At 44.5% G+C, this 57,671-nt stretch carries 46 protein-coding genes and 2 pseudogenes (1 of these 48 running past the window's edge); 21 read left to right on the top strand and 27 right to left on the bottom strand.

What is annotated here, in order from left to right:
* Positions 1-62: 62 nt before the first annotated feature.
* Positions 63-1,391 carry a response regulator gene (locus QUB35_RS07430; protein WP_333140789.1) on the bottom strand — a complete coding sequence of 443 codons (1,329 nt, stop codon included), beginning with the start codon at positions 1,389-1,391 and terminating at the stop codon, positions 63-65.
* A 5-nt stretch (positions 1,392-1,396) separates the two neighbouring features.
* Positions 1,397-5,878: a PAS domain S-box protein gene (locus QUB35_RS07435; RefSeq protein ID WP_333140791.1), complete on the bottom strand. Its 4,482-nt coding sequence runs from the start codon at positions 5,876-5,878 to the stop codon at positions 1,397-1,399.
* 1,090 nt (positions 5,879-6,968) lie between these two features.
* Between QUB35_RS07435 and QUB35_RS07440 the strand changes: the two genes are divergently transcribed.
* The 3 genes from QUB35_RS07440 to QUB35_RS07450 are packed head-to-tail and all read left to right on the top strand — an operon-like array spanning position 6,969 to position 9,490.
* Positions 6,969-8,480 (top strand): mechanosensitive ion channel domain-containing protein, encoded by a 1,512-nt coding sequence (locus QUB35_RS07440; RefSeq protein ID WP_333140793.1) that lies wholly within the window; start codon positions 6,969-6,971, stop codon positions 8,478-8,480.
* A 10-nt stretch (positions 8,481-8,490) separates the two neighbouring features.
* Complete coding sequence (locus QUB35_RS07445) at positions 8,491-8,643, top strand: hypothetical protein (protein WP_333109680.1); 153 nt, start codon at positions 8,491-8,493, stop codon at positions 8,641-8,643.
* Positions 8,644-8,656: 13 nt separating this feature from the next.
* Entirely contained in the window at positions 8,657-9,490 is an 834-nt protein-coding gene (locus tag QUB35_RS07450; protein WP_333140796.1) for a flagellar assembly protein H, read from the top strand.
* Positions 9,491-9,578: 88 nt separating this feature from the next.
* Here the strand turns inward: QUB35_RS07450 and QUB35_RS07455 are convergent, their stop codons facing one another.
* Entirely contained in the window at positions 9,579-10,187 is a 609-nt protein-coding gene (locus QUB35_RS07455; RefSeq protein WP_333140798.1) for a TetR/AcrR family transcriptional regulator, read from the bottom strand.
* Positions 10,188-10,302: 115 nt separating this feature from the next.
* Between QUB35_RS07455 and QUB35_RS07460 the strand changes: the two genes are divergently transcribed.
* The 3 genes from QUB35_RS07460 (at position 10,303) to QUB35_RS07470 (ending at position 14,014) form a co-directional block, all read left to right on the top strand.
* Positions 10,303-11,730 (top strand): HlyD family efflux transporter periplasmic adaptor subunit, encoded by a 1,428-nt coding sequence (locus QUB35_RS07460; RefSeq protein WP_333140800.1) that lies wholly within the window; start codon positions 10,303-10,305, stop codon positions 11,728-11,730.
* Between the two features lie 166 nt (positions 11,731-11,896).
* A complete protein-coding gene (devC, locus tag QUB35_RS07465; RefSeq protein ID WP_333140802.1) occupies positions 11,897-13,081 on the top strand; it encodes an ABC transporter permease DevC in 1,185 nt (394 codons plus the stop codon).
* 216 nt (positions 13,082-13,297) lie between these two features.
* On the top strand, positions 13,298-14,014 hold the full coding sequence (locus tag QUB35_RS07470) for a DevA family ABC transporter ATP-binding protein (RefSeq protein WP_333140804.1): 717 nt from the start codon (positions 13,298-13,300) through the stop codon (positions 14,012-14,014).
* Positions 14,015-14,094: 80 nt separating this feature from the next.
* Here the strand turns inward: QUB35_RS07470 and QUB35_RS07475 are convergent, their stop codons facing one another.
* From QUB35_RS07475 to QUB35_RS07485, 3 genes are all read right to left on the bottom strand, one after another.
* Entirely contained in the window at positions 14,095-15,108 is a 1,014-nt protein-coding gene (locus tag QUB35_RS07475) for a glycoside hydrolase family 104 protein (RefSeq protein ID WP_333140807.1), read from the bottom strand.
* A complete protein-coding gene (locus tag QUB35_RS07480; protein WP_333140809.1) occupies positions 15,068-15,283 on the bottom strand; it encodes a hypothetical protein in 216 nt (71 codons plus the stop codon). Before QUB35_RS07480 ends, QUB35_RS07475 begins: the two co-directional genes overlap by 41 nt.
* 229 nt (positions 15,284-15,512) lie before the next feature.
* Positions 15,513-16,421 carry a YihY/virulence factor BrkB family protein gene (locus tag QUB35_RS07485; protein ID WP_333140811.1) on the bottom strand — a complete coding sequence of 303 codons (909 nt, stop codon included), beginning with the start codon at positions 16,419-16,421 and terminating at the stop codon, positions 15,513-15,515.
* A 113-nt stretch (positions 16,422-16,534) separates the two neighbouring features.
* Between QUB35_RS07485 and QUB35_RS07490 the strand changes: the two genes are divergently transcribed.
* Both QUB35_RS07490 and QUB35_RS07495 read left to right on the top strand, forming a co-directional pair.
* Positions 16,535-17,620, top strand: coding sequence for a hypothetical protein (locus tag QUB35_RS07490; RefSeq protein WP_333140813.1), 1,086 nt, complete (start codon positions 16,535-16,537; stop codon positions 17,618-17,620).
* A 519-nt stretch (positions 17,621-18,139) separates the two neighbouring features.
* Positions 18,140-19,033 (top strand): CNNM domain-containing protein, encoded by an 894-nt coding sequence (locus tag QUB35_RS07495; protein WP_333140815.1) that lies wholly within the window; start codon positions 18,140-18,142, stop codon positions 19,031-19,033.
* A 2-nt stretch (positions 19,034-19,035) separates the two neighbouring features.
* Here the strand turns inward: QUB35_RS07495 and QUB35_RS07500 are convergent, their stop codons facing one another.
* A complete protein-coding gene (locus tag QUB35_RS07500; protein WP_333140817.1) occupies positions 19,036-19,227 on the bottom strand; it encodes a hypothetical protein in 192 nt (63 codons plus the stop codon).
* Positions 19,228-19,323: 96 nt separating this feature from the next.
* Here QUB35_RS07500 and QUB35_RS07505 point away from each other — a divergent pair, with 96 nt between their 5' ends.
* A complete protein-coding gene (locus QUB35_RS07505) occupies positions 19,324-19,515 on the top strand; it encodes a hypothetical protein (protein ID WP_333140819.1) in 192 nt (63 codons plus the stop codon).
* A gap of 112 nt (positions 19,516-19,627) precedes the next feature.
* On the opposite strand, the gene QUB35_RS07510 is transcribed toward QUB35_RS07505, so the two are convergent.
* From QUB35_RS07510 to QUB35_RS07540, 7 genes are all read right to left on the bottom strand, one after another.
* Entirely contained in the window at positions 19,628-20,191 is a 564-nt protein-coding gene (locus QUB35_RS07510; RefSeq protein ID WP_333140821.1) for a DUF7638 domain-containing protein, read from the bottom strand.
* A gap of 340 nt (positions 20,192-20,531) precedes the next feature.
* Positions 20,532-26,021, bottom strand: coding sequence for a glycosyltransferase (locus QUB35_RS07515; RefSeq protein WP_333140823.1), 5,490 nt, complete (start codon positions 26,019-26,021; stop codon positions 20,532-20,534).
* 27 nt (positions 26,022-26,048) lie between these two features.
* A complete protein-coding gene (locus QUB35_RS07520; RefSeq protein ID WP_333140825.1) occupies positions 26,049-26,921 on the bottom strand; it encodes a GDP-mannose 4,6-dehydratase in 873 nt (290 codons plus the stop codon).
* Positions 26,918-29,452 carry a methyltransferase domain-containing protein gene (locus QUB35_RS07525; RefSeq protein WP_333140827.1) on the bottom strand — a complete coding sequence of 845 codons (2,535 nt, stop codon included), beginning with the start codon at positions 29,450-29,452 and terminating at the stop codon, positions 26,918-26,920. The genes QUB35_RS07520 and QUB35_RS07525 overlap by 4 nt, the downstream gene beginning before the upstream one ends.
* Positions 29,453-29,488: 36 nt before the next feature.
* Positions 29,489-30,748: a class I SAM-dependent methyltransferase gene (locus QUB35_RS07530; protein ID WP_333140829.1), complete on the bottom strand. Its 1,260-nt coding sequence runs from the start codon at positions 30,746-30,748 to the stop codon at positions 29,489-29,491.
* A gap of 16 nt (positions 30,749-30,764) precedes the next feature.
* Positions 30,765-31,220: a hypothetical protein gene (locus QUB35_RS07535; protein WP_190741236.1), complete on the bottom strand. Its 456-nt coding sequence runs from the start codon at positions 31,218-31,220 to the stop codon at positions 30,765-30,767.
* Positions 31,221-31,572: 352 nt separating this feature from the next.
* Positions 31,573-31,956: a hypothetical protein gene (locus QUB35_RS07540; RefSeq protein WP_333140832.1), complete on the bottom strand. Its 384-nt coding sequence runs from the start codon at positions 31,954-31,956 to the stop codon at positions 31,573-31,575.
* 284 nt (positions 31,957-32,240) lie between these two features.
* Between QUB35_RS07540 and ftsH3 the strand changes: the two genes are divergently transcribed.
* A complete protein-coding gene (gene ftsH3 / locus QUB35_RS07545) occupies positions 32,241-34,079 on the top strand; it encodes an ATP-dependent zinc metalloprotease FtsH3 (RefSeq protein WP_006633639.1) in 1,839 nt (612 codons plus the stop codon).
* A 319-nt stretch (positions 34,080-34,398) separates the two neighbouring features.
* Here ftsH3 and QUB35_RS07550 read toward each other — a convergent pair whose 3' ends face one another.
* Positions 34,399-34,560, bottom strand: coding sequence for a hypothetical protein (locus QUB35_RS07550; protein ID WP_333140834.1), 162 nt, complete (start codon positions 34,558-34,560; stop codon positions 34,399-34,401).
* A 371-nt stretch (positions 34,561-34,931) separates the two neighbouring features.
* Here QUB35_RS07550 and QUB35_RS07555 point away from each other — a divergent pair, with 371 nt between their 5' ends.
* Together QUB35_RS07555 and QUB35_RS07560 are read left to right on the top strand one after the other, a co-directional pair.
* Positions 34,932-35,570, top strand: coding sequence for a bifunctional 4-hydroxy-2-oxoglutarate aldolase/2-dehydro-3-deoxy-phosphogluconate aldolase (locus tag QUB35_RS07555; RefSeq protein ID WP_333140836.1), 639 nt, complete (start codon positions 34,932-34,934; stop codon positions 35,568-35,570).
* Positions 35,571-35,670: 100 nt separating this feature from the next.
* Complete coding sequence (locus tag QUB35_RS07560; RefSeq protein ID WP_333140838.1) at positions 35,671-36,192, top strand: L,D-transpeptidase; 522 nt, start codon at positions 35,671-35,673, stop codon at positions 36,190-36,192.
* A 345-nt stretch (positions 36,193-36,537) separates the two neighbouring features.
* Here QUB35_RS07560 and QUB35_RS07565 read toward each other — a convergent pair whose 3' ends face one another.
* Positions 36,538-37,365 carry a YwqG family protein gene (locus QUB35_RS07565; protein ID WP_333140840.1) on the bottom strand — a complete coding sequence of 276 codons (828 nt, stop codon included), beginning with the start codon at positions 37,363-37,365 and terminating at the stop codon, positions 36,538-36,540.
* A gap of 73 nt (positions 37,366-37,438) precedes the next feature.
* Positions 37,439-39,028, bottom strand: coding sequence for an Hsp70 family protein (locus tag QUB35_RS07570; RefSeq protein WP_333140842.1), 1,590 nt, complete (start codon positions 39,026-39,028; stop codon positions 37,439-37,441).
* 365 nt (positions 39,029-39,393) lie between these two features.
* On the opposite strand from QUB35_RS07570, the gene QUB35_RS07575 reads away from it, so the two are divergent.
* Positions 39,394-40,083: a type II CAAX endopeptidase family protein gene (locus QUB35_RS07575; protein ID WP_333140844.1), complete on the top strand. Its 690-nt coding sequence runs from the start codon at positions 39,394-39,396 to the stop codon at positions 40,081-40,083.
* 134 nt (positions 40,084-40,217) lie between these two features.
* Here QUB35_RS07575 and QUB35_RS07580 read toward each other — a convergent pair.
* A pseudogene (locus QUB35_RS07580) lies at positions 40,218-40,481 on the bottom strand (ATP-binding protein); the annotation flags it as partial.
* Positions 40,482-41,838: 1,357 nt separating this feature from the next.
* Here QUB35_RS07580 and QUB35_RS07585 point away from each other — a divergent pair.
* From QUB35_RS07585 to QUB35_RS07605, 5 genes are all read left to right on the top strand, one after another.
* Entirely contained in the window at positions 41,839-42,999 is a 1,161-nt protein-coding gene (locus QUB35_RS07585; RefSeq protein WP_333140846.1) for a glycosyltransferase family 4 protein, read from the top strand.
* A gap of 436 nt (positions 43,000-43,435) precedes the next feature.
* Positions 43,436-44,557, top strand: a complete 1,122-nt coding sequence (locus QUB35_RS07590) for a glycosyltransferase family 4 protein (RefSeq protein ID WP_333140848.1) — start codon at positions 43,436-43,438, stop codon at positions 44,555-44,557.
* 105 nt (positions 44,558-44,662) lie between these two features.
* Positions 44,663-46,030, top strand: coding sequence for an O-antigen ligase domain-containing protein (locus QUB35_RS07595; protein WP_333140850.1), 1,368 nt, complete (start codon positions 44,663-44,665; stop codon positions 46,028-46,030).
* A 445-nt stretch (positions 46,031-46,475) separates the two neighbouring features.
* Entirely contained in the window at positions 46,476-47,270 is a 795-nt protein-coding gene (locus QUB35_RS07600) for a WecB/TagA/CpsF family glycosyltransferase (RefSeq protein WP_333140852.1), read from the top strand.
* A 194-nt stretch (positions 47,271-47,464) separates the two neighbouring features.
* Positions 47,465-47,908 (top strand): DUF4079 domain-containing protein, encoded by a 444-nt coding sequence (locus QUB35_RS07605; RefSeq protein WP_333140855.1) that lies wholly within the window; start codon positions 47,465-47,467, stop codon positions 47,906-47,908.
* Between the two features lie 80 nt (positions 47,909-47,988).
* Here the strand turns inward: QUB35_RS07605 and QUB35_RS07610 are convergent, their stop codons facing one another.
* Positions 47,989-48,897 carry an alpha/beta hydrolase gene (locus QUB35_RS07610; RefSeq protein WP_333140857.1) on the bottom strand — a complete coding sequence of 303 codons (909 nt, stop codon included), beginning with the start codon at positions 48,895-48,897 and terminating at the stop codon, positions 47,989-47,991.
* A gap of 365 nt (positions 48,898-49,262) precedes the next feature.
* Here QUB35_RS07610 and QUB35_RS07615 point away from each other — a divergent pair, with 365 nt between their 5' ends.
* Positions 49,263-49,421 (top strand): hypothetical protein, encoded by a 159-nt coding sequence (locus tag QUB35_RS07615; RefSeq protein WP_333140859.1) that lies wholly within the window; start codon positions 49,263-49,265, stop codon positions 49,419-49,421.
* Positions 49,422-49,442: 21 nt separating this feature from the next.
* On the opposite strand, the gene QUB35_RS07620 is transcribed toward QUB35_RS07615, so the two are convergent.
* The 4 genes from QUB35_RS07620 to ubiG form a co-directional block, all read right to left on the bottom strand.
* Positions 49,443-50,180, bottom strand: a complete 738-nt coding sequence (locus tag QUB35_RS07620; protein ID WP_333140861.1) for an alpha/beta hydrolase — start codon at positions 50,178-50,180, stop codon at positions 49,443-49,445.
* Between the two features lie 170 nt (positions 50,181-50,350).
* Positions 50,351-50,869, bottom strand: a complete 519-nt coding sequence (gene fldA, locus QUB35_RS07625; protein WP_333140863.1) for a flavodoxin FldA — start codon at positions 50,867-50,869, stop codon at positions 50,351-50,353.
* Positions 50,870-51,031: 162 nt separating this feature from the next.
* Positions 51,032-51,358: a cupin domain-containing protein gene (locus QUB35_RS07630; RefSeq protein WP_333140865.1), complete on the bottom strand. Its 327-nt coding sequence runs from the start codon at positions 51,356-51,358 to the stop codon at positions 51,032-51,034.
* A 486-nt stretch (positions 51,359-51,844) separates the two neighbouring features.
* A complete protein-coding gene (gene ubiG / locus QUB35_RS07635) occupies positions 51,845-52,690 on the bottom strand; it encodes a bifunctional 2-polyprenyl-6-hydroxyphenol methylase/3-demethylubiquinol 3-O-methyltransferase UbiG (protein WP_333140867.1) in 846 nt (281 codons plus the stop codon).
* Between the two features lie 225 nt (positions 52,691-52,915).
* On the opposite strand from ubiG, the gene QUB35_RS07640 reads away from it, so the two are divergent.
* Positions 52,916-53,647 carry a TIGR04283 family arsenosugar biosynthesis glycosyltransferase gene (locus QUB35_RS07640; protein ID WP_333140869.1) on the top strand — a complete coding sequence of 244 codons (732 nt, stop codon included), beginning with the start codon at positions 52,916-52,918 and terminating at the stop codon, positions 53,645-53,647.
* Positions 53,648-53,661: 14 nt separating this feature from the next.
* Here the strand turns inward: QUB35_RS07640 and QUB35_RS07645 are convergent, their stop codons facing one another.
* The 4 genes from QUB35_RS07645 to QUB35_RS07660 all read right to left on the bottom strand — a co-directional run bounded on the left by QUB35_RS07645 (position 53,662) and on the right by QUB35_RS07660 (position 57,227).
* Positions 53,662-54,714 carry an acyltransferase gene (locus tag QUB35_RS07645; RefSeq protein WP_333140871.1) on the bottom strand — a complete coding sequence of 351 codons (1,053 nt, stop codon included), beginning with the start codon at positions 54,712-54,714 and terminating at the stop codon, positions 53,662-53,664.
* A gap of 354 nt (positions 54,715-55,068) precedes the next feature.
* Positions 55,069-55,755 (bottom strand): DivIVA domain-containing protein, encoded by a 687-nt coding sequence (locus QUB35_RS07650; protein WP_333140873.1) that lies wholly within the window; start codon positions 55,753-55,755, stop codon positions 55,069-55,071.
* Entirely contained in the window at positions 55,638-56,216 is a 579-nt protein-coding gene (gene coaD, locus QUB35_RS07655) for a pantetheine-phosphate adenylyltransferase (RefSeq protein ID WP_333140875.1), read from the bottom strand. The genes QUB35_RS07650 and coaD overlap by 118 nt, the downstream gene beginning before the upstream one ends.
* 183 nt (positions 56,217-56,399) lie before the next feature.
* Positions 56,400-57,227, bottom strand: coding sequence for a M15 family metallopeptidase (locus QUB35_RS07660; protein ID WP_333140878.1), 828 nt, complete (start codon positions 57,225-57,227; stop codon positions 56,400-56,402).
* Between the two features lie 399 nt (positions 57,228-57,626).
* Between QUB35_RS07660 and QUB35_RS07665 the strand changes: the two are divergent.
* Positions 57,627-57,671: pseudogene (locus QUB35_RS07665) on the top strand (IS607 family transposase); it runs 575 nt beyond the window's last position.

Genomic DNA, 57,671 nt, shown 5'->3' on the forward strand with positions numbered 1-57,671 from the left:
GGCGGGGGGGCACGCCCATCCCACAATAACAATTAAAATTGTAAGTTATTTAATTCGCGATCCTAAGCAGCTTTACAAGCTTGCTGCCGAATAGGAATTTCAATGACGAATTCTATTCCCTTTCCTAATCCAGGCTGGCAGTATAATCTGCCCCCATGCTTTTCAACGATAATTTGGTAACTGATAGATAACCCCAACCCAGTTCCTTTACCGATAGGTTTGGTGGTAAAAAAAGGGTCAAATATTTTCGGTTGTAAAGTTTCGCAAACTCCCCGACCGTTGTCACTAATATAAATAGCCACCCAATTCTCGTCAATTACTTTTGTAGCAATTTGAATGCGGTTCGGGTGTTGTTTGATTTCTGCAAAAGAACGCTGCTGATTAGATTCATCTAAAGCATCAATGGCATTGGAAATAATATTCATGAACACTTGATTTAATTGTCCGGCATGGCATTCTACTGGTGGAAGCTGACCGTACTTTTTTATTAGTTCAATCTCAGGATGTTCTGGTTTTGCTTTTAAACGATGATGCAGGATGGTGAGTGTACTATCAATTCCTTCATGAATATTTACAGCTTTCACCTCTGCCTCATCTAGGCGAGAAAAGATTCGCATAGACTTGACAATCTCCTGGATGCGCTGCGTTCCTAAGTTGATTGAGTTAAGAACTTTGATAAAATCTTCCTCCACAAATTCCAGTTCTATTTCATCCATTACGGCTTGAATCCGAGGGGTGGGATTTACATAATCTTCTTGATAGAGATGTATAATTTTTAGTAAGTTATGAGCGTACTCTTGGGCATAACCCAGATTGCCGGATATGAAGTTTATAGGGTTGTTTATTTCATGAGCAATCCCAGCCGCCATTTGCCCTAAGCCGGACATTTTTTCGCTTTGGATTAACTTAAGCTGCATTTGTTGTAAATCTTCATAGGCTTGGCTGACTTCTAAAACTTTTTGCTCCAATAAGATATTTTTTTCTTCTAATTTGTCAGCTAGAACATGAAGCTTTAAATGCAGCTTGACGCGAGCTAATACTTCCTCCTGTTGGAAGGGTTTGGTAATATAATCTACAGCCCCAAGCTTAAACCCCTCAACTTTATTAGCCGTATCCGAGAGAGCAGTCATAAATATAATGGGAATCTGTTTAGTTTCTGGATTAGCCTGTAATCGACGACAGGTTTCAAATCCATCAATTTCTGGCATCATGACATCTAGCAAGATTAGATCCGGTAGAGCATATTTGACTCGCTCTAGTGCCATTTTGCCAGATTTTGCAACCCGAACTTCAAATCCTTCTTGGCTTAAGGCATCAGATAAGACACCTAAGTTAGCTGAATTGTCATCAACTATAAGAATCGTACCATTTGCTTGAATTTCTGAATTCATAAACCTTACTTGTAGGACTCAATAAACGTTAAAAGCTCTTCGTCTTGAAAGTCCTTTGCCATTTGATGCAATCTTTTAGCAAAGGGAATGTATTTGGGATCTAGTTCTTCAAGTAATACCGCCTGCTTAACTATTTCTAGGAAATTTCCTTTCATAGCGAGCTCGTATAGCATTTCCATTTCTGTAGCAGGCGGGGCAATTAGCTCATCGGTGTCTGAGGATCTCGCCAGTGGCTCTTCATTAGCTTCATAAACCCATTGCAAATCAAGATACTGTTGTAAGTTTTGCAGGAGTTCAGTTGCCTGAATTGGTTTGGGAATAAAGGCGTTGCCTCCAGCTTCTAAACTTCTGTATTGATCGGTTTCAAATACGCTGGCAGAAGAGACAATAATCACGGTGTCTTTGAAATTTTCCGATTCTCGAACCCGCTTAATCACCTCGAAGCCATCGAGTTCGGGCATTAATAGGTCGGTAACAATTAAATCTGGCTGCACCTCTAGAATTTTTTCCCAGCCTTCCAGCCCATCGTTCGCTTCAAACACCTCAAAGCCGATCGGACTGAGCAAATTGTTAATTACCGAACGGTTAGCCCATTTGTCATCAATAACCACAATCTTAGGTTGGCGGTCTTTGATGCCGATAATCTGCCCGTGATGGTCGATTTGAGACGTTTTCACCCATTCATCGGCTTGAGGCAGACTAACATCAAACCAGAAAATACTGCCCACATTCATCTCACTTTGAACCTGAATGGTACTGCCCATTAGTTCTACAATCCTTTGGCTAATTGCCAATCCCAGCCCGGTGCCCTCCGTCTGCCGTCTGCGATCTCCAACCTGCTCGAAGGGCTGAAAGATAGCTTGGAGTTGCTCTTGGGCAATGCCGGTACCTGTATCGCGTACTTCAAAGCGAATTTTTCCTTCTGTGGCAAAACTGACTATAAAAGTGACACTGCCCTCATCCGTAAATTTAATAGCGTTGCTTAAAAGATTAATTAACACTTGTCGCAAGCGTTTTTCATCCGCATGAATGCCGATCGGCAGTTCGGGGCTGGATGGAAAATGAAAGTGAATTCCCTTAATTTCAGCTCGGATGCGACACATTTCTGCTACACCTTGCAGGAACGCCGGGAAATGAAAATCTGTGGGCATTAGTTCCACTTTCTGTGCTTCAATCTTCGACAAATCGAGAATATCATTGATTAACGTCAGTAAATGCGAACCGCACTGATAAATGACATCAATGCGCGATCGCTCTTCTTCATTCAAGACTTTGGAACGCTGAAGAATCTGCGCGTATCCCATGATGCCATTAAGCGGAGTCCGCAATTCGTGGCTCATGTTGGCAAGAAATTCACTTTTTGCGCGACTTGCGGCTTCTGCAGCTTCCCTGGCTTTTGCCTGTACGATTTCTGTTTGTTTGCGATCCTGGATATCGATGCAAGTGCCAACCCACTCCCGGATGCTGCCATCTTCATCGAGAAGTGGCACCCCTCTAGCTTGGAAATAACGATAGTTTCCATCCGTTCCGCGCATTCGATATTCCATCTCAAACAGGCTTCTCGTTTGCACTGCTTCCATCCACACCTGAACAGTTCGTTCCCGATCGTCCGGGTGGATTGTATCTAACCAGCCAAAACCAACCACCTCAGCTTCCGTTTGTCCGGTGTAAGCTCTCATACTCGGTGAATCCTGGCATCTTCCTTCAGGATCGGTTGTCCAGACAATTTGGGAGATGGCAAGGGTTAGCGAACGATAGCGTTCTTCGCTTTGTTTTATAGCATCTTCCGCTTGTTTGCGATCGTGGATATCGCTGCAAGTGCCAACCCACTCCCGGATGTTGCCATCTTCATCGAGAATTGGTACTCCCCTACCTTGAAAATAACGATAGTTTCCATCCGCTCCCCGGATTCGATATTCTATGTCGTACAGGGTTCTCGTTGTCACTGCTTCCATCCACACCTGAAGCGTTCGTTCGCGATCGTCCGGGTGAATTGCATCTAACCAGCCAAAACCATCAGCCATCTGGGCTTCGGTTTGTCCGGTGTAAGCTCTCCAACTCGGTTGATCCACGGATCTTCCTTCAGCATCCGCTGTCCAGACAAGTTGGGAGGTAGCAGCGATTAGCGAACGATAGCGTTCTTCGCTTTGCTTGATAGCATCTTCCGCTTGTTTGCGATCGCTAATGTCATTATTAATTTCGAGTTGGGCACAAGGCTTTCCTTCCCCATCGCGCTGTAATGTCCAGCGACTTGCCACAATAATATCCCGACCATCGCGGGTGGTGTGCTGCAGTTCTCCTTCCCAAGTTCCCTGCTGAAAAAACTCTGCCGTTACGATTTCTAACGGTTTAGGAAAGGCTGTTTTCAAGAATGTGTGAATGTACTCCCCGACTACTTCGGCTTTTGTCCAACCATAGAGCTTTTCTGCACCTTGGTTCCAGTATATGATGCGATCATCCATATCCCTAATAATGATACCATCGCTGGCTAAGTCCAGTATTTCTAGGGTTTGACGGAGTGTTTGCTCGACTTTTTTGCGATCGCTAATATCTCGTGATATCGCGATAATGCCGAGGATATTGCCCTTAGCATCCCGCCAAGGAGTCTTGGTAGTGAAAAAGGTCCCGGTGGTCTCACCCTGAGAGACCTCTTCCTCGTAAGTCTCAGCGATTCCTGTTGCCATCACTTGGCGATCTTTTGCCATAATTGCACGGACACTCTCACTCTCATGCGGTAGGAATTCCCAATCATCTTTGCCGATGATTTCCTCAATTGGCTTGCCCATGAAGTTTGCCACATTGGAGTTAACGGCAACATAACGCCCTTCCCGATCTTTAACGACAATGAAGTCTGGTGTACTTTCCAAAATAGACTTTAGCAGTGCATTACGATCGCGCAATTCTGCTTCCATTTGTTTGCGATCGTTAATGTTTCGTGCTATGGCAATCAGGCCGAGAATATTTCCCTGAGCGTCCCGCCAAGCGGCTTTTGTGGTTAAAAAAGAAGTATTCTCTTTTCCATTGAAAACCTCTTCTTCGTAGGTTTCAGTAATGGCTGCTTCCATAATCTGGCGGTCTTTTGCCATTATTGCAACGGCGGCCTCCGGGGGAAGGAGTTCCGAATCATCTTTACCGATAATTTCCTCAATGGATCTACCGTAAAAGGATTTTGCCACCTCGGAATTAAGGGCAACATATCGGCCTTCCCGGTCTTTAACAACAATTATGTCTGGCGTACTTTCCAAAATAGAGCTCAGCAAGACATTGCGATCGCGCAGCGCAGCTTGCTGTTCGCGCAGAGCTTCTTCAGCTTGTTGGCGATCGGTAATATCTGTATTAGCCCCAATCCATTCCCGAATTGAACCATCCGCATTCAGAATTGGGACACCACGACAACTCATGTAGCGATATTCCCCGTCATAGCGGCGCATACGAAATTCAACTTCATAGAACGATCGATTAGCAACAGCAGTTGACCAGGCAGTGGCAATAGACGAGCGATCGTCTGGATGGATAGCGTTGAGCCCACCCCCTACCTTGTAATCATCAAATGTCTGTCCTGTAAATGCACATAAAGTAGGTTGCTCGCCGGCCAATTCGCCCTCAGCATTAGCGATCCAAATAATTTGAGCGGTAGCTTCGATCAAAGAACGAAATCGTTCTTCACTTTGTTTCAGGACATCTTCTGCGTTTTTGCGATCGCGAATATCCCGCACAATAGTGGAAATAAACTCGACTTCGCCCGCTTCCGTTTTGTGAACGATCAAAACCTGGGAGACTGGAATTTCTTCCCCATCCCGTGACAAAAATAGGATTTCACCAGCCCACCTACCCTCTCGCAAGGCGGTGGGAATTATTTCGTTGTGGAACTTTGCTTTTGCCGAGGGAGCTAATACAGAATCTATAGTAAAGGGCGATCGTGCTTCCTCTGGGGACATCCCCAGCATTTCCTGTCCGGCTTTGTTGAGATAGACACTATGCCCAGTCACATCCACAACTCCTACTAAGTCGGAAGTTGCTTCCAAAATTGCCGTCAGTCGTGCCTGCTTTTGTTCTGCCCGCTTGCGAGCGCTAATTTCAATTACAATCCCACCAATACCAAAAACCAGGCCATTTTCGTCCCGCAAAGGATAGTAAGATGTTTCCCAGTAGCGGATGATGCCTGGTTCTTTCGCCGTTTCACCCACTACTTCACACTCAAGTATCGGCTGGCCCGTATCCAGAATGCCTTGCAGCATCGGTTCCAGAGTCGGAGCCAATTCTGGCAGCATTTCAGGCAGCGACCGACCAATATAGTCTGCCACACAAATGCCATCGATCTCTGCCAGAACTTCGTTTATTTGGACATACCGGAGTTGGCGGTCAAAAATCACCATTCCGGCGTTGGCACCTGCAAAAAAAGCCTCGAAGTGAGCCTGCCGCAATGCCTGTGCTGTTGCGCTCTCTTGCTGTGGCGGTTGGGTTTTCTGTGGTGGGAATTTGCTCATGTTCGATCGTGCATTTCAGCTTTTATTCTAGAACTTCTGTCCAATTGTGCGATCGCAAGGTTTTCGTTGCCTCCAATTTGGGTAATGAAGAAAACGTTCAGTAGCGCGACTATTAGGCTTTCAATCTGCGATATATGTATCCCTTGCGACACTATTTCCCTTAATTCTTCGGATGTATCGCCAAGTATTTCTATTTCTCATTCTCATCAATTCTATTGCTAATCAATCCTATTGGTAGAACATTGGTGACAACTTAAGCTAGGGAAGCATTGGTCAATCAGCAATTATGCTCAGCATTTACTCAGATTTTGGCTGTAGAACTTAGATTTGGGCGATCGAGCAATCATGGCGATCGGCATATTTATCCCCACCCACCCCCAAATCGCCAATTTTCTACTCCTAAACAAGCAGTATTTTCAGTAAAATTACGGATTGACAAATGCACTTAAGTTATAGTTTGTCCCCCATGTCGGTAGAATGCCAAGTATTCTTGGAACGTTATCAATTTTAGCTAGATCCGTTAAATTTTCAATTAGATATACACAATACGGACGCAACTGGCAGAGTAATAGCAATATCTCTCCTAGGAGTTAAAGTCATTGTAATACTTGGATATTTGACTTGTCCACTTAAATAGTCATTGAATAATCCCTGCTTAAGTTGATAACGGGACTTCAAAAAAAAATTAGTGGAGAGTATCATAAAATCGCCTTGAGTTAATGTTGAATAAATTTACTATAGCAATCCTTGCAGGAGTCGTATTTTTTTACCCCACCCCAACCCTCCCCCCGGGTTCGGGGAGGGAGTAAGAAGTTCACAAATGATGCGATGATTGCTATAGAGCAATCACTTTAATAATAGATGAGTCGGATCTCGTCTCGCGCAAAAATGGCACAATAACCGCAGGTCTGGGAAGACAACGTATCCGAAAAATTGGAAATAGGGAGAACTGCGTAGTATGAGGAACCACATATCTATGTAAAAACTTCAGTTTTTTTACCAAAATAGGCTAACATTTGTGATAAAGACTTCAGTATTTTATTTTTAACTTGGGTACTGAGGACTTTATTCTTTACTACCCACTTAAAAAATGACAACATCAAAAACCTTAGAACCGGAATTCAAATTTAATACAATCCCAGAAGAAGTATTGACACAGATATCGCAAATATTTACAGCCACCCTATTTAAAATAGGTGAGAATCCTGTATCGCTGCAGTCACTGGTGGAACTGATTGTATTGTTTCTGGCTATCCTTGTCATAGCACGAGCTTTTACGAACTTTCTTAAGGAAAGCTTGCTTGTTAGACTGGGAATTGACGAGGGAAATAGGGAAGCAATCGCCGTAATTATTGGGTATTTAATAGTAGCTTTGGGGGTAATAGTCGCCATCCAAAGCATCGGCTTCAACCTCGCTTCTTTTGCAGTAGTGGCCGGGGGATTGGGAGTCGGAATTGGCTTCGGAATCCAAGATTTAACAACTAATTTTGTCAGTGGCTTAACGCTGCTTTTAGACAGACCTGTGAAAGTCGGAGACTTTGTGGAATTAGAAGGATTAATGGGAATCGTCAAAAAAATCTCGATTCGATCGACCATCATCCAAACCACTGAGGACTCTAGCGTCATAGTTCCCAACAGCAAAATGATTAGCAACAAAATTGTTAACTGGAGTTACGAAAACTCCCTACTCTGTCTGCGAGTTCCCGTAGAAGTAGCCGAGAATAGTAACCCGCTGTTAGTGACAGAAACTCTGTTAAATATTGCTTACGCAGAAGCTGGAGTCTTGTACGAACCGAACCCGAAAGTATTGTTTGTCGAGTTTGGTGATGATAGTTTTAAATTTGAACTTTTAGTGTGGACGGACAGGCCGACTGAAAGAGAATTAATTAAAAGTTCTTTGAATTTTGCAATTGAATACAATTTCCGCCAGCAAAAAATCGAATTTCCGTTCAATGACAGAGAAATTTATTTGCAAAACCCCGAAGTTCTGTTGTCAATGTTAAACAAAAAAGAAACTGCAATTGACCTCCCGAACAGTTACACGGAAAATGAGCAAAAACCGCCAATTTTTGCAGAGAAACTGAAAAAGCCATCGTCGCTTAGCTGTTTGCTACGAGAGGTGGAATACTTTGAAAATCTGACCGATCTTGAATTGCGGCAATTGATTGAAGTTGGATATCGCAAACGGCTGCGATCGCAAGAATATTTGTTTCACGAAAACGACCCCGGAGATGCTTTTTACATGATTCTTTCAGGTTCCGTAGAAGTTTTTGTAGAAGCTATTGACAAACATCTGAATAACCTCGGTTCTGGTCAGTTTTTAGGGGAACTTTCTTTGATGTTGGGAATCCCCAGAACAGCTTCGGTGAGAGCTTTGGAAGACACTATTTTGTTTGCCATCAATAAAGAAGGTTTCCAGAAAGTTTTAACTGAACGACCGGATTTATCTGAACAGATTATTAAAGAAATAGTCAAACACAAAGAAGAACTCAGCGAGAGACAGCAATTATTGCGAGAACTGGAATTAGTAGAGGCAGCAGAAGAGGAGGAAAATCCTGTAGAATGGGTGAGAAAACGGCTAAAAAATCTATTTAGTGTTTGAAATAATTCCTATGACGCGATTTATTCACGATCTCTTTGCAAAAGAATACCTGGAGGAATTGCTGTCGCCGCTCGGAACGGTTAATATCGGCCGCGATGTGAGTTCCGAAGTTCGAGAAATCGATGTTTACTTCACTTTCTTCAATCTAAAATCTAAAATCTAAAATCTAAAATCGATTGATGCCCACAGCATCGAAAGCATTGGTAGATAGCTTTAATGCGATACCAGACACAGAGAATTGGATGCAGGGAATTTATTTCTTGGGGGAATCTTTGCGAACTGCAATTGTGGCGATTCACCAGTTGCCAGAAACTCCAGACACCCTGTGGTTGAGGATTTTGGGCAAAGGGGGAGTGCAGCAAAGGGCTATTTCCCAATTAAGCGCTTTAGCAACAGACGATCCGTTGCGGATTATCGCGCTAGAATTGCTGTATCGGTTACAGTCAAATTTGGTAACCGATGCGCCACAAGAATTACAGCCAGAAGAGCGGGAGTTAATTATGGCCATTGCACCACTTTTTCAACAACAAATACAAGCAGCACAGCAACAAGCTAGAGAAGAAGGACTAGAACAGGGACTAGAACAAGGGCTAGAACGAGGGCTAGAACGGGGACTAGAACGAGGACTAGAACAAGGACTAGAACGAGGCAGACAAGAACAACAGCGCTTAATCTTAGAAAACTTTCTGCGAGTTCGATTTGGAGAATTAAGCCCAAAAATGACGGCTTTTCTATCTCCAATATCAAAGTTGGCGGCAGCGGAATTTACAGTGCTGTTGTTGGCAATATCGATGCTGACAGTCGATGAAACAGGGCGGGAATCAGCGGTTAAATTGTTGGCTGAAAGTGCGTTGCAAATACGATCGCCTGAATTGGGCGATATTCTGCCTACAGTCGTTACTAATTTATTGGCCTTGCCTGTGGCAGAATTGACATTGTTGGTAGAACAACTGCTGCCACAGTTATCGGCTGAGGAATTGAGGGACAGGTTAGGGAAAACACCTGACTAAAACCTGCGATCGCAGCCATAAAGGCATCTCGCTCTTTATGGCATTTAAATCATTCTCAAATAAAATTCCTAGATTCTGTCGATCGCACTTAGGAATTGGACTGCGGGGATAAAATCAAATGCAGCAGAGCGTCGATCAGTCGATCGCGCTCCATTGGGATAATATCTTTGCCGTGCATCATATGCTGCGTTAACTGGAAATATACCAGCGAGCCAATAAAAATCCGCGCCGTTGCCTCCGCATCGGATAATTTTAACTCTGGATGCGATGCCAAATATTCAGTGAGCCGCTCGATCCCCGGTTTACCTAAGTTTCTCACAAAAGTCTGCGCTAGCTGGGGAAAACGCCCCGACTCCGCAATCACTAACCTCACAAAATTGAGATATTCTGGTTCCTGGGTCACCTGATCCAATATAGTTGTGGCAACGAATCGCAGCGCTACGGCGGGTTCTTCATCCAGAACCGTAAAATGGACTTTTTTTCGCGCCAGCCGCTGTACCAAGGCCGCGAATAATCCTTCTTTATCGGCAAAATAGCTGTAAACCGTGGCTTTGGAAACTCCCCCCGTCTTCGCTACCTTGTCCATACTCGTCCCCGCGTAGCCGTGGGTTAAAAATTCTTGCATCGCGCCTTGCAGGATTTGCTCGGTTTTGTCACTGGCTGCTGCGTCTGCTTCGATCGGTTTTGTCCTTGCCATACCTTGCTTCTGTAATTTTTATTTGGGAGCTTGACATTATTATACTGAACGGTTTAGTATGAATATGCATCGTAACTAAACCGTTTAGTTTTATTTTCTCACAAAGAGGTATGTCATGGTACACCAACCAACAGCAGACGGCTTATCCTCAAATCCATCCCTAGTTAAACAACTCCTAGTTGTGGCCGCAGTAGCAACCCTGGGGGCAGGGGGAACCACAGGCTACACGATCTGGCGATCGCGCATACCCGATCCCAACGCAGTAGCCGCAGCAGCAGCCGTCACAGCATCCCAATTAACAACAGTTACAGCCTTGGGGCGACTCGAACCCAGAGGAGAAGTAATTAAAGTCTCCGCCTCCGGTGCAGCGGAAGGAAACCGGATCGATCGACTCTTAGTCAAAGAAGGAGACAGGGTGAAAACAGGTCAGGCGATCGCAATTTTGGATAGTCGCGATCGCCTCTCGGCCGCCCTCGACCAAGCTCAAGAACAAGTGCGCGTCGCCGAAGCAAACCTAGCAAAAGTCAAAGCAGGAGCCAAAAACGGCGAAATTCAAGCCCAGAAAGCCACCATTGCCCGCATACAAGCCGATCGCAGCAACGAAATCACAGCGCAACAGGCGATCGTTGCCCGCCTAGAAATCGATCGCAGCACCGAAATTGCAGCGCAACAAGCCACAATTGCCCGCATCAGGGCCGAACAGCAAGGAGAAATTCAAACCCAACAAGCCACAATTGCCCGTCTACAAGCCGAACTCCGCAACGCCATAAGCGAAGATCGGCGCTACTCCCAACTGTATGAACAGGGAGCAATTTCCGCCTCAACTAGCGACAGCAAAAGCCTCGCCGCCGAAACAGCCCAACAGCAAATCAACGAAGGAAAGGCAAAACTGAATCAAATTCAGGAATCCCGCCAACAACAAATTAACGAAGCCCAAGCCAAACTGAATCAAATTCAGCAATCTCGCCAACAGCAAATTAACGAAGCCCAAGCCAAACTCAGCCAAGTTGAGCAATCTCGACAACAGCAAATCGACGAAGCCAAAGCAAATCTCGATCGCATCGCCGAAGTGCGTCCCGTTGACATAGCAGCAGCCGCCGCCGAAGTCAGTTTGGCCGCAACAGCCGCCAAACAAGCCAAAGCCAATCTGGATCTAGCTTACATCCGTGCTCCCAGAGACGCCCAAGTCCTGAAAATTCACACCCATCCGGGGGAAAAAGTGGGCAACGACGGCATTGTCGAACTCGGACAAACTCGCGAGATGCTGGCTGTTGCGGAAATCTACGAAAGCGATGTGGACAAAGTACGCCTCGGACAAACCGCCAAAATTACTAGCGATGCTTTGACCGGCGAATTGCGGGGAACTGTCGAACATATTGGTTTGCAAGTGCAGCGGCAAAACATTGTTAACACCGATCCTTCTGCGAATATTGATAGTCGAATTGTGGAAGTAAAAGTGCGCTTAGATGAAGCTTCCAGCCAGAAAGTAGCGGGATTCACCAATTTGCAAGTCAAAGTGGCGATCGGGGAAATTAAAGATTAAGTAAAAAATGTTACTTTCTCCCCGGTAAAAAACTCTCTACTTCTTCCTCTCTCTTCCTTCGTGTCCTTCGCGTCTTCGCGGTTCAATAATCACATATTCTTTCAGTACGAAGAGAGTAAACCATCAGCCCTATCTCTTCAATCCCAAATCCCAAATCTAAAATCCTATGCTTGGACTCATAAAACCATTACAACAGTTAAGACGCAGAACTTCCCTCGGATGGCTGCAACTGAGTCACGACAAAGGGCGAATGCTGGTTGCAGTAGCAGGAATTGCCTTTGCTGACGTTTTGATGTTCATGCAGTTGGGCTTTCAAAATGCGCTTTACACCAGCAATACGCGGCTGCACCAAAGCTTGGAAACAGACTTAGTTTTGATTCACCCCCAAGCGCGAAATTTGATTAATTTGTCTTCCTTCCCCAGACGTAGATTGTATCAAGCAATGAACGTACCGGGCGTGAAATCAGCAGAGCCGCTTTACGTGAAAATTGCTAACTGGAAAAATCCCGAAACTCGGCGCGAAACGTCGCTGATGGTGGTCGGTTTCAATCCGAATCACCCCGCGTTTGCGCTTCCAGAAGTTAACCAAAATTTGAGCGCGATTAAATTGCCGGATACCGTGTTGTTCGATCGAGCTTCTAGGGGAGATTACCAAAAAACGATCGCACAAATCGATCGAGGAAAAGCCGTTAAAGCTGAGGTCGAGCGACGCAGGATTAACGTCAGCGGTTTATTCACAGTTGGAGCATCTTTTGCCGCCGACGGTATTTTGATGACTAGCGATCAAAATTACCTGCGCCTGTTTGCGAGACAAAACGCCGCGAGTGTTAATGCCGGATTAATTCAACTGCAACCGGGTGCGGACCCCGTGGAAGTTCAACAAGTTTTGAAAGCATATTTGCCGCCGGATGTCAAGGTACTAACCAAACAAGAATTTATCGATTTTGAGAAAAACTATTGGGCTAAGAATACTGCGATCGGCTTTGTGTTTAATTTAGGCGTCGCGATGGGTTTTGTCGTTGGGGTGATTATTGTTTATCAAGTTCTCTCAACCGATGTCAGCGACCACATGGGAGAATACGCTACTTTCAAAGCGATGGGCTACCGCAATGTTTATTTACTGGGCATCGTTTTTGAAGAAGCTCTAATTCTTTCCGTCCTCGGTTTTTTGCCGGGAGTAGGAGTTTCTTTCGGACTTTACTCTTTAACTCGCAAAGCTACAAATTTACCTTTGTACATGACGCTGGTTCGAGCAGTTGCAGTATTAATTTTGAACGTAATTATGTGTACTATTTCGGGAGCAATTGCCACTCGCAAACTGCAAGCAGCAGACCCGGCAGATATGTTTTAAGGGAAAATGAATCAATAAGACTCGGCGGTTGAAACCGCTACTACACAAACGAAGTCCGCCTGCGCGGACTAAAGAATCAAGGGGGTATTAAAGCCATATTTGGTATAAAGTCCTGACAACATACATAGTTTTTGTAATCATTCTCTTGTTTTCTATCTGCATTATCGGCGACAAAAGCCATTAATTTAAAAATCTCAAACCTCAAACCAATAAGTTATGAATTCTACTACTCTCGACCCAACAACCAACGCCTTACAGATATCTGCACCTATAATTTCCGCGCACCAACTCGACCACTACTTCGGTCAAGGTCAACTGCGAAAACAGGTACTTTTTAACATTAATCTCGAAATTAAAGCAGGTGAAATCGTGCTGATGACGGGGCCTTCCGGTTCTGGAAAAACTACGCTTTTAACTTTGATTGGCGGATTGAGATCCGGTCAATCGGGAAGTCTCAAAATTATCGGTCAAGAAATGTGCAAAGCGAGTGCAGACGAATTGGTAAAGGCGCGGCGCAAAATTGGCTATATTTTTCAGGCGCACAACTTGCACCGGAGTTTGACGGCGCTGCAAAACGTGCAGATGGGTTTGGAAGTTCACGGGAATTTGTCGCGTTCTCAAATGCGCGATCGCTCTGCAAAAATGCTAGAGTTAGTAGGACTGGAACAGCGGCTTAACTATTATCCAGATGACTTATCAGGGGGACAAAAACAAAGAGTTGCGATCGCCCGCGCTTTGGTCAGTCAACCGCAAATTGTTTTAGCTGACGAACCAACAGCCGCGCTGGACAGCAAATCCGGTCGCGAAGTGGTGAATTTGATGCAGCAACTGGCTAAAGAGCAGGGTTGTACTATTTTGTTAGTAACCCACGATAACCGAATTTTGGATATTGCCGATCGCATCGTTCACATGGAAGATGGAAAATTAGCATAAATAGTTATTAGTTAGTTGTTATTTGTTGGTTGTTATTTGTTGGTTCTAATAACAAATAACAAATAACCCATAACAATGAACTAATTGCTAACAACTAATCCTTGCCGATAAATCCCCAAGTTTTGCAGGTACATTGCTTCGAGTTTGGGCATCGACGATTCCACGGAACCGCCATAACGCCGAAAAGAAGGCCAGATGTAAGCGAGTTTTCTGACTGCTGACTCCAATCGACCCGCTTCTATATCTTCTAATGCACCTTTTTCTCGGATTAACTCTATAGCCATCAAATCTTGATTTTCTGGGCTGAAATCGCGGACGCCAAATTTTTTGGCAAATCTGTCCCAAGTTGTGCTGAGAAACTGATATCGCCCCGCTGCGTCGGAACAGAGTTTTTTGCCATAGCGGCGGCCGCACCTCATTTCTCTGGGATGATCTTGAAAGCTGACAAATTTTGTACCGGTGTACTGGGTGCGGTAGCCGTCGGGGCTAGCGGTTCCTTCGGCGGCTGCTATGGTGTCGAGAAAGGCTTTGACTCGAAGTTCGGGCGCGATGCTATCGAGTCTGCTATCCTGTATGGGCTCTGGTGAATTCAGGGTTGCAGTTTCGGGCGATCGATCGCGATCGATGTTATCCTCTCCTTTGTCTGGTGAATTGAGGGCCGCAACTTGCGGCAGGCGTTTCGGGGTGGGCGAGCTTTCTGCCGAGACCGATTGCCCCCACAGTCGCGGCGTCATTCGACCTAAGAAAAAGCACAAACAGATTAAGAAACCCCAAGAGAGTTGAAAACGAAGGCGTTTGGAGCGATTCCCGCGCAGAACCGGCCACCGGTGAAGGGGGAGTGTTGCGGGCAAAATTTTCGTTTGCTGGCCGAAGGCGAACAGCGATTTCAGCGCTACCAAGGTTTGCTGGTAGAAACGCGGTGGAAGTTTCCGAGCTCTCATCGCTGCGGCGAAAGTCTCCACATCTGTCAAAGTAACTTGTGCCAGTGGTTTTGCGACAAACACTCGAAAATGGTTGGCCGCCTGCCAGCTAAAGCGCCGGTTGCGGGGGGATTTACCGTTTACCCACAGGCGAATTAGCTCCATGTCTGACATAGGGAGCAGGTGGCTTCCCAGATGTTTTGATGCGTACAAAAGTACCTCCTGATATGAGTTCAGGTTGAAATATCCCTGTTTGTGGACTTGAGATTGGTTTCACCGTTGAAATTCGGGACTGGCAAGGAAACAAATCTTTTTCGGGGCGATCGCAAACTTCAAATTTTTCGGTCATCACCGAAGGGCAGCGACAGGGATCAAGATAAACTGGTTTCAACCATATCCAGTGATACTACTAAGTGTTCGCCCGGTCAAGTTCATGGGCAGATTTGGCGATGGGTTGAGTCTAAAATTTAGTGATTCCACAGGCCTCGCCGTCCCAACTGACATAGGTTTCAAGGTGCTGGCATCCGGCTGACTCAAAAGTGAGCGATCGCATTTTTTTGTATCTAATATTAAGAATTCTACCGGTGTTTGGGCCCGGAGGATTCCTCAGCTTGAATGCCGATCAAATTTTTGCGTTTTGCCAGCATCAGGGAACCGTAGCGGTTAGCCCAAACTTGAGTAAACTCAGCACCTAAGAAGAGAATCTGAGCTGAATAATTGATCCAAAGTAAGATAATCACGAACGATCCCGCAGCACCGTAGGTAGAGGCAATACCGCTACCTCCGAGGTAAACTCCAATTATGGATTTGCCGATCGTAAACAGCACTGAGGTGATGGCGGCGCCGATCCAAACATCATTCCAGGCAAGATGGACATCGGGCAAAAGTTTGTAAATTAAGGCAAAAAGCAGCGTAACTACGCCAAAGGAGAGAGCAAAATCCACAATCTGCCAAATGCCGACTGGTAATTGCAGCAAGCCGTTCAACCAATAGCTGACGGCGGCTAAAATGGCGCTAATGACTAAAGATACTAGCAGTAGAAAGCCTATGCCTAAAATCATTGCAAAAGACAATATGCGGTCTTGCAGGAATCCCCAGATGCCTCGTCCGGGGGGCGGTGAAACATTCCAAATAGTATTGAGGGCTTCTTTGAGATTAGTAAATACGTTGGAAGCCCCCCACAAAAGTGTAGCGATACCTACTAAAGTCGCAATCATTCCCGACTTTGGTTCGGAGGCTTTGAGGATGAGTTCTTGGACGGTTTCGGCGCCTTCTTTGCCGATTAAACTTTGGAGTTGGGTGACGATTTGACCTTGGGCTGCGTCTGCACCAAAGACTAAACCGGCGATCGCAATTACGATAATTAGCAGCGGGGCGAGGGAGAAGACTGTGTAATAGGCTAGGGCGGCGGCTAGGGTTGGCGCTTTATCTTCTTGCCATTCAGTAAAAGTTTGTTTTAGCAGTGATATGACTGTTTTTAAGTTCACGGTCTTTGCTTTCCTTATACTTAGCGTTTACCAGGGATTTTAAGAGGTTAGGAGTTTTTTAGCGTCGGCCACAAGATAGATTTATCGATTACCAAATTCGGAAAATTACTTTTATGTCAGATTCCCACACAACTGTTAACAGCACCGATGTAAAATTGTCTAAAAAAGCAATTTCTTGGGCTAAATTAAGCGCATTAGTAGCGGTAGTTAATTTCTTGCTGGTGCTTTTCCATTTCAGTTACCTTCAGTTGCGCCCTGTTTATCAGAGCTTTTTTCCGGGTTTAGTTAAAATTTATGACCCGATTAAAGGCATTGATTCGAGTTTGCCAAATCCCGAATATTTGAAAAGCGCTGACCAGTTTTGGCGAATTGATACGTTTTTTATCGGTTTTTTTGGGGCGGAATTTTTGATTAAAAGTCTGTTCCACACCCGCCGTAAACCGGGGGTAACTTGGTTTGATTTTCTGCTGAGGCGCTGGTACGAGGTGTTTCTGGTGATGCCGATTTGGCAGGGGTGCCGCATTCTGCCGGTATTGGTGCGGCTGCACAAGTCGGGTTTGGTGAATCTCGATCGCGTAGTTGCTCAAATTACCTACGAACCGGTGGCTTATTTAGCCCATACGATGTCGGAATACATGATGGTGCGGTTTATCAATCAAGCTAAAACTTCGATAAAACAGGGCGACGCGGCGCAGATGTTGCTGGCGCAGCAGCCGTACCTTCACGTCAATCAGGAAAATACGATCGAACAAATTACCAAGCGGATTTTGGATCTGACAATTTACAAAGTTTTGCCGCAGGTGCAACCGGATTTGGAAGAATTGCTGCACCACAATTTGGAAACAACCATCAAACAGTCGGATTTTTATCAAATCCTGCAAACTTTCTCTCCGATTAATATTTTGCCGACTGAGATGACGGAACAGCTAGCAAATTATTTGGCTCAAACTGCTGTGGATGTGGTATCTACTACTTATGAAGACGATAAAGGTAGAAAAATTCTGGATAATTTCAGCCAAGAATTTAATCAAAGTTTGCGGCGGGAATTGCAAGATGAGAAAACTCTTGGGGAATTGCAGTCGCTGCTGTCGGATTTGTTAGAAGAAGTGAAGTTGAATTACATTCAAGGCGGGTTGAAGTCCGATCCGGTGCAGACTTTTACGGAAATTAACTCGCTCCGGGGAGTAAGGGAGAGTTGATACAGCAATCAGTTCCGGTGTTGTGAATTAGATTTTTTTTTACTCACATCTTGCACCATTGTCAACAACAGGCTTTCCGGCCTGTTCCACAAGAAAATTCATCTCTTGTGGAACAGGCCGGAAAGCCTGTTCCTAAACAAGTAATTGAGGATGGTACAATATCTCAGTTAAAACTGATATCTTGCACCATTGTCAAGAACGGGCTCTCCGGCCCGTTCCACAAAGAATGAGTCTTCTTGTGGAACAGGCCGAAAAGCCTGTTCCTAAAAAAGTAATTGAGAATGGTGCAATATCTCAGTTAAAACGAACCGCTTCGAGGTGCGTTAGCGAAGCGGCGCGTAAGCGCTAGGGCGCGAAGGAAGAGAAGAGAAAGAGTTTACAAGTTCTACGGGTAAGGTGCAGCCGCACCTACGAATACGGGTAGTGCGGAGATCCACAATGTCTGGCGATCGATCTATCTCAATCCCCAGCTAAAATAAAATAATTAACTTAAAACATCTATCATATTAGATATCTATCTTGAACAACCTTACTTGCCTGGAAATAGAAGTCGCTCAAACAACGCTGAGATTAGCAATGTTGGCGGGCTTAACACTTTTAATCGCCTTTTTTGTGGCGTCAGAACTAGCATTAGTATCAGCAGATCGCCATCAAATCCGCCAACTTGCCCAGTTGGACGATCGCCCAACCGCTAAAACTGCCGAACTCGTCCACCAAGCTCAAAACAACATACCGCATTACCTGTCTGTGACTCAAACTGGCACAACAGCAGGGAGTTTGCTGTTGGGTTGGTTGGGTGAGGGCGCGACTGTACACTGGATCGAACCGTGGATCGACAAATTGCCGATCGGTCATTTTTCGGCCGTGCTGACTGCTCATTCGATCGCAGTTCCCGCAGCTTTTATCCTAGTAACTTACGTAGAAATAGTATTAGGAGAACTAATCCCGAAAGTATTAGCAACCCACGCCCCAGAACGCACCGCTTTGCTGTTGATGCCGGCCCTCGAACTCTGCTCAAAATTACTGTGGCCGCTGCTAGCAATTCTCAACGGTACCGTCCGGCTGCTGACTGGTTGGATTACCAGTAAAGAGTCTCAACCGCTGCTGTTACCTTCCGAAGCAACTCTCGTTCAAAAAGATGCTCATTCGGCACTAATTTCTGGCGTATGGGAAGTGACAGCAGTTAACGAAAAACTCGGGTTAAACCTGCCGACTAACCAAGCTTACCAAACAATCGCCGGATTCGCGATCCACAATTTAGGTAAAATGCCCAATCAAGGCGATCGGCTATTGTGGGGCGAGTTGGAAATAGAAGCAGCAAATGTAGTAGAAGGCAGTTTAGAAACCGTGCTGCTGCGTCAGGTAACTCGCCCCTTATTTGAGACTCAGCAGCCAGAACTTGTGTTAAATTGATCCTAAATCAGGCTTAAATACTTCCTCGATCTATGTATGTGAGGTGGGAGCATCTCATATTTGTAAAAATACTTCTTCTGGCTCCTTCCTTCTTCTGGCTCTTTCCTTCTTCCTCTTTCCTTCTTCCTCTTTCCTTCTGCCTCCTGCCTCCTGCCTCCTGCCTCAAAACTCCAATTTCTAGCGGAGGGCTGCAAAGGTGAGATGCTCCCTGTGAGGTTGTAATTAGTCGCTCAGTGCGACAATGTACCAAAAATCTGCAAATTGCATAAAGCACAGTTTATGAGGTGGATATGCTGAAAACACTTTGGGCTACTGTTCGACAAGGGAAAATTGAACTGCTGGAGTTATCAGAGTTACCCGAAGGGGCAAAAGTATTAGTAACACTCTTACCTGATGATGAAGCTGAGTTTTGGCTTCAAGCGAGTCAAACATCACTAGATAGAGTTTTGGACAATACTGAGGATTCAGATAGTAGTAAATGAGCTGTCAAATACATGAGTATGTCATTGCGAGTGAAACGAAGCAATCGCAAGGTTTATTATAGCTTTACTTCTTGTGATATACCAAAGTTTATTTACACATACCTACCTTCGCTTAATTTAACCGTTCCAAGATCCATTCATAGTGCCTCTTAAAGCTTTCTAGAACTTTCTGGGAAACTTCTGTATCTTCGATACACATTCTGATAGCAGAATCTTTACAATCCATATCACCAAGCACATAAATTCTCAGATGTTTGGGAATAGCATTGTAAGCTTCTCGCAAGCTACTTTTATTTTCTTTTGTTGGGAATGTTAGGAATTTAGCAAAGGCTTGAACACAAGTATCTGCAACTGTTTGCTTTCCCTGAAGCCGGTTTATCGTATCTTCTACTTCTTTTACAAAATCATCAATCTCTATATAAAACTCTAAAGTCGAATTTCCGTAGTAGAGATGGTGACAGCTTATCCTCGCACCCTTGGGAACTTGGGTAACAACCCATCCCTCGGCAACTTTGGTTTTGAATTCCTCAAAGTTAACCCATTCCCAACAATCGATCATACCGTCTTCAAAAACTCGGATGATGGTTTGGTAGTAGTCGCCGTTGTGTATAAAGGCCGACAACCCTTTACCCCGAATTATTTCTCCATTTTCACCGTTTCTATATAATTGAAGCATTTCTTTTGCCCTTAACAATCAAGCGTATTCCAGTAGGGAAACGGCACTGCCGTCTCCTCTTACGGACACGGCGCCGTGCCCAAGGGGTGTCAACTTAAGGTAAAACCCATAGTCCGGCAAGGGTTGAAACCCCTGCCTCAAAGCGAAAGTCCTCTCAAAGAGGACTAATGAGTTAAGAATTCTTCTTCTCAGTCCTCTTTCAGAGGACTTTCGCTATTAGACAGGGAATTCATTCCCTGGCGGACTGCCGGGTGAGCGGGAGAACTGGCGGACTAAAAGCTTAAGTTGACATTAATGGGCAGTGCCGTTTCCCTACAGATATCGCCTACTCCGCCTTCGTTTACCCCACAGCCACCTTAACGGCACCCCCAACCAACTGCTCGTAATCCGCCAACAACCACTCCGGCAAACAAGTATTCGCATCCTGAACCCGTAACAGTCCAGGGCGACAAAACAGCATCGCCGCCAACAAATTATTCACCGCATTAGGCGTTCCAAACCCTTTACTCAACTCAACAACCAACGAGTTAAAAAACTCGCGATCGCTCTCATTCAATGGCTCCTTAATAAACCCGCTGCCCAGCATTGCTTTGTAACCCTTACCAAAATCGCTCCGGTACAAAACTTCTACTTGTTCGCCGGAAACGCTCAGCCACAAATCGGCAATTTGCTTGCGAATATGCCGCAAATCTGCTATTACCAATTCAGCCGTCGGGTCGATTTCATAGAGATTGACCGCAGCAGTTAATTGATTGAGAAACTGCGGCATATAATCTTGTTTGACAACTGTTGGTTCTGTTGTCGCGAATGCGCTTTCAAACACCTTTTCGTAATCTTCAAGCAACCACTGCGGCAAGCGGGTGCGAGCATCGGGAACCAGCATTTTTCCGGGTACAAAATACAGCATTGCCCCCAGCAGAGCATTGATAGCTTGAGGCTGCACCAACCCTTTGCTAATTTCAGTCAATCTCTGCAAAAACTGCTGTTCGGCTTCAGTCATTGATTCTGCTTGCAAGCCGCAGCTAAGTATTGCTTGATATCCCTTGCGAACCTCTCCTCGGTAAAAACTTTCGAGTTTTTCTGAAGGAACAGTCAGCCAAAAATCAGCCATTTGTTTTCTGATTTGGCGGAGTTCCAAAACAACCGATTCGTCTGACGGATCGATGCGGTAAAGATTGACGCATCCTAACAGTTGATTCGCAAATTGTGGCGATTGAATGTATTGAGCTAGCAAGTCAGAAGTAGACTCAGACTTGGCGGCGGCTTCCGTCTCAAAAACTTGTTCGTAATCCCCAATTAACCAGTGCGGCAAGCGGTTGCGAGCGTCGGGAATTCGCATGGTTCCCGGCGGGAAATACAGCATCGCGGCAAGCAAGGCGTTGACAGCTTTGGGATGCACTAATCCTTTGCTAATCTGGGTTAATTGCTGCAAAAACCTTTGTTCGCTTTCGATCATCGCTTGACGTTGGAAGCCGCTCTTGAGCAGGATTTGATAGCTCTTACCTGAAGCGCTTTTGTAGGCTGCTTCGAGGTTTTCGGCGGGAACGTTCAGCCAAAAATCAGCGATTTGTTTGCGGATTTGACGCAGTTCGGATATTGCTGAGATGTTTGAGGAGTTTCTTTGGTAAAGGTTGACGGTGTTCGAGAGAATTTCGTCGAAATCTGGCTGCTTGGGAATGCTATCCTGTAAGTGGCGCGATGCTTCCAGGTGGCTGCTTTGCCATTGGCCAAAGAGTTCTTGGAATAATTTGCCGATCGCCCCAGAGTATGCCACACTGTCAAAACAAGCCGGATTAGCTTGCATTTTCTGCTGAATTTCCTGGCGATAGCGCTGCCGAAGTTCAGGATTAGTGCCGAGGGTAACTGCTAGTTGAATGTAAGATGCTTCGCTATTGGCAATTAAATCAGGCATAGAGAGCGATCGTACCACCGCAGCCCCCATTCTCGATCGCAAAGTATCACCATCCCTAACCACAGTTGGAAGTCCCACCTCTAACGGATCTACAAGCGAAGTAGTCCCCGCATAGGGATAGGAATCTAAATAAACATCTCCCAACTTCAAAACTTCTTTAACATCCGCACGGTTAGGAAAACTCTTCAACACGCGCAAACGATTACTCTCAATGCCATACTTAGCAAAAACGGCTTTCATATTATTCACAAAAGCCCCCCCAGGATAATGATTAGTCCAGCTAGGGCCGAAGGGCATTAAAAACAGCACAGAATTAGGAACAGCCGCCATAATCTTTGCCCATGTTTCCCTTAACTCCGGCACTAGCTTATACAAGTTCGCACTCGAAATAAAGACCACCGATTCCTCGGAAATGCCGATACTATTTCTGGTGAAATTAATGTTAGGAGTGTAAGGTTCGAGGGTATAGCTAAAACAGCAGCCAGGCCCGTCAATAGTTGCTAATTGCTCGCGATAATGCTCCTGTCCTTCAAGTGCAGGTTCCATCAACTTACCAGCAATGTAATAGTCAATGTGTCGCATTCCTGTGGTAATGGGAGAATTAAAACACGTAGTTTGTACCCGCGCTAAGCGATGCAATGCTAGTAAACTAATCGGATGAGTAACCGCAGTAATATTGGTAGCAATCAGCAGAATATCTAAGTCATCAGCGCGGATTGTCTGAACTTGACTTGGCAAGTCATTAGATAGTTTAACCAGCCTGTCAGCGCGACTCTGACAATACTGTTCTAGTTTATTCCCGTCGAGATTGAGAGCGTACAAAATAATTTCAAATTGCTCTCGATTCAGATATTCAAAAGCTGGCAAAGTAGCGAAAGTTTCCGTCATCGCCCCGAAATGTTTAGTCAGGACACCAAGGCGAATTTTCGGCCTATTCGCAGGTCTAGCCGGAAAAATGCAATCAATCGCAGCGCCACGATTTTTCATGGCATATTCAATAATATCTGCGCGCTTTGTGTATATATCCTTGAGATTTTCACTATTGAAGTACAGAGGAATAAAGTTAGCGCTTTGAGTGAAAAACCAGGCGATGTCCTGCCAGACTTGTGAGTTTGGGTTCTTGAAGATATTGCTATGCAAATAACTGACCCATCCCTGCACATACCGACAATAATTGTCAGCCTCTCCTATTTCTTGAAAGAGAGTAGGCGCAGCAAACATAAATTTGAGGTAGTCGTTGACAAACCAGTTAGGTATAACTGCATTTTCATAGTTCAGCATTAACTGATCTGCACGACGATAGAGGGCGGCTGCTAGTAGGTAGTTAATATCTTTGGGATTTTTAACTCCCTGGGAGAGATGCGATGCTAGTCGATCGATAAATGTTTTTTCTGTGTCCGTAAATGGGTCATCTTTAATGGCACTATTGAGTAGCATTTGATGTGTCTTGCCTAGTTCGCTGGCATAAGCATTTTCTAGTTGCTCAATAGGTAAACTCAGCCAAGTTTCAGCAAGTTGTTTGCGAGATTTATGTAGTTCATTAAGAGGCTGTGTTGTTAATCCAGGATGTTGTTTGCCTAACGCTGTATACTTATTAAACGCTTCCTCTCTTAAGTTTTGAGGATAGCGATCGTCTACATGAATTTTGTGATAAAATTTATACCAATCTGATAAAATAGTCTGTCTAGTTTCAGAATTTTTCCGAGTTTGTTGACTAGGATGAATCCGAAAATGAGAAAGAGTCTCATAGACAAACCCAATTTTATATTGGCTCATAATTCGGAGCCACATTTCAACATCCACAAGCTGACATAAATCAGCATCAAAAACTCCTACTCGATCGAAGACGTTCTTCTTAATTAATATCGTAGTTGGTTCTCCTATTTTGTTAATAGGATCGCTCAATAACTGAGGTTTTTCTAGCAGTTCTTGTCCTGATTGAATCGCTTTCAAATTCAACCAAGCTTTGTAGGTGTCTTTGGCATTTTGATAATCTGGCATATAAGCAGAATTAGCTTCAGCACCCCCAGACATCAAAATATTACGAGGTGAGAAAACTAAGCCGATTTGTTCGTCTTGTTCCGCTAAATTCACCATTTTTTCTATACAGTCCGGTTCTAGTAGATCATCTTGGAACAAAAATTTAATATATTTCCCTTTAGCTTGGGATATACAGAAGTTCCAATTTTGGACTAATCCATATTGATGATGATTTAAGATCGTAATTTTAGCTGGATACTTTTGTTGAAATATTTTTGCTATTTCTACTGTTTTGTCAGTTGAGTTATCATCGGAAACAATTATTTCTATGTGAGAATAAGTTTGGGCAATTGCACTTGCTAGCGCTGCTTCTAGAAATTGTTCACCATTGTAAGTAGGAATACAAACACTGACTAAAGGCATTTGTCTCGCTAGCTGTTTGTTAGTTTTAACAGCCTCTTGAGGAGTTTGTGGCTTTTCTTTGCTGAAAATGAAATCTTCTAAGAGTTTAGTACACACTTCATCAGAGAGAAGTGGGGGTGTTTGTACACCTAATGTTGGCATTAATTCTGTCTGAATAAAGGTTTTAAGCTGCTGATGCCAGCCATATCTTGCTACTGTATTTAGAAGTGAGCGAGATGCTTTGACATAATGTGGAAAAATAAAACTGCGAACATGAGTGAGATAAAAATTAAAGTCTACTTGTATTTTTTGATGAAATTTTAGACGAGCTTCGGCAAATCCTCGTGTCAGCGCCAGGTAAACACATTCAATCAGTCTTTCTGGAGGCAAATCAGTCATTTCTAAAACTTGTTCTGATGACAGTCCCCAGTATTCTAAGTCATGTGCGATCGAGGCATATACTGATGTTGATGCCAGTAATAACTGAATCATGGGCAGTGGTTTTGCCCAATCTGTCAATGCTGTTTGTGTCACTCCACTCGAACAACCGATAAAAAGAGAACAATATTTTGTTAATTCTGCATTTTCTCGTAGACTTAAGGTGCTACCATCAACAATTCGCGCATCTACTACCGGAACTTTAGATTTAGATGAAAGAATAATACTACAATCTGGCACAAGAGACAGCAATCCCTGGGCAAAGGACAAAGCAAAATCAAGTGTAACAAATGATTGATTACTGCTGGATGCACACTCAAACAAAATTATATTACGGCGGTTCTGTAGGTTGTGTTGTTCGGCAAATATTCGCACTTTTTCTACTTCCGTTTGGCGTAGTCTCAAGATATTTTGTAAAGGAACTGTAATTGGTTTAGGATAGCCTCGCAATAGAGAAACTTTCGTTGTCCCATCATAATTTTGAGTATTTCCTGGGTAAATTTGTGTGAAAAATAATTCATCAAATTCACCCTGCTTAACCCGCTTTTGTAATTCCTGTTCAAACTGATACCAAGCAGCAAATATTTGATTCCAATTTTCGGCTGGAAATTCCCAAATTTCATCCACGAAGGGATTTTCTTCGATTATGCTACGACAAAGAGATGAAATTGCCCAAGTTAGATGACATCCTGGATAGTCATGCTTGATTTGTCGAGCTACAACAGTAGCATGAAGACAATCACCATTTAAACCTAGTTGTCCCAACAAAATTCGTTTGCCAGAATTATTTTTCGGAAAATCAGGAGTAAAAAAACCAGACCAAGAACGTTCTGTTTGCAAACGCGGTATCTCAGTTTCGAGAAATTTCGCGCTTCCCTCCATAACCACAACTTGGTCAAGGCAAGGATTATTTTGCAACATAATCTCACTTTCGGAAGTAATGAACCATGTAATTATGCAGTTTGGTTCGCTATTTTTTAGATTTTGCGCTGTTTCCAGATAGGACAATATTTCCTGTGGTCCAAAAACCGCAAAACCGTAATGTTTGTGCATCGGTGTATAGGGATAAGAAGCGGGCTGAGATAATGGTTTCATCATGGAAATACCTAAAGGTGGATTATGATTTTATATGGCGTCGATCATCATAGCTGCGAGTTGTCGCAGGTCTATTTTGGGTTGCCAATGTAGGCTGTCCATTAGCGCAGGATTGGATACTAATCGTTTATATTCCGGCTGAAAATTTTCAGCTTGTTCTAGATATCGAGTCCAATCCAAACCCAGGTGTAAAAAGCAGACTTCTATCCAATCTTTTATAGAATGAGTTTTGCCGGAACCGATAACAGCTTCAAAAACATTTTCCTGTTCTACCAGCGTCATAATTCCCTCTGCTACATCACCGGCAAACGTCCATTCTTTCTCTACATTAACATCGCCAATTTGAAGTTTTTCCTCAGATCCCTGAACAATACGCTTAGCGGCGACTACAATTTTTTGGCTGACATGATTTGGCTTTCTGAGAGGGCTTTCATGATGGAATAAATATCCTACATAGGCTTTGATACCGAGACTTCTGTAATATCGGGCAGCATAAACTGATTGGATTCGAGCAACGGCATAAGCACTACTTGCTTCAAAAGCAGTATCCTCAGAAATAGGATTGCCATCATTATAGAATTGAACGCCGCTACCTGTAATAAAAACTTTAGAATTGGCGCTATGCTTGTAAACCGCTTCTAAAATATTGAGTGTACCTGTCGAAATTGCTGCATGATTTTCAAACAGCGCATCGTGTCGTGTTGTTGATTTAGCAGCTAAGTGAAATACGTAGGTTGGTTGGTATTCTTTTACGAACTCCTCAACCTGTTTGTAGTCAGACACATCGCCACGCATCCAATCTCCCGATCGCGATACAGCTACAGGTTTAATTCCTTTAGCGTTGCACAACTGATGGAGATAGTATCCATCTTGTCCGTTAGCACCGAAAATAAGAGCGTTCACAGTTTATTTTTCTGAAAAACAAAGGTGGCAAATGTATAGCGACATCCTTCATAAATAAAATCGGGTTTCGGACAATCCCATTGCGGAACGTCAGGGAAAACACAATTTTTTAATAAAGGCAGAAGTCGCTGTTTGAAATCTTTCTGCGTGTACAAGCGAAAGTCCACTCCCGGAATCCGATCGCCCGGTTTATACTGGTCATTATAATCGCAGGTTAAAACGGCACTACCTCCAGGTGCCAGAAGTTCAGCGATTTGCATCAGAAACAACTCGTCATTTTGAACGTGTTCAATCACAGATGTTGAAAATATAATATCATAGCTCCCTTTAATAGTAGACGGCTTGTGGAAATAAGTGTTGAGATCGCAGTTAATCGCCGGATCGATTTCTTCCAATTGGTAGCCGACTTGCTTCAGAGCAGCAGCAGCACTATCTTCATGACTGCCAACACATAAAATTTTAGGCTTGACTAATTGAGAAGCAAATTTGTCTACCGTATCCAATATAAAGGCTTGCTGAATATTAGCTTCCGGTATTTTCCGCGCCATCATCTCAGGAACTAGTGCAAATAACTGATTAATCCTAGGTGCGTACTGCGATCGCGCGGCATCATCCAAGATCCGATTGAATGATGTTACATTGGGAATCCCAACATCTAAATACCTCTGGCTGTGGGACTTCTGTGGCTTTTCTAATACTTGAGCAAGTATACGCTCATAATCCAAAATGAAATTAGCTTCGCTCCATTCATTGTAAAATGGCACCAGCGGTGCAATACCGTTATCAACAATTTGTTTCAAGCTGGAATCTTCTATACAAATTGAAGGCTTGGCCGAAACAATATGTCTGAACATATTGCTTTTTGTAATGGCGATCGGTCTTTTGACAGCCAGCGCGTGATCGATCGTACTCGATATACCGCGATTCTCAAGTCTGTCATAAAAGAAGGCGTTTAGCGTATTTTGTGCTAGAAAATCCAGTAATTGTTCTTGACTGAGAAAATCGTGACTTAAACTTAGTTTAATTCCCGGCTTGAATATCGACTGCTGACATCGTTGGGCGATCGCAACTGCTTTACTTCCATCAGCATCGCCAAAAGTTGCAAAGGGAATATGCAGCCTAATCAGTGCCTCGTCATACTCTTGCTGTACGGTAGCAATCAGCTTTTCAAATCCTTTTCCTTCCAGTCCAAATCCAAAACTACCAATAGTTGGAATCTCTGGTAATTTGTGATTATTCGTATACGGAGCGATAATTCTTCCTGTTTTAAAGACAATTGGATTCTTGAGCTGTAACGTCGGATCTGGACCGATATGGTACTGAAAGATGGAATTATTTGATACATCTGCTAGGCGCTGCGTGACTTCGTGAATAATCCCGATGTGTGACCCGTTAATAGATTGCAGTATGCTCTTATTCACCCAAGATAATGTTGTGGGATGATAGTTGTAGATAATTGCTGATGGTTTTACCTGGTTGACGCGATAGAGCAACTCTTCAGCACTCGAACATTCGGCATATACGAAAGAGTATTTGGTCGAATTTTTGAGCGTTTTTGCTATATTAAAACCGTATTCATGCACGCCACAATTAGTTTTTGTGTGCGAGATTATCAAAATTTTATCCAGCAAGTTATCCCGATCTTTACTTACCGATTCTGTCGGAAAAATTGATGCCTTCGTAGCTACGAGATTGGCATTCTTAACTGCTGCTGTAGAGAAGGTAATATCTGCCACAATCTTGGTCAGCCATTGTTGGACTTCGGCATAATTCTTGGCATAAACCACCGGATTTTCCAAGTTATCCCAAAGCTTCTCTGCTAAGTCCCAGCCAACAATACAACGAGGCTTATATCGATTAATTTCCGTTTGGCAAGCCGCGTTTATAGCGCTTCCTTTCATCAACAAACCAATAGATTTGTCTCCTATTTGCGATAATTCTTTCAGATTCATGCCGCTGCAATCGACCAGATTTGCAGCCGGAGATTTAGGTGGAGCCGAACAGTAAAAGTTGAGCTGAGGAAAATCCGATGCTATTTGCTTCAGGTGTTCGTTTAAATAGAAATAGCTTTGATTCGAGAAAACTTCCCCGTTTTCTACTAAAATACTATTGGCTCTAACTGCTATTTCCGGTTCTGTCCGTCCAAAAAAGGCGATCGTCGGGGTATGAATCGGTATCGGCAGAAGATATTGATGATTCAGGCCATGCTGATACATCTGGCGATTAAAGGTATGAACGTTATTTTGGTACGTCATACCGTAGAGTTTTAAAATATCATCAAAAACGCCAAACCACATATTGACAAATATGGCAGTATCGGGGCAGTTTGGCGTTGGTTCCGTGCCTTTGTATTCCTGACTTTGATAAAGCGTGATCGGCAAATCTAAATCCTGCCAAAGATAAGTAGAGACTTCAGCGCACTCCAGGGTAATTTTCGCCCCGGGAAAACTAATTCTAACCGCCTGAATTACGGCTCTTGTCAAAATTACATCGCCGCTGTGAAAACTGTTATGAATGAAGAAATGTGTCATAGCTTTATCCTGTTGTGCGCTGTCTTGTTTCTTGACTTAGTATTTGATAATTTCCACGTTAGGCAAAGGGAAGATTAGACCAACACCCCTTTGCAGTATTTCTTCCTCGCGCTTGAGAAATTCTTCCTTAAAATGCCACGGCAAGACTAAATAATAATCCGGCTTCATTGCCCTTGAATCCGCTTCGCTGACAATCGGAATGTCAGTACCGAGCGTATAGGCGCCGTATTTATCTGGGTTTCTCTCCGCCGCTACATCTATAATGCGATTGTCGATTCCGCACCACTGCAAAATTGTATTGCCTTTAGTCGATGCACCGTAAATGTGAATGCTCTTACCTTCTTTTTTCAACATTTTTAGCAGCGAAACTAACTGCTCTTTATGCACGTTGATCCTGTCTTGAAAATTTTTGTAGGGTTTGTCGGTATCCAGCTCCATGTCAAATTCGGCCTGACGTAATAGCTTGATGCGCGTCACAGCTTCTTGTTTTTTGAAGGCAAAGTTGTCAAGATGCGTTGCATAACAGCGAATGCTACCGCCGTTGATGTCGTTAAGTACGGCATCTACTATTTTCAAGTCAGCTTGTTTCAGTATATATTCCAGCACTGCTAAACTGTAATATTCCAAATGCTCGTGACAAATTGTGTCGTAAGAATTCATCTTGAGCATGGATGGCATATAAGACATCTCAAAGACCCACAAACCCCCAGGAGCAAGCGCTTTTTTGATTTCTTTGCAGAAGCTTACCGGATCTTCCAGGTCATAAAACATGGCGATTGACGTAATAATGTCAAATTTTTCGCCTTGTAAAACCTTGGTGAGTTCTTCGGAAGGAAAAATGTCTTGAATTGCAGTAATGTCTCCGGTTATTTCTTGAGCTACGTCTGACGGATCGACACCAAATTTGATGAAGTTTTGCGGATAGCACTTTAGTAAAGTGCCGTCATTACAGCCAATATCTAAAACACGAGCATTGCTTTTGCCAATCAGGGATGCTGCTTCTTCAGTAATTCCCTGCAAGTGATTTCGCATGGTTGCGTTCGTGCCGGAACGATACCAGTAGGCAGAATATAAAACTTCCGGCGGAACCGTATGTTCCATCTGTAATAAACCGCAGGCTCTCTCATCTTTGGTGGGATCGCAACGCACTAGAGAAAGGGAAATTTTTCTCAGGGGTGGTTCTTCTTTCCCTGGCTTGACAAAGGAACCTTGCAAATACTGTTCGCCTAAATTAATGACTGGGGTGAGGGCTGAAGAACCGCATACCCGACAAGTTTTACGATGACCTAAGTGCATTGTTTTACCTCTAAAATTAGTTATTTTTTTGAGAGCCTAGCTTTTCTACCAGTGCTTTGAAATTTCCATCTATTCCATCTATACACTTATTCCGTTCTAAGTTCAATATCGCTAGCTGTTTGACAACTCGATCTTTTTCTGAGGCTGCCACTTTTTCAAACTCATAGACTTTTTCTTGTTCGTGCCACAAGTTGCAGTTAACGTGGGCGAGCTGCGAGAAGATTTCGCCTATGCTGCCAAGGACATCAGGCACATAATTGCCTTCTTTTTTATAAACTTTATTTGATGCGAAAGTCAGGCGAGCGATCGGAATTTGACCCGATATAGCAGCGCTAATAAATTCGTTCATTTCCTGCTGAAGCTGTTTTTCTTGAACAGCAAGGCTCTTGAGTCTGATTTCGTCTTCGGAATGCCACTGTTTCAATTTAACAATTGTCAATTTGTCGCAGAGAGAGCCAAGTGTTTCTGCCATAGGTCAAATGTGATTGGTTTAAAAGAATCTAACTGAGGATGTTTGGCGATAGCTCGTTTTTTCTAAAGGAAGTTTCCGCACATCACGCTGTAACCCTCGCTCCTGCCTTAGCGCTCAGTCATACACTAAAGATTTTATCGTAGTTGTTACCGCCAAGCTACTAATATAGATCGTTTGCTAACAGACGAACACCCATTTTGGTTGTTCCCAGAATAGTCCCTACTATTTTATACAACGTTTTTGCACGCACACAGGATTATTTTACATAGAAAACGCTGAGGATTGAGACATCCGATCGCAAGCGAGCAGCTTTAACATCACTCTCTCTCGTTCCATTGACAAATTCAACGCTCTACTCTATCTCAGCCATAGGCATATTCGGAGAGCGCGGATTTGGATATATTTGCAACCCTCTGGGCTCGACAATCAAATCGAGCGTCTCCATCACAATAGCACCGAGTAAAGCATACTTTTTCCCAGGTGAGACGATTGCTTCAAACCAACCTTTCCTACCGCACACTTCGACTTCAACCCCACCAACAATATCTCTTTGGGCCGTCTGCTCGTTAGCATACTTAACTATCTGCTTCCTAATCTTAGGGAAGTTAAACTGTGCAGCAGTTGATTCGGGCAAAACTAGCATCGTCGCTCCTGTATCTACTTTTGCCTCCTGATCCACTATCTCGCTGTCAGTCAAAAAATTTCTAATTTTTAAGGTAGTGTAGGTAATTCCCATCGCTGCTCACTTCTTGGTTTCTACTAGATTAACTGAAAATCGCCCGCCGATCGCCGAAAACCTTGTGGGCTGGGGGACGCCAACTCTTGACAAAAATCATTTAATATTGTAATTGATGGCTTACTCGCGGGCAGATGAGAAGTTCCGTTCCCGCCACATCAGACCGCCACAGCATGGCCGGGATTCCTCACCACACAAAAACAAGTTACAATTACGTTAAGATTGATGAACATAAATAAAAATTCCCAAATCACAGGGACTAAAAATTAGGAGGATCGACCTCGGTGAATAAACGGTGGAGAAACGCTGGCCTGTACGCACTGCTGGCTATTGTAGTCATTGCCTTAGCAACGGCTTTTTTTGACAAACAGCCCCCAAGCCGCGAAGTTTGGAAGTACAGTCAATTCATTCAGGAAGTCGAAGGCAAGAGAGTAGACAAAATAAATATCAGTTCCGATCGCAGCAAAGCCCTGGTCACAGCCCAGGACGGCAACAAGGTACTCGTTAACCTGCCAAACGACCCCGAACTGATCAACATCCTGACCAAAAATAACGTAGATATTTCAGTTCTGCCCCAAAGCGACGAAGGCTTCTGGGTAAAAGCCCTCAGCAGCCTGTTCTTCCCGATCTTGCTCTTGGTGGGACTGTTTTTCCTGGTGCGGCGCGCGCAAAACGGGCCCGGCAACCAAGCCATGAACTTCGGCAAATCCAAAGCTAGAGTCCAAATGGAGCCACAAACTCAGGTGACTTTCGGCGACGTGGCCGGCATCGAACAAGCCAAGCTAGAGCTCGCAGAAGTCGTGGACTTCCTGAAAAATGCAGACCGCTTCACCGCAGTCGGAGCAAAAATCCCCAAAGGCGTGCTGCTGGTCGGCCCTCCCGGAACTGGCAAAACCCTGCTGGCAAAAGCAGTGGCTGGAGAAGCAGGCGTTCCCTTCTTCTCGATTTCCGGCTCAGAATTTGTGGAAATGTTCGTGGGTGTCGGTGCTTCCCGCGTCCGCGACTTGTTTGAACAAGCTAAATCGAACGCTCCTTGTATTGTATTTATCGATGAAATTGACGCCGTAGGCCGCCAGCGGGGCGCTGGTTTGGGCGGTGGCAACGACGAACGGGAACAAACCCTGAACCAGTTGCTGACAGAAATGGACGGCTTTGAGGGCAATACTGGCATCATTTTGATTGCTGCCACAAACCGCCCCGACGTGCTCGATGCGGCGCTGCTGCGTCCGGGTCGCTTCGATCGCCAAGTTGTAGTCGATCGCCCCGACTTCGGAGGCCGCCTAGAAATTCTCAACGTTCACGCCCGCGGCAAAACTTTGTCAAAAGACGTGGACTTGGAAAAAATCGCCCGCCGGACACCCGGTTTCACAGGTGCAGATTTGTCCAACCTACTCAACGAAGCAGCAATTTTAGCCGCCCGTCGCAACTTGACCGAAGTCTCGATGGATGAAGTCAACGACGCGATCGACCGCGTGCTCGCTGGCCCGGAAAAGAAAGACCGCGTGATGAGCGAAAAGCGCAAAACCTTAGTAGCTTACCACGAAGCCGGTCACGCTTTAGTCGGCGCGCTGATGCCCGACTATGACCCCGTGCAGAAAATTAGCATTATCCCCCGCGGCCGCGCTGGCGGTTTGACTTGGTTCACACCCAGCGAAGATCGGATGGATTCAGGCTTGTATTCTCGGTCTTACTTGCAAAATCAAATGGCGGTAGCTTTGGGCGGCCGCATTGCTGAAGAAATTGTCTTCGGCGAAGAAGAAGTAACAACCGGTGCGTCGAACGACTTGCAGCAAGTGGCAAGAGTAGCGCGGCAAATGGTGACTCGCTTCGGAATGAGCGATCGGCTAGGCCCTGTAGCTCTCGGTCGCCAACAAGGCAATATGTTCATGGGTCGCGATATCATGGCTGAACGGGATTTCTCTGAAGAAACCGCAGCTACGATCGACGATGAAGTGCGTTTGTTGGTAGAACAAGCTTACCGTCGCGCTAAAGATGTACTCGTTGGCAACCGCCATGTCCTTAATGCTTTGGCAGATATGCTAGTTGAAAAGGAAACGGTGGATGCTGATGAATTGCAAAATTTGTTAGCTAATAGCGATGTGAAAATGGCGACGATCGCCTAATCGATTTTACAATTTAGATTTTGGATTTTAGATTTAATCTAAAGTTTGAAATCAATAATTGGGGTGATTCTGGGATTGTCTGGAATCGCCCCGATTTTTTTATGAGTGCGATCGATCGATTTTAGATTTTAAATTTTGGATTTTAGATTAAATCTAAAGAATGATATTATGTCCGGTCGCTTCGCCCGAAATCAGGTAGGGGCGGGTTCACCAATAATATCGGCCAATAATTGACAATCTCAAAAACCCGCCCGGCCGGGATATTATGGTCAATCGATCGGACATGATATCAGACATTCAGCATACCTTTTTCCAGCAGCTAGCGCTTAAATTCTTCCCAGGGAACTCTTGGTTCATCTTTTCTAGATTCAATAATCACACAGTCGTAAACATCCTCCCAGATATCGTCTGGGTACTGGAAGTCAAGCAGCACCGGGACTTTTGAGCCTTGCGACTCAACTAATATCAAATCCGTTGGCATCGGAATTATTCATCTCTCTCTTCCCTTTCTCTGTATCCTCTGTGTCCTCTGCGGTTTCATCATTCCGATACAACAGGAATTGATATAAAAACTGAAAGTCTGTCGGTTCGCCGCATTCAGCCAGTACGTCAGATCAAAAATCTCTGTGGTTTTTGATGTCAACAATTGCAGCGGTTTTGTTGCCTAGATTGTCCGTTAAAAATTGAACGCCGCACATATTGTAATTTGCCAGATATCGAAGTTAGCAACCTGTATTAAAATTAGAGGCGATTCAGAATGATATGAGTTTCAAATTTGGGATATGCCCAATTTAAAATCCTTCGACTGAGCACGCCGAAATCTAAAATCTAAAATCTAAAATCTCAAATTGTATGAATCATCGATCTTGGTTGACACTACTAAAAAAACACCGCGCGATCGCAGTCATCCGTTCCTCCGAAAAGGAACTTGCTTGGCAGATGGCATCAGCGGTAGCAGCCGGAGGAATCCAGTTTATTGAAATTACTTGGAATACCCACAAAGCTGCTGAATTAATTGCCCAACTCCGGTCGGAATTTCCTACTTTTAGTATTGGCACTGGCACTTTATTAAACTTAGAAGAGTTGCAACAAGCAATAGACTGTGGCGCTCAATTTCTGTTTACTCCGCACACCGATGTAACCATGATTAAAACAGCAGTTGACGCCGGAGTGCCGATCGTCCCCGGTGCTTTTTCTCCTACGGAAATTGTGACCGCGTGGCAAGCAGGCGCTACCTGCGTTAAAGTGTTTCCCATATCGGCTTTGGGAGGCGCCGCCTACCTGAAAAGCCTGCAAGGCCCCCTGGGAAACATTCCTTTAATTCCCACTGGCGGGGTGACGCTGGAAAATGCGAAAGTATTTATTGACGCCGGGGCGATCGCCGTTGGTTTAGCCGGAGACTTATTTCCTAAACACTTAGTGGAAAATCGCGATTGGCGGGCGATCGTCCAAATTGCCCAAACTCTCGCCCAAAACTTAACAACTTGTTAAGCCCTCTTTCCAATCCAACATTTCAAATCTAAAATCTAAAATAGTACAAGCCAATCTAAAATCTAAAATCTAAAATCTAAAATAGTACCAGGTGTGAGAAATGAACAGCATTATCAACTCAACTTACTTCCGTCGCGCTGGAACTTTCTGTGCCGGCTGCGCCCTCACTTTTGCTACATTCTGCGGCGGTTCAATGACCGCATTTGCCAGCGAACAGCACAACATAATTGCCAATAAAATTATGCTGTTGCAGCAATCCAACGAACGCTGGATTGAAATAGATTTGTCAAGACAAAGGTTAATAGCTTGGGAAGGAAATACACCCGTTTACGCGGTGATTATTTCCAGCGGCAAATCATCGACTCCCACCCGCACGGGAACCTTTGCCGTTGAAACCAAACACCGCGTTACTAGAATGACTGGGCCGGACTACGACGTGCCCGACGTTCCCTATACAATGTATTACGACGGAGGCATGGCAATTCACGGCGCTTACTGGCACAATTTGTTTGGCAATCCCGTTACTCACGGCTGCACAAATGTAGCTGTCAATCATGCTAAATGGCTATTTGAATGGGCCTCGGTGGGCACACCCGTGGTGGTGCACAAATCTCAGGTTTAGGGAATTGGGAATTGGGCATCGGGCATCGGGCATAGTCGAACATTATTAGAACTTATGGTGGTCAGAAACCGGGTTTTTTTGCGAAATACTGCGTTACAGCCCTAGATTCGGTCAAAAACCCGGTTTCTTCGATCGGAGTTCATCAGTTCTGGTTTTTTTTAGCTTGCTGACTTTACTGCTGTTTTTATACTAATTCTCAAAACTCATGCAACAGTATCTGTAGGGTGCGTCGCCCTCAAAAATCTTAAAGAATATCCACAATCTTTGAGCGACGCACCTTACACGAGCGGGTGAGCGTAAACAAACCCACACTCATCATTGTTGCAAGACTTTAGATAATTGGTATTAACCACAATCCCAATTGTATAAAACTTTACTAAAATCTAATTGTCTGAGTGCTGATTCATTAATAAAAAAGTTACCTATACCCATATCTCCCCACTTGATATCTACTGTATCATTGCGATCGGTATCCATTTGGAATAGAAGAATATCTGACTTATGTTCCCGATCGCATTTACTGCTATATTCTCTAACATCATTTTGTACAAAATCAGGATAACCACCTATTTTATGACCACAAAAAGACGCTATTTTTAGGTATTCATCCTCTATTTCATGATTCATAAATAACTCATCAATTTCCGAGCCTAAAATTTCGGTACATTGGTAATCACTTGTACTAATCGGCGCATATTTTTTAGTAAATTGTAAGCTGCAACAGCCTGAGATAGGAAAAAGTTCGGGTTCCGGCAAAAAATCATAATTGGTAATGATGTTTTCAACTTTGAAGTCTGGCTGAGGAAAATACATTATTTTGAATCTGTCTTCGACTGTGGGATTATCTACATCGGCGGAATTGCCGAATTCTAAACCATATGGTTCATCGTCGGCTATATAAAACTGCAAAATCCCCCGATCGGGAAAACCATCTAAAGGCGGTATTTCATCAAAGTTGAGTTGCGCTAGCAAAAATAAATATTTACCGTCACAAGTTTTGGGATATTCAAAGCCTTTAGGTAAATAAGGAAATCCCCCAAATTTACTCTGCCACCAATTAACGTCATCATTATTCTGGGTTTGAATTTCGATGTAAGGTTTAATGGTAGCTTCGATTCTGTCGCGATACTTTTCTAGTTCTGGAGAGAGTGGACATTCTAGTTTGTAGTTCATCTGCTTTTAACAATTTTTTTTGAACGCAATCAGTAGGGTGCGCCGAAGCGCACCTTACCTGTAAAACCTATTCTTAACTTAGCTGCACCACGGGTTTATCCTCTAACAAAGTTTCATTTGTCAGCAAATCTTCCACGGTAATTCGCAAAAAGCGCTGTGCGTCCACGCGGAACAAAACTTTTATGCGATCGCTCCCCGGATACCCAGGCGGCGTCAATTGAGCGATGCTGCGTGCTCCTTCTTTATCATTTAGGGGCTGTACCGATGTTTGACCCGCGAGTTGGCGAGTAATTAGCCTGTCGCCGTCAAAATATATCTCCGTGCCGCCAGTTTCCGCTCCCAATTCGCCGATAATTAATTCTATACTAGGCTGATTTTCTAAAGAAGCTCCCAAGACTAATTCTACTGGTTCGCTCATCGGATAAGACTGGCCAGATTTAATTAAACTGTGCCAACTGTGGCAATTTTCGCGGCGGTTCCAGTAGCGAATTCCGTAACTGTGATAGAGAAAATCTTTGATTTCTATGCCTTGACTCAGTTGCAGAGCACCTTGGGCGATCGCCTCAAAGGGTTTGTCGCAGCGAATTTTTGCAGGATCGAAATATTGCTGCACCCAACGCCCGACAGCGGGAATTTGCACAGTACCGCCAACTAGCAAAACTGCGTCGATGTCGCCAATTTCTAAGCCTTGGCGCCGCGCTTGCTGCAATACTTGATTCATGCACTCGTCCAGTTTGTCAAAAAACTGATGTTCCGCGAGGATAGATTCAAAACGAGTTCGGTCTAATTCTAATTCGTAACTCTCAAAATTTTCGTCATCAAAATAAACCTCAACCGCCTGATTTACTAAAGACAACTGAATCTTTAACCGTTCTGCCAATCTCGTTGTAATGGGAGATTTTGCCAGCCCTTTTGTTTGCACAAAATAGTCAACCAGCCAATTATCAATATCAGAACCGCCTAAATTTTGTCCGGCTTTAGCCAAAACCCGGGCAACTTTTGTTTTTTGCGCTGAAGATTCAGCTAATAACTTTTCGCCCCACTTAAGAATAAAACCGAGTGGCTTTTTGTCGGAGGAAGCGTCCAAACGCACCAAAGAAAGGTCTAGAGTTCCGCCGCCGAAATCAATGACTAACAGATTTTCGCGATCGGCTAAACCGTAACCCAAAGCAGCCGCCGTAGGCTCGTCCACCATCCGCACCTGTTCTACTTGCAGAGATTGAGACACTTTGCCCAACCAATGGCGGTAAGCTTCAAAACTATCTACAGGCACTGTAAAAATCAAAGAGTCGATCGGCAAAGGCAGTTCGCGAATTGATTTCACAATTTGGCTCAAAAACCACTCACCTACTTGTTCAAAAGTAATTAGTTGCCCGTCAACTTCTGGCACAAAACCCTGAACAGAAGTGCCAATTCCCCGCTTGAAATTGCGAAAAAACCGAGAATCTCCACTCAAATCCCGGCCTTTGTCGCGGACTTGCTGACCGAGTATGACTTTACTTTGAGCAGCGTCCTCAACGTAGAGTAAACTGGGAATTAGGGGCGGATTTTGAGCCGAGATTGCCGACAATCCCGGTAATTTCAAAGTTTCGGGCTGCTGGAGGGCTTGATTCCAGCGAGCGACGACTGTGTTGCTAGTTCCAAAGTCAATTGCGATCGTCATTCAGCCAAAATACACAGCTACTAGGGATTAGATTATATTATGGTATTTAGAGCCACAAATGCAAATAGATTCTCAAATTGTGCTTGAATAAAGATTTTGTTACAACTGGAACAGCTTTAGCGGCGGAGTCTTCAATTTTGTGCAACTGCATATTTTTCGTGGCAACAAATAAGCGCAACTTTTGTAAACTGCACAAAACTCATACGATTTTACATTTTAGATTAAAAAATTGAGAATGACTGACTGAATAAGGGTTGGGAATTTTGGCATACAGTTGCATTGTTTATTGAAAGTGGTATAATCTGTCCGCCGCCACCAAGCTTTTTCCTTTGATCTCAATCCAATTTTTTAAGGAAGCCTGCAAAATGCTGGATATGGGCGATCGCAAAACAGCACTATTGGCTCTAACACTACTTGTCCCTGCGGCTAGTATGGGTATCATAGCAGCCTTGTATCTTGCCCCTGGAAGCTGGGGACAAACACTGTCTGTCTTTTGTCAAGTTTGGTTGCTAGTTTTTCCGATCGCGTGGTCTGTTTTTGTCGATCGCAAAAAGCTGCGTTTATCCCTGCCCAAGCGCCAAGAATTGCTGGATGGATCTATTTGGGGAATATTCATGTTTGCGGTAATTCTGGGTATCTATAGCCTTTTTGGCCAGCACTGGATCGATCCTGTAGTTGCTAAAGAAAAATCGTACCAATTAGGTATTAGCAGCCCTACTATTTACTTGATTGTAGAAGCATATTTTGTGCTAGTTAACTCGCTGATTGAAGAATTTACTTGGCGGTGGTTTGTCTGCAACAAGTGCCAGATTCTCATACCGGGCACAAAAGCAATATTTCTGAGTTCGCTATTTTTCAGCCTCCACCACATTTTTGTAATAGCAGCTTACAGCGACTGGCCGGCTGTTCTCTTAGGTTCCTTAGCTGTCTTCGCCGCCGGGATAATTTGGTCGCACTCTTATGTGACTTACCGTTCGCTTTGGTCGAGTTATATCAGCCACGCGATCGCAGATTTGGCCTTGGCAATTATTGGTTGGCAAATCCTCTTTAACTAGCTGCTTTTTCAGCGAGTATCGTCGGCAATTATACAGTAAAAATTGACACTTTTCCCAACTCGTTCTCCCGACTATAGCAATCCTAAATGATTCAGATAAATTTGTAGGGGTAGTGCTACCCCTACTCCCCGTGCCTACCCCCTATCTATCGGGCAACCACGGGGAGTAGGGGTCGGATTGCCCCTACAATAATTATGCAAATGATTTAGGATTGCTATAATATCTCCCCCCATCATCTGACAGAATTTCTGGGCGATTGCCAATCCCAAACCCGTACCGCCGTATCGGCGAGTAGTAGACTCGTCCGCTTGCCTAAAAGCTTGAAATACTCTCTCAATTTGCTCTGTATTCATTCCAATTCCAGTATCGCTGACTTTAAAACTAATCCATTCTTCAGCATCAGTCAATATCCGAACTCGGCTATTGACTGATGCTGTGCAATAATCGAACGTTCATATCTTCCCACAGGAAGATGCCTGCGGTTAAGGCATTTGCTTTTAATTCTAGGTTCGGTTTTGCTTGCGATCGCATAATTTTAGCTGCATGAAAACAGGCCAACATATCGCTACAAGCATCGGCGGCCCGGCCCCCAAGATCACACCGATTGTCATCTGGAATTGCCTACTTAGGAAAAATTATGCTTTCATAACATCAAATTTTTTGTAGGCGAAATCGTTTCATACATACCACGAAGCTGCTGCTACTGCTTAGGAGTCAAAGTTTGCACGATATAGGCCGATCCCCCTTGAGTATTCCTTTGATCTTTATAGGGTCATTTGATAAGTTGCTGCTCAAGTTTTGTTACGGTAATTACTTAGACCGGAATTGGGCAGGAACGCTACATATACTCTGCCCGGCAGTGGCAGTTTCTTGTGGCAAATTTTTCAGGCGATCGCCTTTTATTAACAAATTTAAAACTCAGGCAGCTAATTAAATTTATATCGGTGAAACTCTATGTTCTGTAGCACGATTGGGCAACCTATTTTTTCAAACAGTGGACGAATCAACCAGGTTTTTTCATGAACATACGAAAACTGAGGGCGAGGGATATCGCTTGAAAAACAGGGTTTCTCCCCTCATTCGCGCGTCCACGACGCTGATTCGGGCGATCGCGCCCCTGCAGGTATCTGAGAAAACCACCATCTCTGAATCTTGAAAAAATAGGATAGTGTATCAAGCAATACCGACACCACAGTTACCAAAAAATCATAGCCACCGATCGATATTTAGATGTGTTATATCGATGGGGAAATCACCATTCTCAAGGTAAGAATTTCCCTCTTGAATGCAGTATAAAATTTGGCCAAAGGCGATGTCAATATCCTGCGTATTGTTGTTAATGCTACCTTTATCCCCACATTAAAAGTTGGCTGATATTCGGTTTCCCGTACATCCCTGTCCGTTGGATAGTAAATGATGTTATGTTTAACAGAGGGTGTTGTCTAGCTTGGTGTTTGTGGCGAACAAAGCTCCTACTTGATGAGGTATCCATCTTAGGGAAGAAATTTCGCTGCTCGGCCACTTATCCCTATAGGAACTGTTTCGCGATCGCATCCATCGTTATTATCATTGCAATGACAGCGAAGTTTTGGTAGATAGATATTGGGGTGTTGCGAACAGTCACTCGGTTAGATTCTATGTAAACACCAGGAAAGCGGTAATTAATATTCACCCGCCCCTCTTTCCTTTAGGGCTCTAAAATCAGCGCTGGTAGCAGCGTCGTACGCGAGCCGGAGTCTTCAGCGGGACTTAAAAATGAAAATCACCTTTGTTCTTCCTACTCTGTCTCTGACTGGTGGAATACGAGTAATATCTATTTTCGCAGAACGTTTGAGAAAGCGAGGACACTCCGTGTTCGTCATCTCTCTACCCCACCCCCAACCGAGTATGCGCCAGCAAGTCAAGTCGCTGCTGCGGGGACGCGGTTGGATTTCCCCACCTGAAAACGAACCCTCATTTTTCGATAACTTAGGTGTAGAACACAAAATTACCGATCACTACCGCCCGGTAGAAGACAAAGATGTACCTGATGCTGACGTAGTAGTTGCAACCTGGTGGGAAACCGCCGAGTGGGTAGCCAAACTCTCTCCCAGCAAAGGAGCCAAAGCTTATTTTATCCAGCACCACGAAGTTTTTGACTATCTACCTCAAGGTAGAGTAGAAGCAACCTGGATGCTGCCCATGCACAAAATTACGATCTCTCAGTGGTTAGTTAACCTAGCTTGGACTAAATATGGCGATGACCAAGTTTCCTTAGCTCCTCCTACCGTGGACACCAAGCAATTTTACGCCTGTCCTCGCAACAAACAATCGGTTCCTACAGTTGGCATAATGTACTCTACAATCTACTGGAAAGGAACCGACATCGCCCTCAAAGCTTTTTCCCTAGCAGCAGAAAAGATCCCCAACCTGCGTTTGGTTGCCTTCGGTACAGGGGCCCCCTCCTCGGAATTGCCCTTACCGGCCAATGCTGAGTATGTAATTCAACCCGACCAAGACAAAATCAAAGACTATTACAGCAAATGCGATGCTTGGCTGCTGGCGAGCCGCTCAGAAGGCTTTGGCTTGCCCATTATTGAAGCGATGGCGTGCCGCACTCCCGTCATCAGTACCCCCGCAGGCGCTGCTCCTGAAATTTTGAGCGGCGGTACTGGCATACTTGTAAGACCAGAAGATCCCGAAGAAATGGCAAAAGCCATAGAGCGTATCTGTCAGATGCCAAATTCCAAGTGGCAAGCCATGTCCGAAGCCGCCTATGCCAAGGTGAACAATTATACTTGGGATGATGCCGCGGCTCATTTTGAAGCGGCATTGAAAGTTGCTGTAGAGAAATCTAAGCAGCGCGAGGTTAACATAGATTCCTTTTCTCCCTATGCCGACCCAGTAGTGGCAAACCCACCAATTCCGGTTTGCTAACTGCAGCCATTTGAAATTCTGCGCTAGCCACTCGCTGTGGGGCGGGATTCTCAGCAGAAACTCAATATCGTTTGGTGGGGTGCTTCTGCCAAAACTAAAATCGCCCATATCCTGTTTTCTACCCAGCAGTCTAGAGACGAATTCTGACTGCAGCGACGAGGGAATACTGGTTATATATTGATGCCAAAATCTGAACCAGAGGGCAACGGAGGTTTTAAGGCTGGCTCCGTTACAGGTTAAACTTGTCTTGTCGTCAAACATCTGCCCATTTGTAATTGGGAAAAGTCCCTGACGACAAAGTAAGATCGGCTTGACTATCAAGTGACGATCCCTCCTGCAGACACCCGCACCCTGCAGAAAAGCCAAAAGAGGCTGGTAAGTGCGAACTTGCTGTTATGGAGGAGTTTTAACCAGTATCCATCTTCAGCATCTACTCATGAAAATTACTTTTGTCCTTCCTACCCTTAGTCTTACAGGTGGCATGAGGGTGTTATCTATTTACACAGAACTGCTGCAAAAGCGAGGACACAAAATATTTATCGTCTCTCAACCCCCGTGGCAACCGGCTTTGATCCAACAATTGCGCTCGTTGCTGAGGGGTAGGGGTTGGGAGTCCCCTCCCAAGACACCAAAGTCTCACTTTGATAAAGTGGAGGTCGAAAGTCGAGTTCTCGAAACCAACCGCCCAATTACCGATGTGGACGTACCTGATGCCGATATTGTCATGGCTACTTGGTGGGAAACTGCCGAGTGGGTGGCAAAACTCTCTCCCAGCAAAGGAACGAAAGTATATTTTCTCCAACATTATGAGGCTTTTGACTACGTACCAAAAGGTCGAGTAGAGGCAACTTGGCTGCTGCCGATGCACAAAATCGCTGTGGCCCAGTGGCTGGCCGACATAGCTCGGAATAAATACGGCGATTTGTCTGTATCTCTCGTCCCTCCCAGCGTGGACACCAAACAGTTTTACGACCCCCAGTCGCGAGCGAAGCAGCCGCGAGGCAAGCAATTAGTTCCCACAGTCGGGATGTACTATACTACAACTCCTTGGAAAGGCTGCGCTCTGGCCCTGAAAGCTTTCTCAATAGCTGCTGAAAAAAATCCTAACCTTCGTTTAGTTGCCTTTGGTTCCGGCGATACTCCTCCTCCCAATTTTCTGCCGCCTGGTACTGAGTATAATAAAGCACCTACTCAAGACCAACTAAAAGAATTTTACAGCAAATGCGATGCTTGGCTGTTTGCCAGCAGCTCCGAAGGCTTCGGCTTGCCAATTTTAGAAGCTATGGCTTGCGGCACTCCAGTCATCGGCACTCCAGCTGGTGCGGCTCCGGAACTACTTGCTGGCGGGGGTGGCATACTTGTCAAGCCAGAAGACCCAGAGGATATGGCAAAAGCGATCGAGCAGATTTGTCACTTGCCTGATGCCGAATGGCGCGCAATGTCCGAGACTGCTTTGGAGACGGTAATAAATTATTCTTGGGAGGATGCAACTAATCTCTTCGAGGCGGCACTATACACTGCTTTGGAACGTCAGGCACAATTAACGAACAAGACGTAAAATTGAGGTTGATTTAAAAGATTGGGGTTGGGCGATCGTTTAAGCGACAATTTTTATCGGGCAATTTGAGTTGTCTTTCTACAATTTTACTGCCAAAAAAGACCTATGGTTGCATTAATCCCAGTTGCTATGTTCGGCTTTATTCCAGTCGTTTTTTACCTGTTTGTGAGGTTTCCGGCTCAGCGGGCGGTAATTATAAGTTTTGTGGCAGCGTGGCTGTTTTTACCGCAAGCTTCTTATCCCATCCCCCTATTGCCAGCGTATACCAAAATCTCCGCAGCTTGCTACGGCATTTTGCTGGGGACTCTTATCTACGATACTTCGCGCATCACCTCTTTTAAGCCCGGTTGGCTGGACGTGCCAATGGTAATTTACTGTTTGTGCCCAATCGTTTCACAACTTAGTAATGGTGGCAGCCCGATTTCTCCGACTCTCAACCAAATCGTTGCTTGGGGTCTGCCTTATTTTTTAGGACGCTTGTATGTGGGTAGTTTAGACGGGCTGCGACAATTGGCGATCGGGATTTTTGCAGGTGGGTTAGCCTACATCCCTTTTACTTTAATTGAAGGGGTTAAGGGCCCAACTCTGCACCAAATGGTTTACGGCGTCAATGCCTTTGAGGACTGGGGTCAAGCAAGGCGTTTGGGGGGGTGGAGACCAGTAGTGTTTATGCAGCACGGTTTGATGGTGGGGCTGTGGATGATGACAGCCGCCTTAATTGCAGTTTGGCTTTGGCAAACAGGGACGCTCAAAAAGTTTATGGGGCGTAACATCAAGACTTTAGCAATTATATTAACTATCGCTTTTTTCCTGTGCCGTTCGACTGGCGCCTACAGTTTATTTGTATTCGCGTTGATCGTATTATTCTCTGCCAAGTGGTTTCGCACCTCTTTGCCCCTACTATTCATAATTGGATATATAGTGTTTTATCTGTACATAGCTGCATCGGGTCAATTTTCTAGCAAAGACGTGATTGGCTTCATCACTCAAATATTTGGCGAAGAACGAGCCGGCTCTTTGAAGTTTAGATTTGACATGGAAGAGATTTTGGGGGAAAAAGCGCGGCAAAGCTTTCTTTTTGGCTGGGGCGATTCCGGCGGGAACCGTGTGTATAGCGAGTGGGGTCAAGATATCTCAGTCACCGACAGCTTATGGATTATTGCATTTGGCGTCCACGGTGTAGTCGGTTTAGTTAGTTTATTTTCTTCATTGTTACTTCCTGTTATCGTCTTTTGCGTGAAGTATCCCGCCAGAACCTGGTCTAATCCCAAAGTAGCGCCCGCTGCCGCCCTGGGAGTAGCCTTAACTATGTACGTGTTTGACTGTGTTTTGAACGCTATGACTAACCCGATTTTTGCGCTGATTGCTGGAGCAATATCGGGTCTGGTCTTAAAAGCTCCAGAAAGTCTTAAGCCCAAGAAAACCAGTTCGCCACCAAGAAGACAGTCGCTGGTTCAGCAAAAATTAGGATGATTTTCAGGAATGCGATCGCCGCTTCACTTCAAGCTTGACACTATCTTGCCTTCCGTGGAGACAACAACTAAAAAATCTACCATTTTTGCATGAAATCAAGTTCGGAAGTTGCGAGATATTTCTCACTAGGCTAAAATTTTAATCTCATAAACTCTTTTTTACATTCAGTTGCCATGCTTCAACAAGTATGAGCACGGGATGGCTTTTTTATTAAAACTGTGTTGCGAGTTGTAAACTTAAAAATTCGCTTTATACACTTTTTCTAAAACGAGCTGATTCTTTACATAATCTTTAAAAATCCTGAGTAGACAGGTAGGGTCTAGGAGGATATACTGAGAAAAGTATGTTCACTGAAGCCCCCAAGTAGTTAAAACCCGAAACTGTATTGTGGGTTATAATAGTTTGAGTTGTAGTTTATTAATCTAAAGCGGCAAGGGCATCATAAATGAAAACAGTTAATTTATTGAATGTCTCGATAGATAACTTCTCAATAACAGAGTTGTTTGAAAAACTCGACTGCGAAGGCGGTGTTGTATTTACGCCAAATGTAGACCACTTGATTAAGTTGCAGTATGACCGCGACTTCTATGAAGCTTACAATAAATCTAGTTATAGAGTCTGCGACAGTCAAATATTGATGTATGCCTCGAAGTTTTTGGGTACTCCTCTCAAAGAAAAAATTTCAGGTTCGGATTTGTTTCCTGCATTTTATATGTATCACAAAGATAACGAGAAGATTAAAATATTTTTGCTAGGAGCTGCTGAAGGTATTGCTAGGAAAGCCCAGGAAAAAATTAACCAAAAAATTGGTAGAGAAATAGTGGTTGAAGCACTTTCTCCTTCTTTTGGCTTTGAAAAAAATGAGGAAGAATGTGAAACAATAATTGACGCGATCAATAAATCAGGAGCGACAGTTCTGGCAATAGGGGTGGGGTCCCCCAAGCAAGAGAAGTGGCTGGTTAAATACAGGAGCAAATTTACACACGTCAAAATTTTCTTAGGGATAGGTGCAACCATTGATTTTGAAGCTGGTTCCAAAGCCAGAGCTCCCAAATGGATGAGCGAAGTCGGCATAGAATGGGCGTACCGACTGTTAAGTGAACCGAGAAGGTTGTGGAAAAGATATTTGATTGAAGGTCTGCCTTTTTTCCGATTAATCTTAGAACAAAAATTAGGGTTTTATAAAATGCCTTTCATGGAGAGCAAAACCAGCCAGCTAGAATGGAAAGGTGGCTCCTAAAAAGGTGAGCCACAAATCTCTAGCGTAAATTAAGCTGAGTATCGGAGAAAGTGGGTTTGACTTCAAGGTAAGACTGATGCAATCTGTGGATAGTCCGATCGCACTTTCTCTCAAAATAATTCATTTTTGCTTTCAAGTGCAGGTAAAATCGGAAAGAAACCTTTTGTGGAAAATCCTAATTAGGGATGCAACCGATGAATCTGCCTTCTTTCTTGTGGTTGTGGAAAATAGCGGCTTGGTCAATGGGTGTTTCCCTGTTGGCTTACCTGTTGCTGGCCGTTACTGGAACGTGGATGTTTGCCGCTAGGAGTACCAAACAACCGCGCCCAAAATGGCTGCGTCCCTTTCATTTAGCCACTGGTGCGGGGATGGCGACTTTGGTAATTTTACTGCTGGGAATTGGTGTAGTCGGTACGCTAGGATACTACGGCAATTTGGGTCACTCGGCTCATTTACCGGCGGGGTTAGCTGTTGTGGCTTTGGTGTTGGTTTCTGTTGGAAGCGGGCTGCAAATTGGCCCTAAACATCCTTGGGCGCGTCCCCTCCACATCGGCACTAATGTGGCCTTGTTTGGGGGATTTGTGACTGTGTTGCTTACAGGATGGACGATAGTACAAAAGTATTTGCCGAAAGTTTGAAACCGGTCTATTTGAACTCAAAGTATACCAATGTGCAAGGGAAAACATATATGTAAGGTGCGCCGCAGCGCACCCTAGGTTTAATTTTTTTGCGTGAGTCCGCTTTTTGTGATGAATTCTAAAATATGCTGCGCGGTAGTCTGTGGCTTTTCTAAGTGGGGAACGTGCCCGCAGTCGGGTATCCAAATTAGTTGAGAATTTGCGATCGCCCTTGCAAACTTTTCCGCATCCGCCGTCCCCAAAATCCGGTCTTGTTTTCCCCACAAAATCAGCGTCTGCTGCTGAATTTGCGATAATTTTTCCCCAAAACCACCGTAACCGCCGCTTTTGGTAAACGCAATTAAAGCTTGATTCCAGTTGGGCATTTCCAAATGTAAAGCAGCACAAGTTTGAGCGTCTAGAGAAGCCAAATTTTTATCGAAATAAGCATTGACGCTAATTCGCTGGCGAATTTTGGGATTGCGTAAAAATGAAGTTGCCAGATATCCTAAAGGAGGAATTAAAAACTTTCCCTTATTAGAACTGATGGCAAAACCTGCGCTATCTATTAACACTAATTGTTTTACAGCTTCGGGATAATTGAGAGTGAAATCAATTGCGGCAGCACCTCCCATTGAAGCACCGACTAAGATTACAGGCTGCGAAATTAGCGTTTTCCAAAAATAATAAAGGTGACTTTCAATTGCCCTCGCGCTGAATGCCAAACCTGCCGATCTTTCTGTAAAGCCAAAACCCAACAAATCAACCGCCCAAGTTTCATTTTCGGCAGCTAGCAGCGGCAACAGGCGGCGGAATTCAAACAAGGAACTGTCGAAGCCGTGAATTAGCAAAATCGGTGTGTTGCCGCTGCCTTGTCGCACGTAGGTTGTGGCAATTGGCCCAGAAGATAGGGGAGTTGTAATTGCCTCTCGTTGAATGCTTTGGGCTAAGGCAATTGAGGTAGATTCTGTGAGTTGTGCGATCGACTTTGGCAGAAAACTTGCTGGCATAATTCTTGATAAATTGTGAATCGGTAGGGGCGATGCCACTCTGTCCGCCCTAACATTTAAGTATATATGCTTGCTCGATCGCTATTTGAGGAGTTGGGGCGAGTCATTAAAATTCGATCGATACTCAGTATCCCTCAGCCCCCGCTAAGGCTGAGTTTGTTAACCGGATGTTAAAATATTTTATAATCGTTGCCAATAATTCCTTTTTAATCTCCTATTACCTTCCTCTGCATCAAGAACGCCTCTGCGTTTCATTCAAAAAAACTAATTGACAAATCCAATAAAATTAGCATACCATTTACTCACACATCTGAACATATGTTAAATATTTTTTACACTTATTCTAAAATCTCACAAATAAACTGATGATAACTCAAACTCCATCCCTCAAAACCCTACCAACTAAAATTGGCAGAATAAACTGGGGGAACTGCGGCCAAACAGTAGAAGCAGGTCTGCAAAAATGGCCCGAAATTTCCGAGATTTATCTAGTCTTGGCCACAGAAATTTTCGGTGTCAATTGAACAGGGAATAGCAATTGCGACCTAAAATTTAAAAGTTAAAATTGCTTGCGGGCTGTGTAGAGACAGCCAAAAATCCAGTATTTTTTCGCCCAATTGTTCTGGATAGAAGTGGTGAAAAAAATGCCTACCCTCTTTACATTCCCAAAGTCGAGATCCTTTTTTCAGAAACTTAAGCCAGCGGCGCATGACAATAGGGGATACTACAAAGTCTGTCTTGCTACTGCATAACAACAAAGGTACTTCTACCCCCTCATCGGATAAATTGGTCGTACTAAATAACGAGTGAGGCGAAGGCGAAAGTGCTAAATCTTTTTCAAAATATGATACAAATCTTTGATTGATATACTGATTTTGTTCTCCCAGCATATCGCCAACCATTTGAGTTAAAATTTGTTCGCGACTCCAGGAAAAAGCAGAAAGATGTGTATAGTAATGAGCTTGCCAATTAATAGCAGATGGCAAGCCGACAGCTAACAGTCCCAAAGAGCTGACTTTGTGAGGATAGCGGCGGGCATACATTAAACCAATTAGTCCGCTGGTACTGTGACCGATTAGATGAATTGGGCGATTCCGCGCTTTCAAATAGTGATGTAGTAGCTCAACGGCGACATCTAAAGAACACGCTTCATCTTGCGTTTGTTCGTATTCCCATATTTGTATTGGTACTGACTGATTTAAGTAGTTAAGGAGAGAAAGATCGAATAATTGCAAACTCGGACTGGCACTTAGCCACAGCACATCATCTGAAGTATATCTCATCACTTTCAAGTGGGAAATGGAGCTATTAATAATTTTAACTGGTTCCCAGGCTATTCTTGGGAACCGATATCCAAAGGCTTTGCCTCGCGGAGTAAAATTGGAGGCAGAGCCCCCCGATCTGCGTTACCAGGCCGATCCTGGTAACGAGTAATTGCAAAACCCGCCCACCATTAATCCTCGATCCCAAATTCTGTCTTGAGTTGAGATACCCAAGATTTTACCCGTGCTTCCGTCAGATCGGATTGGTTGTCTTCATCGATCGCAAGACCCAAAAATTTGCCATTAACTACTGCTTTAGATTCATTAAAATCATAGCCGTCTACCGGCCAATAACCGACTGTTTCGCCGCCCAGTTCCGTGATTTTCTCAGCCAAAATCCCCATTGCATCCATAAAATTATCCGGGTATCCTTCTTGGTCGCCAGTTCCCAAATAAGCTACTTTTTTGCCGCTAAAATCAATATCATCAAGTTCTGAGAAAAAGCCTTCCCAGTCGCTTTGCAGTTCGCCGATATTCCAGGTTGGACAGGCGATAATCAGACATTCATATTCAGCAAAATCATCATTTTCAATGCTGCCTATCTCGTGCAAAGTCACGATATCGCCACCAAATTCATCCCGAATCATTTCAGCGACAGACTCTGTTTTGCCAGTTGTAGTTCCGTAGAAAAGACCAATTGATTTCGACATTGTTACTCCGAAGGTGAAACTTGACAGGGTTTGAGATTTATTTTTTTTGATTCAGGATTTGGCATTTCCTGCCTGCAATTCATGCAAAAACAGTAGACGCGATTGTGGCAAACCTGAGAAATCAGGGAGTCAAGACAGCAAGGACACTGTTTTTTCATTGGGTTAAATTTGAAAATTCATCAACCAAGCGGACTCGCTCATATCGGGGTCTGCTTCGCAGTCAATTAGTAACAGATTCAGCGTCGTTTGTACTTTTAGACTGCGCGGGATGCCGGCGGGTACAAACACAAATACTCCGGGTTTTAAAGTGACTGTTCGATCGCACACCGTGAGAGTTCCCCCTCCTTCTAAGACGGCGAGGGTTACATCTTTGGAGTTATCGAGGTCAGGTATTTCGGAATTTTTACCCAAACTCATCAGTTTTTGGCTGTCGGCGGGTTGTCCGTCGCTGATTCGATCGGCGGATGCGGAAACTATTGCTGCTGTCACGGTGATTGACCTCCAGGTACTATTAACTTCCGGCACTTATTGCAATTAATATTCAATAAGCTACCATGCAATTTAGATAAATTGTCAAGAGGAAAACATTAAGATTTGTTACACAAGGCTGTCAAACTCGGTTTACACTCAGCACAAGCAGCCCCAAATTCACACGGGGCGGTGTTTTTGGATGTTCAGACAGCGCAGCGCCAGGGCTTAACGTAAAAAATAGTTGGTAATTATTTGCAGTTACTTCTTGAAAATACGTTTGTAGTGCGATCGCCAATATAGCAATTCTCACTTGCCCGCAATAGAGTAAGGATACGGCGTCGTGCCGTGTCCCTACGGAATATCTGTATTGCACTCAACAGGATAAGGTGTACCGCTGCGTGCGTACCCTAAAAAATGCAATAGAGGCGGGCTTTAGCCGGATTTGTCGATCGCAAAAATCCGTCTTCCACTCGCCCCTAATGACAACAGTTAACAATTAACTGACTAATTCTTCGCCCCAACGCCAACATACATAATCGACTGATCCTCATTAATTTTGATTTTAAACAACCCCGACTTTTTGTAATCCATATAGTTAGCTAGATTAGAGGTTAGAGTTTGAGATACTTGTTTGAAAATACCCGCCGAAGGAAACACCTGCTTTCCGCGTGTAAAATCTTCCCAAAACCCGTGCATTGTGGCTAACATAGCGCCAATTTCGCCAAACATATCAAAACCTTTAATTTCAATCTTGCCAAAACCAATATCCTGCATTACCACAGATAGTTCCTCCGGGGTAATAAATTTTTCCCAATCGTGAACGCCCCGCCTAATCTCCTGCAAAATATTTTCCATCAGCCCAATCATCACAATTTGCGAAGAAAAAGTTCGGTTGATTGTATCAAAAAAGAACAGTCCCCCAGGCTTTAGAATCCTGTGAACCTCAGACACAACTTTTTTGTAATCGGCCACGTGTTCCAAAACATCCACGCAGATTACAACATCAAAGGTATTGTCGTCGTAGGGCATATTTTCGGCAAAACCTTGCCTGTAGTCAATCTCAAAACCGCTGGTAACTGCGTGATTTTGAGCGGCTACAATACATTTGTCCGATCGATCTATTCCAGAAACAATAGCACCTCTCTGGGCCATAAACTCGCAAGAAAAGCCGCCGCCGCACCCGACATCTAAGGTTTTCAGCCCTTGCCAATTAGTCGCGTGTCTGTCGAAAAACTCAAATCTGGGTTTGTTTAGATGGTATAAGGCATAAATTTTAGCATTTTCGTCCCACCAATTGTCGGCATTTTCCTCATAAAATTCTAAATCATTTTTTACTTCTGTTTTATGCACGATTTTCTCAGTCCTGCTTAGGGGAAAATATAGAGGGCGATTGCACTTTGGCTTGATTTTATAGGACGCCCCTCAACCTAATTTTTGTTAAAATTATGAGGTTTCGTGACGAGTTCGCAGGCAGACACCGGGTTTCTGAATCCGCGCGCGTAAGTTCTATTTTATCGTTAGTTGTGAATCGCCACAGTTTTTTATTATAATAGCTCTGGCATAACTTTCAACCAGATGGATCGCGTTTCTATTATCATCCCAGCCCTCAACGAAGCGACTTGTCTGCAACGCACCCTCCGCCAACTCAGCATCCTTAATCCTCCCGCTTGGGAGGTGTTGGTGGTAGACGGCGGCAGTCAAGACGAAACAGTGGCGATCGCACTTTCCGCCGGCATCCGCGTTATTTCTAGCAGTATAGCCGGACGATCCCTGCAAATGAACTTAGGTGCTCAAGTCGCCACCGGTGAAATTCTGTGCTTTCTCCACGCCGATACTTTAGTTCCCGACGACATTGTAGCGGTCATCCAGAAAACATTGTCCGATGCCGAAATTTCCGGCGGCGGGTTTATCTCCCTGATGGCTGGTTCGCAGCAAACAAGATGGGGTTTTTCCCTCCACAATTACCTGAAAACTTATTACGCGCCGCTGTTATTTCGACCTCATTTATTTTTCAAAGGATTGCGCCTGCTGTTTGGCGACCAAGTTATTTTTTGCCGCCGTACCGATTTTTGGGAATGCGAGGGTTTCGATGCTGCGCTGCCAATTATGGAGGAAGCGGATTTGTGTTTGAAGTTAGTGCGACGGGGGAGACTTAAGTTAGTCAATCGGGTAGTGGAAAGTAGCGATCGTCGAGTTGCGAATTGGGGCGAATTTAAAGCTATTGCGATCTATCTTTCGATTGGTTTTTTGTGGGGTTTTGGCGTTTCCCCAAGGTATCTCAAGCAGTTTTATGAAGACATCCGCTGACACACAAAATCAGATTAAATTCCCAGAATGTACTGGCTGTAATTTTTTGGCAAAACTTTCTGCAACAGGTAAATAATCGCCCAACAACCGAACAAAGTGCCTGTCACTAAAAAGCCGAGCTTCAGCAGCGGATGTACGGGGTCAATAAACTTATAAAACACTAACGCCACATATCTCACTACTGTCGAATCCAGGAGATATATAGGGAATGAGTAAGCGGCCAATATTTTGACTAACCCCGATACTCTACTGGGAAGTGCGATACTCTTAGAAAATGCGAGGATCGATAATACGAACAAAATTGCGTATCCTTGAGCAGATAGTTTAAAAAACGAGCGGAGAAACCATCCCTCCGAATTCACTCCACTTATCAGGTAATATTCCCAAATGCTCGCTAGATAAAAAAGTATCGTTGCCCCTAAAATTTGCATTTTTTTCCGTTCGAGAACGGGTTGAATTCTGTCATACGAGCCGCCCAAAAATAGACCAGTTGAAAATGGCAAAATCCAACTGAAAATCCAGCGCTCCATCAAAGGTAGAGGTATTGATATGTATTGGAAAGCGGTTAAGTAGAAGAAGATTGTAAAAATTGCTTGAATTGTTAAGCCCAAAGCCAAAACTTTTCGGGGTTGTAAAAATCTTAATTTCACGAGAAGCCACCACCAGCCGTAGCATTGAACAATCACAACGATGAAGTAATAGGGAGGCAGCACTGAACCCGTCAAGATATCTCTGAGTAATGAAAGTAAATCAAATTTTTGGATTTCTCCCAAATTATTTAAGATGTACAAAGCTACTGACCAAAACAGATAAGGGGGTATAATTTTGGACAGTCTTTTTTTGACTACCAGTGCGGGATTATTTTGATTTTCCAGTTTGTTGGTGAGAAAAAAACCGCTCAACAGTAAAAATGCAGGTACGCAAAATAGTTGCAATGTATCGATCGCCACAAATAAAATTCTGCGATCGCGAAATGCGAAGAACCCAGCATGAGTAATCACAACACTGACGATCGCTAAAGCTCGGATCAAATCAAATTCAGCGAACCGATTAGAAACTTTTTGCATGGTAAAAATTAGATTGTAAAAATTAGAATCAAGTTAGGAATTTTTTGTCTGATACCCAATCCCGGTTTGCTACCCCTTTTATCATTCGGCGGTTGAAACCGCTGCATAGAGTCAAACGAAGTCCGAGCAAAGGGGGACTAAGAGATAAAGAGGGTTTTTAAGCCGGATTTGGTATGAGGATTACAATAGCATAAAATTTTATACTTGCTCCAATCTTCACAAAACTTATGTCTGCCAAAATAAGTCACCGAGTGCGGGGATTGAGGAAGAAAGACTATAGAGACTATTGCGAAAAAAAATCTACCTAAATTAGGTAGACTTTTAGAAATGTTCAAGCAATGAGTTCACTATTGGCTAACCGTTGTTGTGATGGATGTGCGACGCAGAAACACTATCCAACTGCTCGCGCCCGTTGCGGATCACGCGCAGCATATCGCTTAACTTGTGCTCGATATTATCGAGCACTTGGTCGGCATAATCATCGGCTCCGTTTTGAATTTCCTCGCATTCAGCCATCGCCCTGACTCTCATCTCTTCCAATTCCTCTTGAGCCTGGTAGCGAATTTGTTCGACTTCCGCCAGCGTGGCCTGCTGAATTGCCTCGCAGTCGAGCAAAACTTGCTGCCGCAACTGATCTGCCTCTATCTTCGCCTGCTGGAGCAGGCCCATATCGTTTAAAATTTCTGCTGCTCTCTGTTCTGCTGCTTCAATCACTTCCTGAGCGTAAAGTTCCGCCTCTTGAAGCAAGTCGTCCTTGTGCCGGATGATCGTCTCGGCTTCCTGAAAGGCGATCGGCAAATTTAGCCTCACCAAGTCTAACTGATCGAGCAACTGTTCTTCATCCACCAGAGTGCGTCTGGTCATAGGAATTCGCGGGCTGTCGAGAACAATTTCCTCAAGCCTGTTCAATTCCCGCTGGATGTCTACTCCTGCGGTTCGGGTGGGATCTCCGAAGACGGCTGTGTTCTGAGGTGATTCGTTCTCAGTGCCGAGGCCGGTAATGTCGGGTTCGATGCGAGTTGGTTCCTGCTGGCGTAACATTTGTAAATATCTAGGGCGACGTGTTTCGGAACAAGATGATCTACGGAGCCACCAAACTTGGCTATTTCTTTAACTACACTACTACTTAAAAAGCTGTACTCGTTAGAAGTTGCCAAAAAAACTGTTTCAATTTCACCCAGAAGGGTTTTATTGGTGTGGGCCATCTGGAGTTCCATTTCAAAATCTGTTAATACCCGGAGCCCCCGCAGCAGCACTTTGGCTTGTCGAATCTTAGCATAGTTTACTGTCAAACCCTCAAAACTGTCTACTTCTACATTTGGCAAGTGTTGGGTAGAGCGCCGGATCTGCTCGATCCGTTCCTCTACGGTGAAGAGAGGGGTTTTGCTGGGGTTTCTGACTACGGTAACAATTACCCGGTCAAAAAGTTTAGATCCCCGCTCGATAATGTCTGCGTGACCGAAGGTAATGGGGTCAAAGCTGCCTGGATAGATTGCAATCACGAGTTTGGCTCAACGAAGTGGGGGAGTGGGGGAATGTGGGATAGGGGGAGAGTGTGTGGGGGAGTGGGAGAGTCTATTATCCTTGTATCCGTGTAGTGCCTTCCTTCTGACAACTGTCAACCGACAACTGTCAACTGTCAACTGTCAACTGTCAACTGACAACTGTCAACTGTCAACAGACTTCTACTTTTTCATGGAATGAGCTTTGTAGAAAGTTTCGAGGCTTTGCTTGTCGCCCACAAACCGCCAATGCCAAGGCTCGTAACTGACGCCTTGGCGATTGTTTTTGGGGAAGGACATTTCAAAGCTGAAGGCGACGGCGTTGGCTTCTAACCACTTGAATGCTTCGGTATTTTCAAAACTGGGGCTGAGGTTGTGTTCCGGGGCGCTGCCGTCGCCGATGTCGATCGCATAACCGGTGTGGTGTTCGCTGTAACCTGGAGGAGCGCTGACTTCGGCTCGCTTGCTGGCGTTTTGCCTGCGTTCGGCTTTCACGTCAAAAAATACGTGCTGTTGGTCTTGCAGGGAGCGAAAGCCGGATATGGGAGCGAAATAGATGCCTGATGCCGCTGCGGCGTTGGCCATTTCCTGATATTTTGCTGCTGCTGAGGTGCGGAGTTTGACGCTACCGTCGGAGGTGACGCTTACCAAGTCTTTGGCTGGTGCTTCTGGGTACGGCAAGTGTCCCAGCAGGTTTTCTGGGATTGCGGGGACTTTTGGAGTGGTAGCTGGACTCGCGACAGACGGAGACGCGGAACTTGTCGGCGCTGAGTCTTGTTGAGTTTGCTCTGCCTGACTGGTGGCTGGGAACAAGTTAAAGTTGAGGTGCAGCCAGATGCTGACCCCAAAGGCTAATGCGGCCAACCCTAGCAGTTTCCAAATCAGCCCTTTTTTCTTAGACTGACTCTGCCCTGCTTCTGGGTATGGGTGATCTCGCACTGCTTCTGGAATTTCGTCGGCGACAAGCTCCGAGGCTTGCGCGGGTTTTCTTGACAGACTAGCGTTATCCAAGCCAGCTCCACTCCTGCACTTCAATAAGGCTCAACGTTACAAATTGTAGACCGATATGGGCGATCGGACAGCTACAATTGCCGCTGAGAGTATATCATCTCTTTCTGACCTCGCCCCGTCCCATCCGCCAACTCTCGCATTTGTTACTTGGGCCCACAGTCGATCGTCCCTGCGAGGTCGAACTGGTTGGCGCTGGTAGCGCTGGTTTATTTTAAGTGTAATTTGTTACTGTTGTTCGACAAAATCCAACAATTCTTCGATCGACACATCAAACGTCCGCGCCAATTTTAGCAGAGCACCGATGTCAGCCATTGCCATACCGGGCGATCGGTACTCCTCTAGTCGTTAATTTACTGGACAATAATGGACAATAAGCACATAAGCTGAAATAATCAGCTTATGCCAAAATTTGTCAAACCTAATGAAGCAGCTAACACTCGCTTG

This window comes from Microcoleus sp. B13-B6 (assembly GCF_036705405.1).
GTDB lineage: Bacteria > Cyanobacteriota > Cyanobacteriia > Cyanobacteriales > Microcoleaceae > Microcoleus.

Coding starts and splice junctions, on each gene's coding strand:
- QUB35_RS07430 (WP_333140789.1), bottom strand. CDS start 1,391: ATGAATTCAGAAATTCAAGCAAATGGTACGATTCTTATAGTTGATGAC.
- QUB35_RS07435 (WP_333140791.1), bottom strand. CDS start 5,878: ATGAGCAAATTCCCACCACAGAAAACCCAACCGCCACAGCAAGAGAGC.
- QUB35_RS07440 (WP_333140793.1), top strand. CDS start 6,969: ATGACAACATCAAAAACCTTAGAACCGGAATTCAAATTTAATACAATC.
- QUB35_RS07445 (WP_333109680.1), top strand. CDS start 8,491: ATGACGCGATTTATTCACGATCTCTTTGCAAAAGAATACCTGGAGGAA.
- QUB35_RS07455 (WP_333140798.1), bottom strand. CDS start 10,187: ATGGCAAGGACAAAACCGATCGAAGCAGACGCAGCAGCCAGTGACAAA.
- QUB35_RS07460 (WP_333140800.1), top strand. CDS start 10,303: ATGGTACACCAACCAACAGCAGACGGCTTATCCTCAAATCCATCCCTA.
- devC (WP_333140802.1), top strand. CDS start 11,897: ATGCTTGGACTCATAAAACCATTACAACAGTTAAGACGCAGAACTTCC.
- QUB35_RS07470 (WP_333140804.1), top strand. CDS start 13,298: ATGAATTCTACTACTCTCGACCCAACAACCAACGCCTTACAGATATCT.
- QUB35_RS07475 (WP_333140807.1), bottom strand. CDS start 15,108: ATGTCAGACATGGAGCTAATTCGCCTGTGGGTAAACGGTAAATCCCCC.
- QUB35_RS07480 (WP_333140809.1), bottom strand. CDS start 15,283: ATGACCGAAAAATTTGAAGTTTGCGATCGCCCCGAAAAAGATTTGTTT.
- QUB35_RS07490 (WP_333140813.1), top strand. CDS start 16,535: ATGTCAGATTCCCACACAACTGTTAACAGCACCGATGTAAAATTGTCT.
- QUB35_RS07505 (WP_333140819.1), top strand. CDS start 19,324: ATGCTGAAAACACTTTGGGCTACTGTTCGACAAGGGAAAATTGAACTG.
- QUB35_RS07510 (WP_333140821.1), bottom strand. CDS start 20,191: ATGCTTCAATTATATAGAAACGGTGAAAATGGAGAAATAATTCGGGGT.
- QUB35_RS07515 (WP_333140823.1), bottom strand. CDS start 26,021: ATGATGAAACCATTATCTCAGCCCGCTTCTTATCCCTATACACCGATG.
- QUB35_RS07525 (WP_333140827.1), bottom strand. CDS start 29,452: ATGACACATTTCTTCATTCATAACAGTTTTCACAGCGGCGATGTAATT.
- QUB35_RS07530 (WP_333140829.1), bottom strand. CDS start 30,748: ATGCACTTAGGTCATCGTAAAACTTGTCGGGTATGCGGTTCTTCAGCC.
- QUB35_RS07535 (WP_190741236.1), bottom strand. CDS start 31,220: ATGGCAGAAACACTTGGCTCTCTCTGCGACAAATTGACAATTGTTAAA.
- QUB35_RS07540 (WP_333140832.1), bottom strand. CDS start 31,956: ATGGGAATTACCTACACTACCTTAAAAATTAGAAATTTTTTGACTGAC.
- QUB35_RS07550 (WP_333140834.1), bottom strand. CDS start 34,560: ATGCCAACGGATTTGATATTAGTTGAGTCGCAAGGCTCAAAAGTCCCG.
- QUB35_RS07555 (WP_333140836.1), top strand. CDS start 34,932: ATGAATCATCGATCTTGGTTGACACTACTAAAAAAACACCGCGCGATC.
- QUB35_RS07560 (WP_333140838.1), top strand. CDS start 35,671: ATGAACAGCATTATCAACTCAACTTACTTCCGTCGCGCTGGAACTTTC.
- QUB35_RS07565 (WP_333140840.1), bottom strand. CDS start 37,365: ATGAACTACAAACTAGAATGTCCACTCTCTCCAGAACTAGAAAAGTAT.
- QUB35_RS07570 (WP_333140842.1), bottom strand. CDS start 39,028: ATGACGATCGCAATTGACTTTGGAACTAGCAACACAGTCGTCGCTCGC.
- QUB35_RS07575 (WP_333140844.1), top strand. CDS start 39,394: ATGCTGGATATGGGCGATCGCAAAACAGCACTATTGGCTCTAACACTA.
- QUB35_RS07585 (WP_333140846.1), top strand. CDS start 41,839: ATGAAAATCACCTTTGTTCTTCCTACTCTGTCTCTGACTGGTGGAATA.
- QUB35_RS07590 (WP_333140848.1), top strand. CDS start 43,436: ATGAAAATTACTTTTGTCCTTCCTACCCTTAGTCTTACAGGTGGCATG.
- QUB35_RS07595 (WP_333140850.1), top strand. CDS start 44,663: ATGGTTGCATTAATCCCAGTTGCTATGTTCGGCTTTATTCCAGTCGTT.
- QUB35_RS07600 (WP_333140852.1), top strand. CDS start 46,476: ATGAAAACAGTTAATTTATTGAATGTCTCGATAGATAACTTCTCAATA.
- QUB35_RS07605 (WP_333140855.1), top strand. CDS start 47,465: ATGAATCTGCCTTCTTTCTTGTGGTTGTGGAAAATAGCGGCTTGGTCA.
- QUB35_RS07610 (WP_333140857.1), bottom strand. CDS start 48,897: ATGCCAGCAAGTTTTCTGCCAAAGTCGATCGCACAACTCACAGAATCT.
- QUB35_RS07615 (WP_333140859.1), top strand. CDS start 49,263: ATGATAACTCAAACTCCATCCCTCAAAACCCTACCAACTAAAATTGGC.
- QUB35_RS07620 (WP_333140861.1), bottom strand. CDS start 50,180: ATGAGATATACTTCAGATGATGTGCTGTGGCTAAGTGCCAGTCCGAGT.
- fldA (WP_333140863.1), bottom strand. CDS start 50,869: ATGTCGAAATCAATTGGTCTTTTCTACGGAACTACAACTGGCAAAACA.
- QUB35_RS07640 (WP_333140869.1), top strand. CDS start 52,916: ATGGATCGCGTTTCTATTATCATCCCAGCCCTCAACGAAGCGACTTGT.
- QUB35_RS07645 (WP_333140871.1), bottom strand. CDS start 54,714: ATGCAAAAAGTTTCTAATCGGTTCGCTGAATTTGATTTGATCCGAGCT.
- QUB35_RS07650 (WP_333140873.1), bottom strand. CDS start 55,755: ATGTTACGCCAGCAGGAACCAACTCGCATCGAACCCGACATTACCGGC.